Source organism: Micromonospora sp. NPDC006431, assembly GCF_042870725.1.
In the GTDB taxonomy this organism is placed as follows: domain Bacteria; phylum Actinomycetota; class Actinomycetes; order Mycobacteriales; family Micromonosporaceae; genus Micromonospora.
Genome location: NZ_JBIAHQ010000001.1, coordinates 44,211 through 99,470, shown reverse-complemented (window position 1 = coordinate 99,470; position 55,260 = coordinate 44,211). Strand labels below are relative to the sequence as shown.

Here is a 55,260-nt window from a genome sequence, read left to right as displayed (position 1 = left end):
CCGGCGTGGCGCTGCCCTCCGGCATCGCCGCGCTGCTGGTGGCCACCGTTCCGCTGCTGGTCGTGCTGCTGCGTACGCTCGGCGGCGACCGGCCCCGGCTGTGGACCTTCGCCGGGGTGGCCCTCGGCTTCGTCGGGCTCGTCCTGCTCGTTCTTCCCACCGGTGGGCCGGGCAGCGTACCGGTGGTCGGCGCGCTCACCGTGGTCGTCGGGGCCACCTGCTGGTCCGTCGGCTCCTATCTCTCCGGACGCATCCGGATGCCCGCCGACCCGTTCGTGGCCACCGTCTACGAGATGGTCGCCGGCGCGGCGGCGCTCACCGTGCTCGCCACCGTCCGGGGCGAGCTGCGCGACTTCTCCCCGGCCCAGGTGACCGGCCGCTCCTGGGCGGCGCTGTTGTACCTGATGGTGGCCGGCTCGTTGGTCGCCTTCACCGCGTACGTCTGGCTGCTGCACCACGCCCCGATCTCCCTCGTCGCCACCTACGCGTACGTGAACCCGGTGGTCGCGGTGGCGCTCGGCGCGCTGTTCGCCGCCGAACCGGTCACCACCCAGGTGCTGCTCGGCGGGGCGGTGATCGTCGCCGGGGTGGCCGTGGTGGTGACCACCGAGCGTCCCCGCCGGTCGGTCGACCGGGCAGCCCGGGAGGCCGTCCGCCGTTGAGCAGGGCCCCTCTCCCTTCAGATCAGGCGGAGCTGGCGGTCCTTGGGGCGGCGGGGCTCGGCCTCGCCGAACCGTTCGAAGAGCCCCGGGTCGATCACGTCGAGAAACGGTGACGGGCGGCACTCGCGCTCCGACCCGTGCCGGATCCGCCGGGCGGCGTGACTCACGTACAGCCGGTCCTGCGCCCGGGTGAGCCCGACGAAGAAGAGCCGGCGCTCCTCGGCGATCGCGTCGTCGCCCGGCTCCGACCCCGGCCAGCGCAGCGGCAGCAGCCCGTCCTCCGCGCCGACCAGGAAGACCACCGGAAACTCCAGGCCCTTGGCCGCGTGCAGGGTGAGCAGGGTGACCGCCTCGGCGCGCGGATCCAGGGCATCCACCTCGGCCCCGGTGTCGAGTTGGGAGAGGAAGACCCCGAGGTCGTCGCCGCAGCGCCGGGCCAGCGGGGTGAGCAGGTCCACCGCGGTGCGGACGTCCTCGGGGCGTACCGAGCCGGCGCCGTCGAGCGTCGGCACGGCGAAGCGTTCCGCCAGGATCTGCCCGGCCAGCCGGACTCGGGCGGCCAACGAGCCGTCCAGCCCGGCGTGCCGCAGCTCGCGGGCGATCGCCGTCACCCCGGGCCGGTCGCGGAGCCGGTCGTGCGAGCGCTTCTGCACCGGGATGTTGGCCCGGGCCAGGGCGTCCACGATCGGTGCGGCCTGCGAGTCGGTGCGGTAGAGCACGGCGATGTCGGAGAACGACAGCGAGGTGGACCGGCCGTCGATCCGGCCCGAGTCGAGCGAGCGGTGGGACAGGCCGCCGACCAGCTCGTCGACGGTGCGTACCACGAAATCGGCCTCGTCCGCGACGGAGGCCGCGGCGTAGCGACCGACCAGCGGGGCCTCCGGATCGAGCCGGGCCGGGTCGAGCCGGCGGCCACGGACCAGCGACGACGGCGCGATGGCCTGCACCGCGGCGGCCAGGATCGGGGCCGAGGAGCGGTAGTTGCGGTTCAGCCGGACCAGCCGGGCGTCGGTGAAGTCCTGGGAGAAGCGCAGGAAGTAGCCGACGTCCGCGCCCCGGAACGAGTAGATCGCCTGGTCGGGGTCGCCGATCGCGCAGAGGTTGCCGTCGGCGGGGCTGAGCAGCCGCAGCAGCTCGTACTGGACGGCGTCGACGTCCTGGTACTCGTCGACGAAGATCCACTTCCAGCGCTCACGGTACTCGCGGACCAGCTTCCGGTCCGCCATCAGCAGCGCCACCGGCAGGGTGAGCAGCTCGTCCAGGTCGACCAGATCCCGCTTGCGCAGCAGCGAGGTGTACCGGTCGTCGTCGTCACCGGCGTCGGTCCGGGCCGCCGCGCGGTCCGCGTCGTCGGCGATGCGGAAATCGGCCGGCAGCCCGGCGGCCGCGGCGTTCTCCCGCAGGATGGTCAGCCCCAGCGAGTGGAAGGTGCCGACCGTGATGTCCTCGGCGACCGGGCCGAGCAGCCCGTCCAGGCGGTGCCGCAGCTCCTCGGCCGCCCGGCGGGTGAAGGTGATCGCCAGGCACTGCTCCGGGAAGACGTTCAGCTCCGCGCAGAGGTACGCGATCCGATGGGTCAGCGTCCGGGTCTTGCCGGTGCCCGGACCGGCCACGATGAGCAGCGGGCCACCCGGTGCGGAGGCCGCCACCCGCTGCATCGCGTCGAGCCGGTCCAGCAGACCGGTGCCGACCTCCTCCATGCCGGCGAGCATCGGCTCGAAGGGCTCGTGCGGAGAGGGCACCGGCGCGATCGGTGGCGGCGGTGGCGGGACGGGCTTCCGCTTCGGCTCCGGCTTGGCCGTCGCCGGGCGCTTCGCCTTCGGCTTCGGCGCCGGCTCCGCGGGCTTCCGCGGCGCGGGCACGGGTACGTCGAAGAGGGTGTCCTGCGCGTTCGGCGCGGCACCGCCACCCAGCTCGGCCGGGTCGAACAAGGTGATCACCCCGTACTCGCCGTCGTAGCCCGGGACCCGGCGCACCTCGCCGCGGCGGAGCCGGCCGATGCCCTCGGCGAGCAGTTCGCCGCCGACCCGGCCGATCTCGTCCAGCGGGGTGTCGGTCAGGATCTCCAGCTCCGGGCCGAGCGCGGCGATCAGCTCGTTGAGCTTCCCCTCGACCTTCTTCGACCGGGCACCCACCTTGTTGATCTCGCCGAGGATCTCGGCCAGCGGCACCAGGTGGGTCACCTCGCGGGCGTGCGCCGGCCGGTGCCCCTCAGGCCGGTCGGCCAACTCCTCCACCCGGCTGAGTACGCCCACCGTCAGCGGCTTGCCGCACTCCGGGCACCGGCCGCCGGCCTCCCGGGTCCGCTCGGGCGCCCAGTTCACCCCGCAGAGCCGGTGACCGTCGGCGTGGTACTTGCCCTCCTCCGGGAAGAACTCGACGGTGCCGGCGAGCCCGTCCCCGGTGCGCAACGCCTCGCGGATCGCGAAGTAGTCGCGGGCCGAGCTGAAGACGGTGGCCTCGCGGGCCAGCGCGGGCGGCGAGTGCGCGTCCGAGTTGGACACGAGCTGGTAGCGGTCCAGGCTGCCGACCCGCCAGTTCATCTCCGGGTCGGAGGAGAGGCCGGTCTCCACGGCGAAGACGTGCTCGGCCAGGTCGGCGTAGCAGTCGGCGATCGCGTCGAAGCCGGACTTCGAGCCGAGCGCGGAGAACCACGGCGTCCAGATGTGCGCCGGCACCAGGTAGCCGTCCGGGCTGGCCTCCAGCGTGATCTCCAGCAGGTCCCGGGAGTCCAGGCCGAGGATCGGCCGGCCGTCCGACCCCAGGTTGCCGATCCGCCCCAGCGCGGCGTTGAACCGGGCCACCGCGTCCAGGTCCGGCAGGTAGATGAGGTGGTGCACCTTCCGGGTCCGGTCGTCCCGCTTGTAGATCGTGGAGATCTCCACGCTGAGCAGGAACCGGACCGGGTCCGCCTCCGCCGTGCTGGCCAGCCGGGGTGGCAGCCGCCGGGCGATGTCCCGCTCCGCATCCGGGCTGAGCCGGAACAGGCCGGGCTCGGCCGGGTGCAGCGTCTCGCGGAGGTGGTCGTACCAGGCGGGATGGGTGAAGTCACCGGTGCCGAGGACGCCGACGCCCTTGCGCCGGGCCCACCATCCGAGGTTCGGCAGGGTCAGGTCCCGGCTGCACGCGCGCGAGTACTTCGAGTGGATGTGCAGATCCGCGACGAACGGCGGGAGGCCACCGGGGGGTACGGCGCTGAACGGAGGCACGCCGCATCCTGCCACGAGCCGTCCCCGGCCCGCCCGCCGCCACGCGTACGCGTGACCTGAGCAATCCCGTGCTGGACCCGGCAGCCGGTTCGGGCTATTGGGTGCGGAGTTCGACGAGGGTCACCTGTGGCGGCGCGCCGACCCGCACCGGCGGGCCCCAGAAACCGGCGCCGTTGGTCACGTAGACCTTGGTCCCGTCCACTTCGCCGAGGCCGGAGACCACCGGCTGCTGAAGCCCCACCAGCAGGTTGAACGGCACCATCTGCCCGCCGTGGGTGTGCCCGGAGAGCTGCAGGTCCACGCCGTACTTCGCCGCCTCGTACGCGGCCACCGGCTGGTGGGCCAGCAGCACCACCGGTCGGCTCGGGTCCCGGTCGCCGAGGGCGGCGGCGTAGTCGGCGGGGGCGGCCAGCCCGGTGCCGGCGGCGGTGACGTCGTTCACCCCTGCCAGGTCGAGTACGCCACCTCGGGCCCGGATCTCCTGGCGCGCGTTCTGGAGGACCCGCAGGCCGAGCCGGTCCACCTCCTGGACCCATTCCTCGACGCCGGAGTAGTACTCGTGGTTGCCGGTGACAAAGAAGCTGCCGTATCGGGACCGCAGGTCGCGCAACGGTTCCGCCGCCGCGCCCAGCTCGGCGACCGAGCCGTCGACCAGGTCACCGACCACCGCCACCAGATCGGCGTCGAGCCGGTTGATCATCGCGACGATCCGCTCGGTGTGCGACCGCCCGCGCAGCGGCCCCAGGTGGATGTCGGAGACGGTGGCGATCCGCAGCCCGTCCATGCTGCGGGGGAGCTTGGCCAGCGGGATCTGCACCCGGTCCAGCTGCGGCGGTCCCATCGCCGTGCGGACGCCGTACCCGGTGAGGCTGGCGGCGGTGAGCCCGGCGAAGATCGCGGCGCCCCGGGTGAGCAGCAACCTGCGGGACGGGTCATGGTCGGGGGCCGGGGCGGGTGCCTCCGTGGTGCCGGTCGGCGGCGGGTCCGCGGGGCCGGTCGCCGGCCCGGCGGGCGGGTTGGCCGGCGGCTCGGCGAGGGCGACGGACGACGCCCGGGCGAGGCCGGCCGTAGGGCCTTCCGCCTCGGTGGTCGCGGCGTCCGACGGGCCGACGGCCGCTGTACCGGCGGGTGCTCCCGCCTCGGTGGTCGCGGCATCCGGCGGGCCGGCGGCGCCACCGGCCCCGACCGGCGCCGGCCGGCCGACCCGGGTGGCGTGTGCCCGGCGCCGCAGCGCCAGCTTCGCCACCGCCAGCGGCACTTCCAGCACCAGCAGCAGGACCAGCAGATAGAACATCAGGGCCAGCCAGAGGTAGCCCGGCCAGGCCAGCCAATGCACCCCGCCGCGGGTCGCGATCATGGTGGCCGGCACCAGCAGCGCCAGCAGCAGCAGCGCTATCCCGCCGACGCGCCGCCAGCGTCCGGGCCGAGTGGTGTCGCGGATCAGCCGCTTCCACAGGTAGAGGTGGATCAGGGCGGTGACGAGCACGGCGAAGCCAAGGAACGTTGCCATCGCCAACACGCGAGCCTCCTCAGCCGCCCGCGAACGGGGGCAGTACGTCGACCGTCGCCCCGGCCGGCAGCGGTGCCCGACGATCATGGCAGGCCAGGCCGTCGACCAGGAAGCTGGCCGCCTTCAGCACGGTGCTCAGCCCTTCGCCGTGCCGCTCGGCCAGCTCGTCCACCAGCTCGTCGAGGGACCGGCCGCCGGAGACGGTCTCCTCGGCCCGGCCGGCGGCGGCACGCGCGCCGGCGAAGTAGCGGACGGTCAGCTCCACCGGTCAGCCTCCGATCGCCGACATGGGCCGGGCGGGTTGCAGGAAGGCCGGATCGTCGATGCCGTGCCCGGCCCGCTTGCCCCACATCGCGGTCCGCCAGCGGCGGGCCAGCTCGGCGTCGTCCACCCCGGCGCGCAGCGCGCCGCGCAGGTCGGACTCCTCGGTGGCGAAGAGGCAGGCGCGGACCTGGCCGTCGGCGGTGAGCCGGGTCCGGTCGCAGTCGCCGCAGAAGGCTCGGGTCACACTGGCGATCACCCCGACCCGGGCCGGTCCGCCGTCCACCAGCCAGGTCTCGGCCGGGGATGCGCCCCGCTCGGCCGGATCGGTGCTCAGGTCGAACTCGGCGCGCAGGTCGGCCAGGATCTGGTCGGCGGTGACCATCCGGCTGCGGTCCCAGCCGTGCTGCGCGTCCAGCGGCATCTGCTCGATGAACCGCAGCTCGTAGCCGTGCGCCAGGGCGAACCGGAGCAGCGCGGGGGCCTCGTCGTCGTTGACCCCGCGCATCAGCACCGCGTTGACCTTCACCGGGGTCAGCCCGGCGGCCGCCGCGCCGGCCAGCCCGGCAAGCACGTCATCGAGCCGGTCCCGCCGGGTGAGCTCGGCGAACCGGGTCCGGTCCACCGTGTCGAGCGAGACATTCACCCGGTCGAGACCGGCGGCGCGCAGGGTGGGCGCGAGGCGGGCCAGGCCGATGCCGTTGGTGGTCAGGGAGATCCGGGGCCGGGGTCGCAGCGCGGCCACCGCCGACACGATGCCGACCAGGCCGGGCCGGATCAGCGGCTCGCCGCCGGTGAAACGCACCTCGGTGACCCCGAGCCGGTGCACCGCGACGCGGATCAGCCGGATGATCTCGTCGTCGGTGAGCAGCTGCGGCCCGGAGAGCCAGGGCAGGCCCTCGGCCGGCATGCAGTAGGTGCAGCGCAGGTTGCACTTGTCGGTCAGCGAGACCCGTAGGTCCCGGGCGACCCGACCGTACCGGTCGACGAGGACTCCGTCGGTCGTCGGGGCGGTGGTCACTTGTCGACCGTAGCGCGTCCGGCGCCCCCCAGCGCACTGTGGGCGGCGGAGACCACCGCATCCCGGTACGCCGCGCCGAACAGGGCGGCGTGCACCAGCAGCAGGTGGAGCTGGTGCAACGGCACCCGCTCCCGCCAGCCGTCGGCCAGCGGCCATGCCTCCCGGTAGGCCGCCATCATCCGGTCGAGGTGCGACGGGCCGCCGAAGAGCGCCAACTGCGCCAGGTCGGTCTCCCGGTGGCCGCCGTGCGCCGCCGGGTCGACCAGCCAGACCCGGTCGTCCGCCCCCCAGAGCAGGTTGCCCGGCCAGAGGTCGCCGTGGATCCGGGCCGGCGGTTCGTCCCCGCCGAACTCGCCGATCCGGCCGATCAGCTCCTCGACCAGGCTGGCGTCCGCGCCGCTGAGCGCGCCGTCGTCGACCGACATCTTCAGGTACGGCATCAACCGACGGCGGGCGAACCACGCCGACCAGGGGCCGGGGTCGGGGGTGTTGTCCTGCGGCAGCGCACCGATGAATCCGGGCCACTCGGCGCCGAAGGTGGGCGCTCCGGCCCGGTGCAGCCCGGCCAGCTCGCGGCCGAACCGCTCGGCCGCCTCCGGCGTCGGCTCGCCGGGCTCGACCCAGTCGAGCGCCAGCAGTTCCGGCAGCGCCACCACCACCTCCGGTACGGCCACCGTGCCCGGCTCGCGCAGCCAGCGGAGGCCGGCCGCCTCGGTGGCGAAGAAGTCCTCCGGCACCGGCCGGGCCGGCTTCTCCGGCCAGGTCTTGGCGAAGATCGAGTGCCCGTCGTCGAGGGTGAGCCGGGACGCGGCGCAGATGTCCCCGCCGGAGACCGGCGTCTCCCGGATCCGCTGGTGGGTCAGGAAGGCCGGCAGGTGCTCCGGGTGTGCCCGCAGGTACGCCAGGTCCATGAGCGCAAGGTAGCCGGTCGGGACGGTCCTCGTGGGGCGGTGAGCGGTTCGGACGCCTGCCGTTCGGCGCTCACCTGCATCGATACTCTCCGTATCTGTGGATAACCCGCGTGTCGTCCACAGGGCCTGTCGCGCCGGCATCCAACCCCCGCACGCTCCCGGCATGACTCCCACCCCGCGCCCCCGGCTCGCCGTCCGCTCGCCCGCCGACCTGATCGCCGCCGTGCCGTACCTGCTCGGCTTCCACCCGGCCGACAGCCTGGTGGTGGTGGCGCTACGCGGCCGGCGGGTGGTCTTCGCCGCCCGGGGCGACCTGCCCGAACCGGGATCCGACCCGGGTCCGGCCGCCCGCCATCTCGCGCAGGTCATCGCCCGGCAGGGCAGCGAGGCCGCCACCGTGATCGGGTACGGCCCGGCCACCCGGGTGACCGGCGCGGTCGACGCGGTGGGCGAGGCGCTGGACGACGCCGGGCTGCTCGTCCTCGACGCCCTGCGGGTGACCGACGGGCGCTGGTGGTCGTACCTCTGCACCGAGCCCGAGTGCTGCCCGCCCGACGGCACCCCGTACGACCCGGGGGCCAGCGAGGTCAGCGCGGCGGCCGTCTTCGCCGGTCAGGTGGCTCTGCCCGACCGGGCCGCGCTGACCGCACAGGTGGCCGCGCTCGACGGGCCGGTCCGGGTGGCCATGCGCCGGGCCACCGTCCGGGCGCGCCGACGCCTGGCTGAGCTGACCGAGGAGGCGGCCGAGACCGCGCTGGCCGGTGGCCGCTCCGTACGCTCCGCGGGCGTCGCGGCGGTGCGCGACGCGTTCCGCCGGCACCGGCGCGGCGAGCGGCTGGGCGACGACCAGGTGGCCTGGCTGACCGTGCTCCTCACCCAACTCCCGGTACGCGACCACGCCTGGGAACGGACCGACGGCCGGGACGCCGACATCAGCCTCTGGACCGACGTGCTGCGCCGGGCCGAGCCGGAGCTGATCGCCGCCCCCGGCAGTCTGCTCGCCTTCGCGGCCTGGCGGGCGGGGCACGGTGCCCTGGCGGCGGTGGCCCTGGAACGCGTGCTCGCCACCCGCCCCGACTACTCCCTCGCCCTGCTCCTGGACGACATGCTCCGCCGCGGGATGCCGCCGTCGGAGTTGGACGGCTGGCCGGCGGTCGGTTTCCCGGGGGTGGTCCGCCGCCGCATTCCGCGCCGGCGCATCTGACGTTGGCGCTCCGGGAGGTCGCGTCACTCACGCAGGCTCCCTGGCGTTCCCACTATTCGCTGATCCGTGCTGCGCCCGCGTAGACGTTCATCGTCCGGCCGCGTAGGAAGCCGACCACCGTCATGCCGGCCTCCTCGGCCAACTCGACGGCGAGGGTGCTGGGCGCGGAGACCGCCGCCAGCAGGGGCACTCCGGCCATCCACGCCTTCTGCGTCAGCTCGAAGCTGGCCCGGCCGGAGACCAGCAGCACGTGCCCGGCCAGCGGCAGCCGGTGTTCCCGGACCGCCCAGCCGACCACCTTGTCCACCGCGTTGTGTCGGCCGACGTCCTCGCGCAGCACCACCAGCTCGCCGGCGGCGGTGAAGAGACCGGCGGCGTGCAGCCCACCGGTCCGGTCGAAGGCGCGCTGTGCCGCGCGGAGCCGGTCCGGCAGGGCGGCCAGCAGCTCGGCGGGCACGCGGAGCGGGTCGTCCCGCACCGCGAAGAGCGAACGGGTGCGGACGGCGTCGATGCTCGCCTTGCCGCACACCCCGCACGAGCTGGTCGTGTAGAAGTTGCGGGCCGGGTCGGTGGTGGGCTCGGGCACGCCGGGCGCCAGCACCACGTCGACCACGTTGTACGTGTTCGGCGTCTCCGCCCCGGCGCAGAGCTGGGCGGTGTGCACGTCGTCGGCGGACCGGATCAGGCCCTCGGTGAGCAGAAAGCCGATCGCCAGGTCCAGGTCGTCGCCGGGGGTACGCATGGTCACCGCGAGCGGCTTCCGCCTGCCGGGGCCCGCCGGGCCGACCCGGATCTCCAGCGGCTCCTCCACCGCCAGGGTGTCCGGTCGCCGTACCCGGGCGCGCCCGTCGGCCGCCGCGTCGAGATCGATCCGGAGCACACCGCGCCGGTCAGTCGCCCGTCCCATCCCGCCATCCTGCCGCGCGCGGTCCGCCACCCGCACGGCGATGCCGCCCCCGCGCCGCGTGGGTCCTGTCGGAGGGCGGACGGAGCTCCCTGCGGTTTACCGTGGGCGGGTGACGGCGTACGCGGCGGTGGTGCTGTCGGGCGGCGCGGCCCGCCGGATGGGCGGGGTGGACAAGCCGGCGCGTCCGGTCGGCGGCCGGCCCATGCTGCACCGGGTGCTGGCCGCGGTCGCCGACGCCGCGCCGCGGATCGTGGTCGGTCCGGCCGGCCCGCTCCCCGACGACGTACGGCTGACCCGCGAGCGCCCGCCCGGCGGTGGCCCGGTGGCCGCCACGGCTGCCGGGCTGGCCCTGCTCGCCCCCGGTACGACCACGGTCGCCCTGCTCGCCGCCGACCTTCCCCTGCTCACCCCCGGGGCCGTGGCGGACCTGCGGCGCGCGCTCGACGGGTCGACCGCCGACGGGGCCTGCTACGTGGATGGCGACGGCCGCCGCCAGCAGCTCTGCGGGGTGTGGCGGGTCGCCGCGCTGCGGGCGGCGGTGGACCGGCTCGCCGCCGGGCGGGGCGGCACGGTCGACGGGGCTCCGGTACGCGGGCTGCTGGCCGGCACGACGGTCCGGGAGGTGGCCTGGTCCGGCTCCGGGCCGCCGCCCTGGTTCGACTGCGACACTGACGAGGACGTACGCCGGGCCGAGGAGTGGACGAGATGACGGTGATGGACGACTGGGTCACGGCAGCCTGCGCCGAGTTGGGGCTCGACCCGGGCGACGTGTCGGTGCCGGTCGTGCTGGACCTGGCCAAGGACGTGGCCCACCAGGTGCTGCGCCCGGGCGCGCCGGTCACCGCGTACCTGCTGGGGGTGGCCGTGGGGCGCGGCGGCGACCTGGCCGCGACGGCTGCGCGGCTCGGTGAGCTGGCCAACTCCTGGCCGCTCGACCTGGACGGCACCACGCCCGCCGAGTAGCCCCCGGCCGTGCCGACCCACGCCTCGGGCGCGGGAGAGGCGGGCCCGCGGCGGGGCGTTTTGGGGTGGCTGTCCGATCCTGGTCCGCCGTGATTCGACCCCCACCCGTCCGTGGGTAGGGTGGCCGTGACGGACGGAGGCGATCATGACGGCTGACCACCCCTCGGTGCCGACCGGTGAGCCCGCCGGCGGTGTGCCGGAGCAGTACGAGTCGATCCTGCTGGACGAGCCGACCACGGCGGACCTCCGGGCCAAGGTGACCGAGGCCTGGCGGGAGTTCGCCCGCGCGCTGGCCGACCGGCTGCGCGACCTGCCGGCCGGTACGCACCTGGAGCTGACCCTCGACCCCACCGCCTCCGGGACCGGGGACGCCGTCTACTCGATCAGCGTGGACGTCGGCGAGGAGGGCCGGCTGTCGGCGCGGGCCGTGGGCAACGCCACCCTGCCGCAGGGATACCGCCTGGACCGGGCCGCCGTGGCCGACATGATCGCGCTCGGCTGGTCCCCGCCCGGGGTGGTGGAGGGCTCCGGCGAGCAGTTCGGGCTGGACTGCGCGGTCGACGAGGCCGCCCGGCTGGCGGCCGTGCTCTCCCGCACCCTCCGCGACGTCTACGGGGCGCCGCACCCTGCCTTCCTGGTCTATCTGATGCATGACGCCGAGGGCGAGCCGCTGTCGGTGGAGCCGCTGGGCACCGCGCGGAGCGAGTTCGGCCCGGGCCGGGACGTGGAGGCGGACCTCGACGAGGCGCTGGCCGCGGCGGCGACCGCGCAGGCCGGCGGGAACGACGTGCTCGCGCTGGAGGAGCGGGTCCGGACGGTCGTCTCCACGATGCTCAAGTCGAATGCCGACCAGTTGCAGATCGACTCGGACGGCGACATCAACATCCGCGCCGGCTCGGCCATGGTCTTCGTCCGGGTACGCGACAACCCGCCCCTGGTCGACGTCTTCTCCCCGGTGCTCACCGAGGTCGAGCCGACCGAGCGCCTCTATGTGAAGCTCTCCGAGCTGACCAACCGGATGCCGATCGGCCGCCTCTACTGCGCCGACGACACGGTGTGGGCCTCGATCCCGGTCTTCGGCCGCAACTTCCAGCCCACCCACCTGATGCTCGCCGTCCAGGTGATGACCGGCCTGGCCGACGAGCTGGACGACCGGCTGCACGGCGAGTTCGGCGGCCGGCGCTTCTTCGGCGAGGCCGACAAGCCCTCCCGCGCCCAGCCCGAACACCGCACCGGCATGTACCTCTGACATTCGGGCGCCCGCGCGGAGAGCGCGGGAAGGCGTCAGAGGTCGAGGAGGGTTTTGCCGACGGTAGCGCGGGACTCGATGGCGGCGTGCGCGTCGGCGGCCCGGCCCAGCGGGAAGCGCTGCCCGATCAGCGGGCGCAGCCGCCCGGCCGCCGCCTCGGCGAGCACCTGCTCGGTGAACGCACGCAGCTCGGCCGGCGCGGCGGACGGCCGGAGCAGGGTCACTCCGCGGGCGGCCGCGAGGTCAGCGGGCAGGTCCGCCCAGGCGCCGCTGGCCAGCCCGAAACTGAGCATCCGGCCGCCCGGGCCGAGCAGGTCGAACGCCTCGCCGGCGAGCCGGCCGCCCACCCCGTCGAAGACCACGTCGATCCCGCCGGTGGCGGCGCGTACCCGGGCGGTCCAGTCCGGCTGCCGGTAGTCCACCACCGCGTCGAGGCCGCGTTCGCGGAGCAGGGCCACCTTCCGGGCACCCCCGGCGGCGGCCACGACCCGGGCTCCGGCGGCCGTGGCGAGCTGCGTCAGCAGGATGCCCACCCCGCCCGCCGCCGCCTCGACCAGCACCCGCTCGCCGCCGCGCAGCCCGGCCGCGTCCACCAGCATGGCGGCCGTACGACCGTCGGCGAGCAGCGCCACCGCCTGGTCCAGCGGCAGCCCGTCCGGCACCGCGAACGGCGCGTCGCGGTCGACCACCACGCGCTCGGCGTACCCGCCGGAGCCGCCGGTGCTGCTCACCACCCGTCGCCCCACCAGCGCCGGGTCCACGCCGGGGCCCACCTGGGTGATCACTCCGCCCACCCCGTTGCCGGGGATCAGCGGCAGCGACCCGGTGAACGGTCCGAACCCGGTCGATCGGAACATGGTCTCCACGAAGGTGAGGTTGGCGTGGGCGACCTCGATCAGCACCTGATCCGCTCCGGGTGCCGGGTCCGGCGCCGGCCCCGGCACCAGCGCCTCCGGGCCGCCGAACTCCCGTAGCCACACCGCCCGCACGCCGCCTCCTCCCGGCCGGGGACGGGTGCCCCCGGCGTTCCACCGGCGTCCAGTGGACAACCTCAAGCGGGGATGAGGTCAAGGACGGCGGGTGGGGCCGGACCGACGGTATCCGGACCCACCCGCCGGGGGAGGGAGGAGGAAGGTCGAGCGCCGGTTGGACGACGGCGCGCCGCCGCGGGTTCCCGAGTGGGCCGAGGCCGCGCTGCGGGAGACGGTGACGACCGGGGTCAGCCCGCGGACGGGCCGACCCCGGGGGACTCGACCAGCCGGGAGAGCACGATGGTGCTGCGCGACGAGGTGACGAAGGACTCGGCCCGCAGCCGTTCCAGCGCCTCCTCGAGGTGGGCGATGTCGGCGGCCCGCAGGTGCACCAGGGCGTCCGCCTCCCCGGAGACGGTGTAGGCCCCGACCACCTCGGGATGCCGCCGTGCCGCGGCACCGATCTGCGCCGGGGTGGTCCGGCCGGCGCAGAAGAGTTCCACGAACGCCTCGGTGGTCCAGCCGACGGCGGCGGGGTCGACGACGGCCGTGAAGCCGCGGATGACGCCCGCGGATCGGAGCCGGTCAACCCGACGCTTGACCGCGGGGGCGGAGAGTGACACCCGCGCGCCGATGTCCGCGTACGAGGCGCGGGCATCCGCCACGAGCAACGCAATGATTCGCTGGTCAACCGCGTCTATCTGCAACGTTCCGCCTCTGGGAAGCAATGGTTGTGGCTGTTACCAAAGTTGTACCGTACCTACTCTTGGTGACCGTGAACCAGCAGCGAGTCCCGCGAAAGCGGACATACCTCATGTGCTCGCCCGAGCACTTCGCGGTCGAGTACGCGATCAACCCGTGGATGGACGTGACCGCGCCGGTTGACGCGGAGCTGGCGGTCAAGCAGTGGGACCGCCTGCGGGAGACGCTCGTCGGCCTCGGCCACGAGGTGCACCAGCTCAGCCCCGAGCGCGGGCTGCCGGACATGGTCTTCGCGGCCAACGGTGCCTTCGTGGTGGACGGGACGGTCTACGGCGCCCAGTTCAAGCACGAGCAGCGGGCCGCCGAGGCCGCCGCGCACCGGGCGTTCTACGAGGCGAACGGCTGGCGGTTCATCGCGCCGAGCGAGACCAACGAGGGCGAGGGCGACTTCGCGTACCTGCCGGACGCGCACGGCGGGCTGATCCTCGCCGGCCACGGTTTCCGCACCGAGCTGGCGGCGCACGCCGAGGCGCAGGAGGCGCTCGGCCGACCGGTGGTCTCGCTGCGCCTGGTCGACCCGCGCTTCTACCACCTGGACGTGGCGCTCGCCTCGATCGACGACGAGAACATCGTCTACTACCCGGGCGCCTTCTCCGCGGCCAGCCAGAAGGTGCTCGCCCAGCTCTTCCCGGACGCGGTGCTCGCCGACGACTCCGACGCCCTGGCCTTCGGCCTCAACCTGGTCAGCGACGGGCTGAACGTCGTGCTGAACAGCGAGGCGACCCGGCTGGCCGGCAAGCTCAAGGCGGCCGGCTACCACCCGGTGCCGGTCGAGCTGGCCGAGCTGAAGAAGGGCGGCGGCAGCGTGAAGTGCTGCATCGCCGAGCTGCGCCACTGACGCGCACCGGACACCGAGCACGGAAACGGGCGGCCTCCCCGCGGGGAGGCCGCCCGCTCGGCGTACGAGGGGTCAGCCGAGTGTGGCCAGCTCGGTGATCACGACATTCGACAGCATCCGGCCGTCGAGCTGGACCTTCCGCAGGTACCACTTCTGCTGCGGGGTACGCGGCTGGTTGAACTGCCAGGGCCCGCGCGGGCTGTCGATCTGGCCGATCTTGCCGAGCGCCAGGTTGACCTGCTGCGGAGTCAGGTCCCCGCCGGCCAGCCGGATCGCCTTGTCCAGCACCTGCGCGGCGTCGTACGAGGCCATCGCGTAGGTGGTCGGCGAGGTGTTGTGCGCCTTCCGGTAGGCCGAGGCGAACACCCGGTTGGCGGTGTTGTTCAGATCGGCCGAGTAATTGAGCACGGTCTCGATGCCGTGCTTCACGATCAGCGCCCGCTGCTCGCCGAGTTCCCCGTCGTCCAACTGGCTGAGCACGGCGCCTTCGGTGAGGAAGCCGGGGGCGTAGATCGGCCCCCGGTAGCCCTCGGCGTAGAGCTGTTTGATGAACTGCACCGCCTGCGTACCCGCGTAGTGGCAGAGGATCGCATCGGGCCACTTGTTGTTCTTCAGCGCCTTGTGGATCGCACCGGAGAAGACCGCCTTGCCCAGCTCGGCCTTGTCCGGGGTGAGAATTTCGCCGTCGATCGGCCGGCGGCCCTCTTCGTAGTAGCCGCGCCGGAAGCCGTCGATGACGTCCTTGCTGCTCGAGTTCGACGGGGCGAAGACCGCGATCCGGCTGGACTTGTCCAGCGACTCCCGCAGGTACCGGCCGAGCGCCTCGCCCGGCTCGTCGAGCACGTACGACGTACGCCAGATGTAGACGACGCTCTGCAGGCTGGCCGGGGACGCGTTGGAGCCGACCAGCGGGACCCGGGCCTGCTCGACGGCGTCCCGGATACCGGACATGACGGCGGAGCTGACCACGCCGGTGAGCGCGATCACCCCCTCCTTGAGCAGCCGGTCGACGGCGGCCTGGCCGCTCTTGGCGTTCTCGCCCTCCTCGGCCTGCACCACCGTGACCGGGTGCCCGCCGAGCTCCTGGTCGTTGAGGCTCAGGAAGAGCTGGAAACCGTTGACGATCTCGTCACCGATGGCCTTGTTCGGGCCGCTTCCCGGCACGATGAGCCCGATCTTGATCGGGCTGCCCGGAGTGCCCGTACCTTCGGTGTCGGAGCCGCAGCCCGCCGCCAGCCCGGTGGTACCCAGCGCGGCCAGCAGTTGAAGAGCCCGCCTGCGGTTCATCTACGACACCGATTCCTTCCCGAAAGGGCTGCCAGGAAGCACGCCCCCTCGGGCGTTCTACCTGCTCGGCGACGCTGCGTCAATGGCAGGAAGATCATCGTGTAACGACCGCAACCTGTCGATTACCTGCGGCCATGCCGTCGACTCCGGGTCGATGAGCCCGAAGTGCTCGCATTCCGCCAGCTCAACCAGGGTGGCGGGGGTGTTGGCGGCTCGGGCCGCAGCAACCCAGGAGCGGCTGATCCCGACCGGGACCTGGCGGTCCAGCGTGCCGTGCATCACTACGGTCCGTGCTCGGATCGGTACCAATGCCGATGGATCCGCTGCCGCGTACCGGTCGGGCACGTCAGCCGGGCCACCGCCGAGCAGCGCGGCCACCGCCCCACCGTCCAGGTCCAGCCGGTACGCCTCGACGAGGTCCGCCACCGGGGCCAGCGCGAGCACGCCGCCGACCGTGCCCGGGGCGTGCGCGGCCACGTACAGCGCCAGGTGCCCGCCCGCCGAGTGGCCGACCAGGATCGGTGGGACGGGCGCCACCAGGCCGGGCAGCGCGGCGCCGGCCAGCCCGGGCAGCGCGGCCACCCCGGACAGCACATCGGTGAGGGTGTGCGGCCAGCCCCCGTCCGGCTGACCGGTGCGCCGGTACTCGAGCTGGGCGACCGGGTGGCCGAGCGCCGCCAGCGCGGCGGCCATCGGGCCGGTGTGGGTGCGGTCGTACTCGGCTCGCCAGAACCCGCCGTGCACCACCACGACCAGCCGCCGGGCCGGGCCGTCGCCGGCCGGCCGGCGCAGGTCGGCGAGCTGGTCCGGGTGGTCGCCATAGGCGACCGTGACGTCCGGCGGCGGGGCCGGCCGGGTCAGCACGGCGCGCGGGTCTGCGGGCATGACGGCGACCGTAGCGCGCCCCGGTCGGGTGGCTCCGGTCCGGTAGCCGATCCCGGCGCGCGCCGACGACCGCGGCTGGGTAAAGATGGGTCCCATGACCGAAGCGCGTTCCGCCGGACAGAACGACGAACAGGACAACGACGGCATCCCCGGCACCGTGGTGGTGGTCGGGCCGGACGGCCGACCGGTCGGCACGGTGCAGACCGACGAGGGGCAGGGCGAGGACCCGACCCGCCTGGTCGAGCAGCCGGCCAAGGTGATGCGGATCGGCAGCATGATCAAGCAGCTGCTGGAGGAGGTCAAGGCGGCCCCCCTCGACGACGCCAGCCGGCACCGGATGCGCGAGATCCACGAGCGGTCGATCGTCGAGCTGAAGGAGGGCCTCGCCCCCGAGCTGCGCGAGGAACTCGAGCGGATCTCGCTGCCCTTCACCGAGGACAAGGCACCCAGCGAGAGTGAGCTGCGGATCGCCCACGCCCAGCTGGTCGGCTGGCTGGAGGGGCTGTTCCACGGCATCCAGGCCGCCCTGGTCGCCCAGCAGATGGCCGCCCGGGTGCAGCTGGAGCAGATGCGCTCCGGGCGGGCCGCCCTGCCCAGCGGCCCCGGCGGGGTGGCCCCGGGGATGCCGGGCATGCCGCCGACCAACGAGGGGCATGCCCCCGGCCAGTACCTCTGACCGGCCGGGGCGCGTCCGCGCCCCCGGCCGGCGACAACCCCAGCGCGGCTGGCGGCCATAATTTCGGCCTGCGCGCCGTCAGGCGGCGCTCCGGACCGAATGAAGGCCGGGCGGCCATGTAATTCGGCCTCCGCGCCGTCAGGCGGCGCTCAGCCCACCCCGAAGACCTGCTCCAGGTACGCAGCCACGCCGTCGGCCGAGTTCGGGCCGGTCACCTCGTCGGCGATCTCCAGCACGGCGGGGTGCGCGTTGGCGACCGCCACCGCCCGGCCGGCCCAGGTCAGCATCGGTACGTCGTTCGGCATGTCCCCGAAGGCGAGCACGTCCCGCTCGTCGACGCCGAGCCGGGCGGCGTACCAGGCCAAGCCCGCCGCCTTGGTCACCCCGGCGGCGGAGATCTCCACCAAGCCGCTGTACGAGGAATGGGTCGCCTCGGCCAGCCCTTCCAGGGCCGCCGCCACCACCCGTACGAAGACGTCCGGGTCCTGCTCGCCGGCCCGGGCGAGCAGCTTCACCGCGGGAGCCGCCAGCAGTTCCTCCGGCGACTCCACCGCCCGGATCGCCTCGACGTCGGCGTCCCAGCGCAGCGGATAGTGCACCTCGTGCCGCATCTGCCGGCTGTTCACGATCTCCACCGCGAGGCTCACCTCGGGCACCGCGGCGCGCAGCCGGCGGGCCACCTCGGCGAGCAGCTCGGGCGCGAGCGGGTCGGCCCGGAGCACCTCGTCGGTGGCCGGGTCGTAGACCACCGCGCCGTTCGCGCAGATTGCCGGCAGTGGCTCGGCGAGCTGGTCGTACACGAGTTGGAGCCAGCGGATCGGGCGGCCGGTGACCAGCACGACCGGCGTGCCCGCCGCGGCGATCCGGGCCAGCACGTCGGCGGTGCGTGGGCTGAGCGTCCGGTCGTCGCGCAGCAGCGTGCCGTCGATATCGGTGGCGATCAGCCGAGGTACCTCTCCCATCACCGGGAGAGTAGTCGGTCCAGGTAGACCGCGACGCCGTCGTCGTCGTTGCGCAGGGTGATCTCGTCGGCCGCCGCGCGGACCTCCGGGTGGGCGTTGGCGACCGCCACCCGCCCCCAGCCGGCCCACGCGAACATCGGCAGGTCGTTCGGCTGGTCCCCGAAGACCAGCACCTCGGCCGGGTCGACGCCGAGCCGCTCGGCGATCACGCTCAGCCCGGTCGACTTGTCCACCCCGGGCGGGCAGATCTCGATGAAGCCGAGGCCGGCCTGGGTGAGCGTGGCCAGCCCCGGCGGGACGATCCGGCGGGCCATCGCCAGCAACTCGTCCACGTGGTGGTCGGCGGTCCGGGCGAACGCCTTGATCACGTCGCAGGAGAGGCACTCCGCACGGCTGCGCGCCTCGAACCGGTCCTGGTACGGCCAGCTTGCGTGGTAGTCGCCCCAGAGCGGCGCATCGTGCTCGTCGGAGGCCTCCACCATGACGGTCAGCGGCCCGACCGCGGCCTCCAGGTCGGCGAGGATCCGGGCGAGCACGGCACCGGAGAGCCGCTCGTCCCGCAGCACCAGCGGGCCCGTCGGGTCGCTCTGGTCGACCACGCGGCCGCCGCCGGCCATCACCAGGAAGTCGGCGGCGCGGATGTCGTTGCGGGTCAGCTCGGTCAGCCGCGGTCCGCGGCCGGTCGCGCCGACCACCGGGATCCCCGCGGCCCGCACCCGGTCGAGCACCCCGTGGGTGTACGCCGAGACGGTGTCGTCGCTTCGGACGAGCGTGCCGTCGAGGTCGGTGGCGATCAGCTTGGGCAGTCCCGGGCGGGTCATCGTTCCTCCTTCGCCCGCCGCCGTCACGCCGGCCGTCCTGGTCCTCGATGCCGCGGCCGCTGGACGGCGGGCAGCAACCGTATCTCGCGGAACGGGGCCCAACCATGGCTTTTCGGCGAATCGGGCACCAACCCACGACGGACGTCAGGTGTCCGACGTCCGGGCCCGCCGGGCGTGCCGATCCCGCCGACCCGGGCCGGCGGTTCGGGACGACCGCGCCGGTTCCGAACGGTTCAGTGCGGCAGCTCGGGGCGGGCGAACGGGCTGGTGGGCTGGACCGTCAGGTCGGCCGGCGCGGGCAGTTCATCGTCGGCCGACCGGCGCCGGCCCCGGCGGTCGCGATCCGTCGGCGGTGACCCGGCACCGGGCAGGTCCTCCCGCTCCGGCGTCGCGGCCACGGCCCGGCCGGACAGGTGCAGCGCGGCGGCGAACAGCACGGTGGCCACGAAGGCGGTGACCAGGCCGCGCCCGTAGTCGACCCGGAAGCCGTCCTCGGGCGAGTAGAAGAGGGTGCGCTGACCCGAGTCGTCCAGGGTGACGGCGGCGGCGGTCAACAGGGCGAACACGGCCGCCGCGAGGCCGAGGCCGGCCACCCGGGCGTTCTGCCGCGCCGCACCGGTGCCGCGCAGCGCGAGCGCCACCGCGCCGGCCAGACCGAGCAGCCCCACCAGGTAGCCCACCCCGAAGCCGCCCACGTCCCCCACCCCGCCCGGCACCCGGATCGTGGTGTTCCCCTCCGGGCCGCCGTTCGGGATGGTCATCACCAACCACTCACCGATCAGCGAGGCGACCGCGGCCACCGCGCCGAGCCCGGCGAGCACCGGCGGCAGGCGGTGGTCGCGAGCCAGTCCGGCCAGGGACCAGCCGACCCGGCCGGCGGGCGGCACACTCTCGTCGGCACCCCACTCCACGATGGTCGTGCCGTCGGACCGGTGGTCCTGCCTGGGGATGGGGAGATCCTGGGACATGGGCACCCTTCCGCGTGCGCGGGCCTGCGTCGAATCATGACACAGCCGATGCGCGGCGACGGGGACCGCGAGTCGGCGTCCGGCTCGTCACTGGCCGGTGCGGCGCCGTCCGGTTTCGGTTAGCGTCGGTGGCATGCCTATCCGTACCGCTTCCGCACGCTGGCAGGGCAACCTCACCGAAGGGGCCGGCACGGTCCGCACCGGCAAGGGTGGCCTGACCGGCAACTACTCCTTCAAGTCGCGTTTCGAGGAGGGCGAGGGGACCAACCCCGAGGAGCTGATCGGCGCAGCGCACGCCGGCTGCTTCTCGATGGCCCTCTCCAAGCAGCTCGCCGACGCGGGCGCGACCGACACCTCGGTGGAGACCACCGCCAAGGTGCACTTCGACAAGACCGACGCGGGGATGACCGTCACCCGGATCGACCTGGAGACCGTCGGCCAGGTCCCGGGCATGGACGAGGCCCAGTTCGGCAAGCTGGCCGAGGCGGCCAAGGAGAACTGCCCGATCTCCCGGCTGCTCTCCCCGGGCGCGCAGATCACCCTCAACGCCCGCCTGGCCTCCTGACCCACCGTCGCGCCGCCCGGAGCCGGGCGGAGACCGCGGATCTTGGGGCGTGGGTCCGGGCGGCGCGGTGGGGGAGAATGGGCGGGTGGCCGTGGAGATGAGCCGTGAGCGGTTCGAGGAGCTGGTCGGCGAAGCCCTCGACGAGGTGCCCGAGGAGCTGCTCGGGCTGATGAGCAACGTGGTCATCCTGGTTGAGGACAATCCACCACCGGGCGAGGACCTGCTCGGTCTCTACGAGGGGCACGCGCTGACCGAACGGGGCTGGGACTACTCCGGCGTCCTGCCGGACCGCATCCTCATCTACCGGAACCCGATCCTGGGCATCTGTGACACCGAGGAGGACGTGGTGGACGAGGTCGCGGTGACCGTGGTGCACGAGATCGCCCACCACTTCGGCATCGACGACGAGCGGCTGCACGCCCTCGGCTGGGCCTGACCGGACGCGCCGCCCGCTCCGCTCGGCCGATCCCCGGTGTTGCGCGGTTCCCCTAATCTGCGGGCAGGCACATCCCGATGCAGGAGGAAACCCATGCGCAGCGCGCTGTTCTCCGCGGAGAACCTTGAGAAGGAGTCCCAGCAGCCGGGCATGCGGCTGCAGAACTCCAAGATGCTGAAGATCGAGCTGAACGGCGAGGCGATGGCCCGGGTCGGGTCCATGGTCGCCTACCAGGGGCAGGTGCAGTTCCAGGCGCTCGGCTCCGGCGGCATCGGCAAGTTCATCAAGCAGCGACTCACCGGTGAGGGCGTCCCGCTGATGAAGCTCACCGGCCGGGGCGACGTCTTCCTCGCCGACCTCGCCAAGGACGTACACATCATCGACCTGGAGCCCGGCGACGCCCTGTCGATCAACGGCTCCAGCGTGCTCGCCTTCGACTCCACGCTGAGCTACGACATCAAGATGGTCAGCGGCATGGGCTTCGCCGCCTCCGGCCTGTTCAACTGCGTCTTCACCGGCCACGGCCGGATCGCCGTCACCACCGAGGGCACCCCGGTTGTGCTCAACGTGGACGCCCCGACCTACGTCGACCCGCAAGCCGCGGTCTGCTGGTCGGCCAACCTGCAGACCGGCTACCACCGGGCCGAGCAGCTCGGCCTCGGCACGCTGATCGGCCGCCGCACCGGTGAGGCGTTCACGATGAGCTTCGCCGGTCAGGGCTTCGTCGTGGTCCAGCCGTCGGAGGAGCGGCCGGTGCCGGGCAGCGGTGCCCAGCAGGAGCAGGGCGGCCTGCTCGGCGGGCTGCTGCAGTGACCGTCGGGTGCGCGGGACGCCGGTCCGGGTGTCCCGCGCACCGTCAGCTCAGCTCCCCCGCGCGCAGGCGGGACAGCCAGGCCGCCGCGTCGGCGTAGTCGGCGTCGGAGAGGCCGGCCGGGGCGGGGACCGGACGGTCGCTCACCGCCGCGGTCCAGCGGTTCCGGGGGTACGACCCGAGGAAGCGCACGCCGGCACAGACGCGGTGCAGCCCCTGCAACGCCTCGCCGAGGCGCACGTCGGCGACATGCCCGGTGCAGTCGAGGAAGAAGACGTACCGGCCGAGCGCCTCGCCGGTCGGGCGCGACTCGATCCGGGTCATGTTCACCCCGCGTACGGCCAGCTCCATGAGCACCGAGAGCAGCGCGCCGACCCGGTCATGGGCGATGTAGATCGCCAGCGACGTGACGTCGTCGCCGGTGGGCGGCGGGGGTGGGCCCGGGCGGGACACCAACGCGAATCGGGTCACCGCGTCCGGGTGGTCGGCGATCTTGTCGGCGAGCACGGCCAGCCGGTGCCGGCTCGCGCCGATCGGGGCACTGATGGCCGCGTCGTACTCGCCGGCGGCCGCGCCCGCCGCGGCGGCACCGTTGGAGAGCACGTCGATCACGGTCGCGTCGGGCAGGTGGTCGCGCAGCCAGCCCCGGCACTGGGTGGACGCCTGCGGGTGTGCCGCCACGCTGCGCACCTCAGCCAGCGACGCCCCGGGCCGGGCCGCGAGCACGAACTCCACCGGCAGGATCACCTCGCGGGTGATCACCAGCGGCTCGCCCTCGGCCAGCTCGTCAAGGGTCACCCCGACCGCGCCGCCGATCGAGTTCTCCAGCGGCACCAGCGCCGCGTCCGCCTCCCCGGCCCGTACGGCGTCCAGCGCCTCGCCGACGCTGCGGGCCGGCGTACGGCTGCCGCGCTCGGCGGCGGGCACGGTACGCAGCGCCTGCTCGGCGAAGGTGCCCTCGGGACCCAGGTAGACGAAGCGGGTCGGCGGTGTTCCCGGCATGGCGACCAGCCTACGCACCAGGGGTGCCGTCGCAGGCCAGGGTGCGGATACCGGATGGGGCGATCGTGCGCACCTCGACGCCGCAGACGTCCGTCCCCGCGGTCACCAGCTCCAGGTCGGTGGGTTTGCCCCGGGTCACCACCTGGAGTTCCTCGTGCCCGGTCACCTGCAGCACCGTGTACTGCCATTCCTCGGCGCAGAGCGGCCCGGTCCGGACCGTGACCCGGACGCCGCGGGACAGCACCCGGGCCGGACCGCGCAGCAGCGACACCACCCGGTCGCCGGAGGGGCCGGAGCGGCAGGGTGTGGCGGCCTGGTCGGTGGGGGTGGGGGCGAGGGTGGCCGGAGCGCTCGGCGTCCCGGTCGGCGGGGTCGGGGTGGGTACGCCGGTGGCGGTCGGGACGGGGGTGGTGGGGGCGGTCGACTGCCGCAGCTCCGGCGGAGTGCCGCAGGCGCCGAGCAGCAGCGCGACCAGGACGGCCGGGATCGCCGGCAGGGTGAGCCGCGCCACCGGGGCGGTCAGTGGGCGGCGGGTGGAGGGGTTGGGTGCGGTGGGGGGCACGGTCCGATCCTCGGCACGACGGACGTCATTGCGGCCGGCTGGCCGAGCCCATCGTAGGAGGATCTTCCGATCGGGTGAAGGTCACGCGTGGAACCGGTGCCCGGCCCGCTCCAACGCGCTCGTGGCCTCGGCCAGCCGCACCGCGGGCACCAGCACGTGGTCGGTGTCGTACGTGGAGAAGGCCACCACGTTGACCCGGGCCCGGGCGAGCGGGTCGACCAGCGCGGCGAGGGTGCCGGTGACCGGCGCGTCCTGCGGGCCGACCAGGCGCAGGCAGCGCCAGTCGGTCTCGACGTCCGCGTGATCGGGCACCCGGCCGGTCGGGCAGATCAGCGAGATCCCGTCGGCGGTCCAGCTCACCGTCACCACGTCGGCGGCACCCAGGTCGCTCCAGACCTGTGGCGGCAGCGTGGCGCCGGCCGGCAGGCGGCACACGGCGTACTCGCCGGGCAACAGAGCGACATCGAGCATGATGGCACCTTACGGCCTCGGTGGGGGCCGGCCCCAGCGTCGGCCGGTGCGGCGAAGGCCACATCGCCGCAGGTCAGACCGCCGAGAAGAAGGTCAACGAGCCGGCCACCTCGCCCTCGGCGAGCACCGGCGTGGAGATGGCGTCCACCGTGGTGCCGGCGTCGGCTCCGGGGCCCTGGACCCGGAGCAGGCCCCGGGCCAGCCGGCCGGAGTGCAGGGCGAGCAGCGGCGGGATCTTGTCGGTCTCCTGCTCGGTCAGCTCGCTCGGCTGGGCGCTGAAGTCGACCAGGCGCAGCCCGCCTTCCAGCAGCGGCCGTCCGATCACGTCCTCCGGCGCACCGAGACAGAGCAGGTCGCAGCCCGCCAAGGAGATCGCCACCACGGTGGTGTCGGCGTCGATCAACAGGCACGGCTCGGCGGCCCGGGAGACCGTGCCGGACCACTGGCCGAAGTTGTCGAACTCCTGCTCGGTCGGTGTCCCCGCCGCGGGCACGAGCACTTCCGAGAGCGAGAGTTCGACGTGGGCCACCGCGCCTCCTATGTACACCGACGGTCTGTCCACGCTAGCCGGTCGTCACGACGACCGCCCGACCGCGCTGGATCCTCCGGCCGCCGGTGCCGCTCGGCTGCGGCGGAGCCATGGGACAGGTGTCGGTGCGAAGAGTGCCCGGTGTCGGGCGGCCGGCGACGGCGCGGGCCGACGGAACCACCGGGGCGGGTCCGTGGGCCGCGTGGCGTCGCCGGAGACGTTACCGGCGGGCGGCCCGCTTGTCAGCGGCCGTTCGGCCCTCGTCGTACCACCGGTAGTCGGCTGCTGGACGGTACGTGCCGTTGAGCCACGTCGACGGGTGCTGGGCGACCCGGGAGAGCTTTTCGGCGGTGGCCGGGCTGATCCGGTTGCCGGCCGCCACGAGCAGCCGGTCCAGCTCCCGGTGGGTGGCCATGAGGCAGTCCTTCGGCAGGCCGTAGACGCTGATCACCCCGGAGCCGACGAAGGTCAGCACCGGGGTGACCGGGATGGGCAGGCCGACCGCCTCGGAGAGCGCCTTGCTGGCCCGCTTGGCGTCCCGCCGGGCCTCGGCCACATAGGGCGGACGCTTGCCGTTGATCTGCACCACGTCGCCGGCGACGAGCACGCGGGCCCGGCCGTGCTCGGCGATGGTGACCGCGAAGAGGCCGCTCGGCCCGATGGCGAGGAACCCGGCCCGCTCGTCCTGACCGCGATCGAGGAGCACGTCCGCGACGTCCGTCCGGGGCCACTCGATGACGTGCCAGGCCGGACCGAGGTGGTTGAGCTGGCCGAGCGCGCGGGCCCCGGCCGCCTCCAGCCGGCGGGCGCCCCGCTCGGCCCGGCGACGACGGGCCCACTCGAGTGGTGTCGGTCGGGCCGGCTCGAGCACCGGGGTGGCCTCGACCCGGGGCGGTGGCACCGCCACGGGTGGCAAGGCCCGGGTGGGTACGGCTTGACGAGCGGGAAAGACAGTCATCGCGACCTCCGGCAAAAGGTCCCTCGAAGTTACGTCTTCACTACCCTACGTTGCGGACCCCGGTGGTCGGCAAGTTGGAGCACCGGAATGAGTGCGGATGAATGCCATATTCATTCACACTTCTTTTCCGGATGGTGCGGAAGCCCTGCCCTACGCTGCGAAGGTGACCCACTACGTGGACAGCGAGGTCGCCCGGCTCGGCACCGTGCTGCTGCACCGTCCCGGGCCGGAACTCGCCCGGCTCACGCCACGCAACAACGACTCGTTGCTCTTCGACGCTATCCCATGGGTGGGCCGGGCGCAGGAGGAGCATGATGCGTTCGCGGCCGCGCTGCGCGCCCGGGGCGTGGAGGTGCTCTACCTGTCGACGCTGCTGGCCGAGACGCTCGCCCTGCCGGACGCCCGGGCGGAGCTCACCGAACTGGTGCTGCGCTCGCCCCGGCTGGGCGACACGCTGCGCCGACGGGTCGCCGACCATCTCGGATACCTCGACCCGGCCGCGCTGGCCGACGTGTTCATCGCCGGGCTCGCCCACGAGGAGCTGCGGATCGGCCGAGACCGGCCGGGCGGTCTGGTCTGGACACTGATGGACCGGCACGACTTCGTCATCGACCCGTTGCCCAACCTGCTCTTCACCCGGGACTCCTCGGTGTGGATCGGGGACCGGGTCGGGGTGACCAGTCTGGCCATGCCCGCGCGGCGGCGGGAGAGCGGGCTGACCGACGCCATCTACCGGCACCATCCGCGCTTCGCCGGTACGCAGTTCGTCTACCACGCCGAGCTGGAGCACCTGGAGGGTGGCGACGTGCTGCTGCTCGCGCCGGGCGTGCTCGCCGTGGGGGTGGGCGAGCGGACCACCCCGGCCGGGGCCGAACGCCTGGCCCGGCAGGTCTTCGCCGCCGGCCTGGCCCACACCATCCTGGTCGTCCCGGTCGCCCAGGAGCGGGCGACCATGCACCTGGACACCGTCTGCACGATGGTCGACGTGGACGCCGTGCTGATGTACCCGAACATCGCCAGCTCGCTGTCGGCGTACACGGTGATCGCCGGGGTGGACGGCGACGAGCCGCGGGTCGACGGCCCGGCGCCGTTCCTGCGCGCCGCCGCCGACGCGATGGACCTCGACCAGCTCCGGGTGATCGACACCGGCCTCGACCCGGTCACCGCCGAGCGGGAACAGTGGGACGACGGCAACAACACCCTCGCCCTCGCGCCCCGGCTCTGCGTGGGCTACGAGCGGAACGCGGAGACCAACGCCCAACTGGAACGGGCCGGCATCGAGGTGATCGCCATCGCCGGCTCCGAGCTGGGTTCCGGCCGGGGCGGGCCGCGCTGCATGTCCTGCCCGCTGGTCCGCGAGCCGCTGCGCCGCTGACGACGACGGGCCCCGGTCGACACCGGGGCCCGTCGAGCGAAGGATCGGGTCAGCGCAGGGTGAGCTGGCGGCCGAGGAGGCCCTGGCGGGCCCGGCGCCCGGCGGCGTCCAGCGGCGCCTGCTCCTCCAGCGCCTCGGCGTACCGCTTGGCGAACTCGGTCACCGGCTCCTCCCACTCGGCGGCCGGGACCTCCTCGGGCAGGTCCCAGACCGGCACCAGGCGGCCGTGCGCCCGGAACATGCCGGCGAACCGGGTGCGTTCGCCGAGGGTCAGCGTGCCGGCCACGCTCAGCCGGGACAGCGCGTCCAACGCCGTGTCCTCGTCGTCCGGCAGGACCCAGCGCACGTGCGCCTTCTCCGGCACCTGGCACCAGTACGCGGCCCGCGCCGCCGCCAGCTTCACCGTCGGGTAGACCGCCGCGTTGGCCCGCTCCAGGGACGCCTGCACGGTCGGGTCGTCGGCCGCCCCCGGGTCGAGCCAGAACTCGAACCCGTCGTGCATGGTGATCTCCAGCGGCCCGTCGACCAGGATGTCCTGGAGGCGGGGGCCCGGACCGGGCAGCGGCGGCACCGCCACCTGGCCGCCCGGTTCGGTACGCAGCGCGCAGAGCAGCGCGTCGGCCAGGTCCCGGGAGACGTCGCCGGACTGCTGGTGCCGCTGGAGCCCGATGAAGACTCGCCCGTCCGGCTTGGTCATCGCCGGGGCGGCCATCGGCAGCACGGTGGCCAGGGTGACCGGTCGGTCGCCGTACTCCTCGACCAGCTCGGGGGTCAGCCGCAGCGGCGCGGAGGCGGCCGGGACCAGCTCACGCAGGGCGATCCACTCCGGCTCGTCGGCCAGCCCCTCGAACGGTCTGGGCACGAAGACGTCGCGCACCTTCTCCCGCTTCGGGGTGGCTTCGGCGGCCCGCTGGCTCTTTCGACGCTTGCTCACGCGCCCGCCTCGCTTCGCTCTGCGGCCGCATGAGCCTCCATGGCACTGCGCCTGATGATTCGCTCGCTGCGCTCGCTCATGCAGCCGCCTCGCTTCGCTCCGCGGCCGCATGAGCCTCCACGGCACTGCGCCTGATGATTCGCTCGCTGCGCTCGCTCATGGCGACACAGCCTAGATGCCGGAGAAGACCGGTGGGCGCAGGACCCACCCCTCCTGGGGGCTCCGCTCAGCCGGCGATGGCCAGGCCCGGCTGGGCAGCGACGGCCCGGTCGAACTCGGCCCAGACGCTCTGCCCGAGGCCGTCCCGCTCGACGCCCCAGCGACTGGACAGGCCGGCGACGATGTGCAGGCCGCGCCCGTCGATCGCGTCCGGGGTGGCCGCCCGGAGCAGCGGGCCCGAGGCGGAGCCGCCGTCGGTGACCCGGAGCTGTACGCAACGGCCGTTGGCCGTCGGCCGCAGCCGCCAGGCCACCCGGACCACGCCGCCGGGCAGCGGGTCGGCGTGCCGGACGGCGTTGCCCACCAGCTCGGCGAGGACCGCGACCAGGTCGGCCAGCAGGACCGGGGGGACGACGTCGGCCAACTCGCTGGCGAGCCGGTGCCGGGCCAGGCGTGCACCGGTGGCGTGATGGGGCACCACCACGCACCACGACCGTTCGGCCGAACCCGTCGACACCGTGTTCCTTCCACCCCCCGCTGCGCCCGGGTCACCCCCGGGGCAGCCGCACCTCTGCGACCGTACCCCCACCGGCCCTCGGTCGGAGGGATACCCATCCATTCTGCTGTTCAACGATCTGGCGGACGAGATACAGCCCCAGTCCGGCCCCCGGGTAGCGCCGGCGGTCACCGGACTCCCCCTGCCAGAACCGGTCGAACGCCCGTTCCACGTGTTCCGGCCGGATGCCGATGCCCCGGTCGGCGACCCGGAAGGCGACCATCCGGCCGCTCGCCTCGGCGGACACCTCGATCGGGGTGTCCAGCAGCGAGTACTTCCCGGCGTTGGTGCTCAGCTCGGTCAGCACGGTGGCCAGGCTGTGCCGGTCACCGAGCGCCTTGGGCAGGTCGACCGGCAGGGCGAGGACGATCCGGTGCCGGACGTCCGCCGGTAGGTCCGACACCGCGGCCCGCAGCGCGTCGCCGAGGTCGAACGGCGCGGCCGGCTCCCCGCCGGGCCGGCTCTCGGTGGCGGCGGTGAGCAACCGGTCGACCAGCCGGGCCAGCTCGTTGGCCCGCTGCCCGATGATCCGGGCGGCGTGCCGCCGGTCGTCGTCGCTGAGCGACTCCCAGTGGTCGGTGAGGGTGTCCGCGTACCCCTTGATCACGGTGACCGGGGTACGCAGCTCGTGGCTGGTCACCGCGACGAAGAGGTCCCGGTCGTGGTCGCGGCGTTGCTGGTCGGTGATGTCGCGGAAGGTGGCCACCCGCAGCGTGCCCGGGCCGGGCAGTTCCCCGGAGGTGATCCGCAGCCAGCGGCCGTCCGGCATCCGGTGGTCGAGCACCTGCCCGGGCGGGGGGAGCGGGAACGGGAGCGGACGGTTCAGCGCGTCGGCGGGCGGGTGGCCCGTCACCTGGGCGGCCGCCGGGTTCCAGAGCCGTACGTGGTGTTCCCGGTCCACCACGGCCAGGCCGTCGGCGAGCGCCGCCACCACCGGGCCGTCGCCGTGCACCGGCAGGCCCGTCTGGTCGCCGTACATGTGGGCGATGCAGGCGGCGATGTAGCCGAGGACGGCGTGGTGGGAGTCGTCGAGCGCGGCGTCGGCCGGGTAGAGGGCGTGCAGTGTGCCCACGGTGTGGCCGCCGACCTCGGCCCGCGCCGCGATCATCCGGCGCAGGCCCCGCCCGGCCACCTCGTCGGCGAGCGCGCTCGGGATGCGGTCGACGCGGACCTCGCGTACCGGGGGGCCGGTGAGGAGGCAGACGGTGGCCGGGTCGGTGGCCGGCAGCGGGCGGCCGATGAGCGACTCGGCGGTGCCGGTCGCCGCGATCACCCGGCCGCCGGCGGGGGCGAACTCCACGAAGGCCAGGCTGGCCGCGCCGACGGCGGGCTGAACCACCCCGAGCAGCCGAGTGAGCACCGGCAGGCCGGACTGACCCGAGTTGATCATTTTGAGCACGCTGTCGTGGCCGGCGATGAGGGCGGCGTAGTCGGTTCGCTCCGGCATGTCCCGAGTGTGCCGCGCCGACCGGTCCGGGAACACCCCTCTGCCGGGCGGGCGGGACCGGCGGTGGGGCGGCGCGCCCCGGCTCAACGGCCCAGCCGGGCCAGCGCCCGGGCGGGCCGGTCGGTGATCACGCCGTCCACGCCGGCGGACAGCACCAGTTCCAGGTCCGCCGGCTCGTTCACCGTCCAGACGTAGACCTGATTGCCGGCGGCCCGCAGCGCGGGGACGAGCTGTGGCCGGGCCCGGACCAGGCCGATCCCCGGGCCGGCGATCCGGGTGCCGAACGGCAGCCGACCCAGCCGCAGCCAGCGCGGGAGCACCTCCAGCAGCAGCACGGTGGGCAGGCCGGGCGCGAGGTCGCGGATCCGGCGTACGGCGAGCGCCGAGAAGGACATCACGGTGACCCGGACCGGATCGTCCGGTCCCGGGTCGGCCAGGCCGTACCGGCGCAGCAGGCCGACCAGCCGGCGTTCCACGTCCCCGCCGTACCGGGAGGGGTGCTTGGTCTCGATCAGCAGCCGGACCGGCCGGCCGGCGGCCAGCACGGCGTCGAGCAGCCGTTCCAGGGTGAGCAGCCGGGTGTGCGACTCGTCGAGCGGTTCGTCCCCTTCGGCCGCCATCCCGCCGGGATGCCAGGAACCGAAGTCCAGCAGCTCCAACTCGGCGAGCGTACGTGCGCTGACCAGCCCGTGACCGTTGCTGGTCCGGTCCAGCCGGCGATCGTGTACGCAGACCAGATGGCCGTCGCGGGTCAGCCGGACGTCGCACTCCAGCCCGTCGGCGCCCTCGTCGAGCGCGCGCAGGTACGCGGCGAGGGTGTGCTCGGGCAGGTCGTACGAGGACCCGCGGTGCGCGAACACCAGGGGCGCGGCCATGCCTCCGGACTCCTCAGGCGACCCGGCCCGGCTGCCCGTCGTCGGTGACCACCGGGCGGCCCGCGGCGGCCCAGTCGCCCATCCCGCCCTCGACGTTGCGCACCTGGTCCCAGCCGTTGCGCAGGAGGTACGCGACGACCTGCGCGGACCGCCCGCCGGAGCGGCAGATCACCGCCACCTCGCGGTCGTCCGGCACCTCGGCCATCCGGCCGGGCAGCTCGGTCATCGGCAGGTGGTGGGCGGCGGGCGCGTGGCCGGCGGCCCACTCGTCGTCCTCCCGGACGTCGAGCAGGTAGGTGTCGTCGGGCACGGCCGACGCGGGCACGCTGGGAACCTGGGGTCCGAACACGGCTACCTAGCCTAGACGGCGATTTCGCTCAGAGCCGGTTGACCCAACGGGGATTCGCCCCGGCCCATTCCGGCATCCGGGTGTCCCGCACCGCGTCGAAGAGGCCGTTGCCGCCGTTGTCCAGCACCACGTACGAGACCTCGCCGATGGTCTGCGGATACGAGGGCACCTGCACGCCGTGCAGCGCGTCCGGGGGCAGCGACCGGAGCGCGAAGAGCAGGTCCTCCAGTGGTACGCCGTTCGTGTCCACGGTCAGCGCGCCGCCGACCGCCCGGATCACCCGGTCCAACTGCACCGGGTCGTTGCGCAGGTGCGTCTCGCCGGCCTTGTCGAGCACGGCGCGGAGCATCTGCTGCTGGTGCCGCTGCCGGTCGTAGTCGCCGCCGGGCAGGTCGTAGCGCTGGCGGACGTAGTCCAGGGTCCGGGCGCCGTCCATCTGCTGGCAGCCGGGGGTGAACAGGGTCTTGGTGTGGATCGAGCGGACCTCGGTGTCGACGCACATCCGGATCCCGCCGAGCAGGTCGATGACCTGCTTGAAGCCGGAGAAGTCGACCAGCGCGGCGCCGTCGAAGCGCAGGCCGGTGAGCTGGCCCAGGGTGGCGGAGAGCAGCCGGGCGCCGGCCTCACCGCCGCCGCCGTGCTCGTACGCCGCGTTGACCTTGTCCTGGCCGCCGCCGTAGCCGGGCGCCGCCGGGATGGCGACCAGCAGGTCGCGCGGGATGGAGATCAGGTACGCCTGCCGCATCCCGGCCGGGACGTGCACGATCAGGATGCTGTCCGAGCGCTGGTCCTCGGGATTGGCACCGGGCCGGTGGTCGGAGCCGATCAGCAGGTAGTTGAGCCCGCGGGACAGGTCGGTACGCGGCTGCCGGGCGGCCGGGGCGAGCAGTTGCTGCTTTTCCACCGTGTGGTCGTACCGGTTGGTGAGCCAGTGCAGCCCCGCCACGCCGAGCGCGGCGAGCAGCACCAGGGCGAGGCCGGCGCCGAGGAGGAACCGGGGCCAGCGGACGGGTCGACCCCGCCCGCGCCTGGTCCGTCCCGGCCTGAACGTGACAGCCCTCCCCCACAGCCTTGACGTGAGACCCGCTCACCTCAGGCTACGGGGCCGGAGCCCCGGCGGTGGCCGCTTTCGCCGCAGCCACCGCAGGTCAGGCTCACTTCCGGGTCGAGAGGACCTCCGGGTTCGCGGTGACGAAGTCGGCGAGCTTGTCCTCCTTGACCGCCCGGAACATCTGCCGGCTCGTTTCGTTGAGCATCTCCCGGCCGCTGGCCGCGGTGGCGAAGTTGCCGCCGTTGGTGCGCAGCGTGACCAGGTCGTTACCGCTGAGGCCCTTGAGGGTGAAGATGAAGTCTTCGACCTTCACGCCGCCGGTGTCCAGCATGAGCGACTCGCCGGCCGCCTTGATCATTTGGTTCAGCTTGATGGGGTTGGTCAGCATGCCGCTCTCGCTGGCCTTCTTCGCCATCGCCTTGATCAGCTGCTGCTGGTTCTGCTGGCGGTCGTAGTCGCCTCTCGGCAGGCCGTACCTCTGGCGGGCGAAGTCGAGGGCCTCCCAGCCCTCCATCTCCTTGCAGCCCTTCTTGTGCACCACCGGCGTCATCGGCTTGCCGAGCTTCTCGGCGTCCGAGTTCCACCTCGGCCTGCCGTCGACGTACGACATGTGGATCGACTTGACCTCGTGGCTGACGCAGATCCGGACGGTGCCGAGCGCGTCGATGACCTTCTTGAAGCCGCCGAAGTTGATGATCGCCGCGCCGTCGAAGCTGATTCCGCTCATCTGCTTGATGGTCTTGGCCATCAACTGCGCGCCGCCCTCCCAGCCGCCACCGTTCTGCGCGCCGAAGAAGAAGGCTGAGTTGATCTTGTTGGTGCCGTGGCCCGGGATCTCCGCCTCGGTGTCCCGCGGGATGGAGATCAGATACGCCTGGTCGTGGCTGGCCGGGATGTGCAGGATGATGATGCTGTCCGACCGGACGTTGGCGGCGTCCCAGCTCGCCCGGGCGTCGACGCCGAGCAGCAGCATGTCGATCGGGCCGTTCAGGTTCTTGCCGCCCTCGGCCTCGCTCTTGCCCGCGTCGCCGAGCAGGCTGCCCTGCTTGATGTTGCTGGTGGCCTGGCCGATCACCGCCTTGCTGCCGACGATCGCGACGCCGCTGGTCATCATCAGCACCGCGCCGAAGATCAGCGTGAGCCGGGCCCAGAGCGGGTCCTTGCGCTTGGTCCGCCTCTTCCGGTTACCGGGACCGCGACCGCCCGGACCGGGCTGGGTGGGGATGGTCGGCGGCACCCGCCCGGGTGCGCCGGGATCCAGTGACGGAGGGCGACGGCTGGTCTGGACCGGCATGCGTGCTCCAGCTAGATGATCGGGGGCGGGACCACTGTACGTATCAGTACCCGTTCCCGCGACCTCGTGTGCGGGCTATCCCCACCCATCCCGGCACCCGACCAGGCAGATTGCCCGAACGGCCAATTGAGATCAGCCGATCGGCGGTTGGCTCACGGTGGTGAGCCTCGGCCGCCGATCGGCGCGGTGCGCCCGAGCGGGATCAGTTGCCGGTGGTGTCGCCCGGCTGGTTGGCCTTCACCCACTCCGTCATCGTGTCCGACGCGATGGCCTGGTACATGGCCAGCGCCTTCTCCCGGTCGGAGACCACCACCGACTGGCCGTCGATGGTCTGGCCGCCGAGGTTCGGGCTGGTGATGAAGGTCAGGTTCTCGCCTCGCAGGTTCCGGAACTCCAACGCCATGTCGGTCAACGAGAAACCCTGGTCGACGGTGACTGCGGCGGTCACCGCCTTGAGGAAGTCGTTCAGCTTCTTCGGGTTGGTCAGGGTGCCGGTGCTGGCCGCCTTGTCCATCAGCGCCTTGAGGAACTCCTGCTGGTGGCGCATCCGGGCGAAGTCACCCTCGGGGAACTGCTTGCGCTGCCGCACCCAGTCGAGGGCCTCGACGCCGTTCATGTGGTTCACGCCCTTGGTGAACTTCCGGTACGGCTTGTGGATCGAGGTGATCGTCCGCTCCACCTTCAGGTCGACCCCGCCGAGCGCATCGGTGACCTCCTTGAACCCGGCGAAGTCGATCGCCATGACGTGGTCGATCCGCACGTCGGTGAAGCACTCCACGGTCTTCACCGCGAGCGGCAGGCCGCCGAACGCGAAGGCAGCGTTCACCTTGTTGCGCTGGCCGGAGTCGCAGGACGCGCCCGCGTTCTGCGGGATCGGCACGTACAGGTCGCGGGGGATGGAGACCAGGTAGGCCGTCTTGTGGTCGGCCGGGATGTGCATGAGGATCATGGTGTCCGCGCGCCACTCGCCGGCCTTGTCCATCGGCGCGTCCGGGTCCCGGGAGTCGGTGCCGGCCATCAGGATGTTGAGCGCCCCGTCGACCTTCTTGGCGGGCCGTCCGCCGGTGATCGCCGAGAAGGGGTCGGTCCGGGCCAGATCGTTGTCGAGGTTGCGCGCGTAGAGCCAGGCACCCGCGCCGCCGAGCAGCGCCAGCACCAGCACCGCGACGCCCGCCACCAGGCCGATGCGCCCCCAGCGCGGGCGCGGGCCGGGCCGGCGCGGAGCGCCGGGACCGCCCGGGCCGCCCGGCCCGGCGGGTCCACCGGGGCTGCCGGGTCCGCCGGAGCGAGGCTGCTCCTCGTCGTACGACGGGTACCGGCTGGCGTCGGTCGGGCGGGCGCGCCCGGTGGTGCTCCGACCGGGGCCGGGCACCTGGGCGCGCCCCGCGCTCCGACTGACGTACGGGAACGGATCGTCGGCAGACGTGGTCGCTGACATGTACCGAGGGTAGGTCGGTGGCGCCAGTGCCGCCGTCAATGGCAACCGGGGTGTCAGCGTCCTTCCAGCCGGGGTCAGTACCCTAGCCGGCCGCGAAAGTAGTCGATGGTGCGCCGGAGGCCGTCTTCGGGCGCCACGGTCGGTTCGTATCCCAACAGCTCACGGGCGAGGGTGAGATCCGGGCGGCGCATCTCCGGGTCGTCGGCGGCGCGAGTGATGTAGCTCACTTCGGAGCTGCTTCCGGTCAGCGATGCGATCGTCTCCGCCAGCTGCCGCATCGACATCTCGTGTTCGGTGCCGCAGTTGATCGGGCCGGTCTCGGTCGAGTCGAGCAGCAGCAGGATGCCCCGCACGAGATCGTCCACGTAGCAGATCGACCGGGTCTGGTTGCCGGTGCCGTGGACGGTGATCGGCTCGCCGCGCAGCGCCTGGGAGATGAAGGTCGGGATGGCCCGGCCGTCGTCGGGCCGCATCCGCGGGCCGTACGTGTTGAAGATCCGGACGATCGCGGTGTCGGTGCCCCGGCTGCGGTGGTAGGCCATGGTGGCCGCCTCCGAGAAGCGCTTCGCCTCGTCGTAGACGCTCCGGATGCCGATCGGGTTGACGTTGCCCCAGTAGGTCTCGCGCTGCGGGTGCTCCTTCGGGTCCCCGTACGCCTCGGACGTGGAGGCCATCAGGAACCGGGCACCGTCGGCGGTGGCCCGCTCCAGCAGCGCCAGGGTGGCGACCGAGCCGACCCGCAGAATCTCCACCGGCAGCTTCTCGAAGTCGGTGGGGCTGGCCGGGGAGGCCATGTGCAGGATCGCGTCGAACCGTTCGGCCATGGCCGGGTGGTGGGTCGGCAGCCCCTCGGAGACGTCCGCCTCGATCAGTGTGAAGGTCGGCTTCTCCAGCAGGTGGGAGATGTTGTCCTTGGACCCGGTGACGAAGTTGTCCAGCACCACGACCGTGCAGCCGCGCTCGATGAGCCGATCGACCAGGTGCGACGGCACGAAGCCGGCGCCGCCGGTGACGAGGATGCGGTGACCGGGGCCGAAACGGGGAGCAACCTTCATGCCGGCCAGCCTACTCAAGCGAATGGGCCGGAGCCGACGGCGGCTCCGGCCCATCCGCGGTTGTGTCGTCAGTGCGCGCCCGCTCCGGTGAGGGAACGAACCTCCAGTTCCGCGTACTTCTCCTCGTCGTGCTCCTTCGACAGCAGGGTGCCGATCCAGCCGCAGAGGAACCCGAACGGGATCGAGATGATGCCCGGGTTGGACAGCGGGAACCAGTGCCAGTCGTGGTCCGGGAACATGGCCGTCGGCGCCCCGGAGACCACCGGGGAGAAGAAGACCAGTACCACGGCGGCGAGCAGGCCGCCGTAGATCGCCCAGACCGCGCCGGAGGTGTTGAACCGCTTCCAGAACAGGCTGTAGAGGATCGCCGGCAGGTTGCCCGAGGCGGCCACCGCGAAGGCCAGCGCCACCAGAAAGGCCACGTTCAGGCTCTGCGCGAAGATCGACAGGACGATCGAGATCGCGCCGATCACCAGGGCGGAGATCCGGGCGACGTTCACCTCCTGCCGCTCGGACGCCTGGCCGTCCTTGACCACGTTGGCGTAGAAGTCGTGCGCCAGGCTGGACGACGAGGCCAGGGTGAGCCCGGCGACCACGGCCAGGATGGTGGCGAACGCGACCGCCGCGATGATCGCCAGCAGGGTCGCGCCGCCCAGGTCGCCGCCGAGGAACTTGATGCCCAGCGCCTCGGCGAGCTGTGGCGCCGCGGTGTTGCCGGCCTTGTCCTGCGCGGTGATCGCCTGGCCGCCCACCATCGCCGCCGCCCCGAAGCCCAGGGCCAGGGTGAGCAGGTAGAAGGTGCCGATGATGCCGATCGCCCAGAGCACGCTCTTGCGAGCCGTCTTCGCCGTCGGCACCGTGTAGAAGCGGATCAGGATGTGCGGCAGGCCGGCCGTGCCGAGCACCAGCGCGATGCCGAGCGACAGCAGGTCCATCTTGTTGTAGAAGGTCTGCGTCGCGTCGCCGGCCTTCTCGACGCCGTACCGCAGGCCCGGTTCGAGGAAGGCGTCACCCTTGCCGGAGGAGGCGGCGGCGTCGCCCAGCAGCGACGACAGGTTGAACTTGTAGTGCGCCAGCACCAGCAGGGTCATCACGATGGCGCCGCTCATGAGCAGGAACGCCTTGACGATCTGCACGTACGTGGTGCCCTTCATGCCGCCCACGGTGACGTAGATGATCATCAGGGCGCCGACCAGGATGATGGTGGCGACCTTCGCGGTGTCGGCGTCCATGCCGAGGAAGGTGGTGCCCGGCTTGATGCCGAGCAGCAGCGCGACCAGCGCGCCCGCGCCGACCATCTGGGCCAGCAGATAGAAGATCGAGACGGTGATCGTGGAGACCGCCGCCGCCGTCCGCACCGGGCGCTGGCGCATCCGGAACGCCAACACGTCGGCCATGGTGTAGCGGCCCGAGTTGCGCAGCAGTTCGGCGACGAGCAGCAGCGCCACCAGCCAGGCGACCAGGAAGCCGATCGAGTAGAGGAAGCCGTCGTAGCCGTACAGGGCGATGATGCCGGCGATGCCGAGGAACGACGCCGCCGACATGTAGTCGCCACCGATCGCCATGCCGTTCTGGAAGCCGGAGAAGGACCGGCCGCCGGCGTAGAAGTCGGTGGCGGTCTTCGTCTGCCGGCTGGCCCAGACGGTGATCGCCAGCGTGATCGCCACGAAGATCAGGAAGAGCGTGATGGTGAGGTTACGGGCGGTGGTGCTGCCCGCCTCAGCCGCGAGGAGCGTCGTCATGGGTCACCTCCCCGATCTCGGCGCGGATCCGATCGGCGACCGGGTCGATCCGCCGGTCGGCGAACCGGGCGTAGAGCCACGCGATGACGAACGTCGAGACGAACTGGAGCAGGCCGAAGACCAGGGCGACGTTGACGTTCCCGAAGAGCTTCGTACCCATGAAGCCCCGCGCGTACGCGGAGAGGATGACGTAGAGCGCGTACCACAGGAAGAACGCGACGGTCATCGGGAAGACGAAGCCGCGCAGCGCGCGCCGCAACCCGGCGAACTCGTCCGACCGCTGTACGGCGAGATACCGCTCCGCCGGGGACTCGGCCGGTGCGGACGCGGGTGTGTCCGTGGACATCTGTGGATCACCACCTTCGCAGGCGTGGGGGAGTTTCGCGCACGGTAGAGAGCACGCTCCCAACCGGGGAAGGCGCAGACCGACCCCGGTCACCCGCTGCGCCGAACGGTCGCCCCCCTGCGCCGAGTGACTCAGGTCACTCCGGTCACCGGCTGTCGCCCGATCTCCGACCCGGGCGCCTTGATCGACTCCAGGTCCGCAGGCCGCTTGATCGACTCCGGGTCGCCGATTCGGCGGCATCCCGGGCGCCCGGACACCGCCATGTCGGCGAGCTGGCGCGCCCGGCGGCCGGAGTTCGTCAGGTCGGCGATCTGGCGGCGTCGCGGGTGCCTGGACACCGCCATGTCGGCGAGCTGGCGCGCCCGGCGGCCGGAGATCGTCAGGTCGGCGATCTGGCGGCGTCGCGGGCGGGCGGACACCGCCATGTCGGCGAGCTGGCGGGTCCCGGTCAGCCCAGCTCGTGGTAGCGGCCCCGGTAATGAAGCAAGGGGGTCGTCTCCTCGGCCAGCTCGACCGTCTCGATGGTGGCCTCGACCAGCAGCCCCCAGCCGTACTCCCGGGCGCTGTCGAGCTGGCAGCCGGCCCACGCGCCCGTGTCGGCCGGGACCGGTCCGTACGGGGTGTCGATCCAGGAGCCGATGGCGAAGAGGCCGCCAGGGGACGGGAAGAGGCCGGCGAAGCGGTCGGCGAGCTGCCGGTGCGGCGGACCCAGCGGCGCGACCGCGAACCGCCCCGCCGTCTCCGCGGCCGCCCAGAGGTCGGACTCCGGGTCGATCAGCCCGAGCAGCCGGTCCGGCTCCCCCTCGGCGACCAGGGTGGACGAGACCGTCAGTCCCGCCGGCCCGGGTGCCGTCCAGAGCGTGACCGAGGCGGCGAGCCGACCCCGCAACCGGCGGGCCGGGGAACGCTGCCCGGCCGGCACGGCGAACGGGTCGGTGTGGTGGATCTCGGCACCCGGCTCAGGATTCACGTGAAACATTGTGCCGCCCCGGGCCCGCGCCCAACCGAGGAAGCGCTCGTGTAGGTCGCCGGGGTGGTCGTGACCGTTCAGCCGGGCGAGCTGCTCGCCGGCCTCGGCCATCAGCCCACCCAGATACACCAGCAACGCCGTCCGGTCGTGCCGGTACTCGACCAGCAGGGCGAGCCGGGCCGGCTGGCACGGCCAGTGCGCGCCACACGCCCGACACCGCCACAGCGGCCGCATCGGCAGATGCCCCGGCCTCACCGCCACTCACCTTCCCGCTCGCGGCGATCCTCCCGCCGTCCACCCATTGGGGCTCCGGCAGATCTTGGACGAAACCGGCCCGTCCAGGGGCCGTTCCCTACCAAGATCTGCTTGTTGATCACCAGCGGCCGCCGTTCGCCCGCCACGTCTGCGCCGGGGTGAGCCAGCCGGCCCGGCCCGGTCGCGGGAAGGCCACCGTCGGCTGGGACGCCCAGGCCGGTGCGGCGTTCGGCCGGGCCAAGGCCGCCGCCGGGGGTGGTGAGACTGCCGGGTACGGCCGGGTGGCGGCCGGGGGTGGCGGCAGGACTTTCCGGTACGCGTGCGCCGCGGCGTTCCGGCAGCGGCGGAACAGGGCGAACATCGGGTGCCTCCTCTGGTCGGACGAGGTCGCCCCGGCCAGGGGAATGGCCGGGGCGACCGGCGCAGGACCGGCCGCCGGGTCGTCGCCTCCACCAGCCGGGCCGCGTGTCTCCACCCTGGACTCGACGGCGTCGGCAGGGGAGGATGCCAGGGCTTACTACGCAGCGCGGTCACGTACTTACCGGAGAGGTAAGGATGAACATCGAGATGTGGATCCGGGCGCTCAAGGCCGCCCGGGCCGGTGCGGACGTCTCCCAGGAAGGGCTGGCCGCCCTGATCAAGTGGAGTCCGTCCACGGTCGCCGCGATCGAGACCGGCCGTCGACGGCCGACCATGGAGTTCGCTGTCGCCGCCGACCAAGCCCTCGGCACCGGCGGCCTCCTCGCCGAACTGCTCAAAGCCGCCGACCAGGAGCGTGGGCCGTCGTGGTTTGTGCCCTGGCGGGGTTACGAGCAGCAGGCGACGCGGCTGCGGGCCTTCGAGGCGTGCTTGGTGCCCGGTCTGCTCCAGACCGAGGATTACGCGAGGGCTGTCATCTCCACCGGTGGCCTCCATCCACCGGCCATGGTGGACGAACTGGTGGCTGTCCGGATGGAGCGTCAACAGTTGCTGCACCGTGACCAGCCGCCGCATTTCGTCTCCCTGCTGGACGAGACCGCCGTGCGGCGGCCGGTGGGCGGACCGCCGGTGCTCGACGCTCAACTGGGGCGGCTACTGGAGGTGGCCGAGCTTCCGTCTGTGCGCCTGCACGTCATTCCGTTGGCCGTGGGCGAGCACGCGGGGCTCGGTGGCGGCTTCGTGCTGGCCGAGTTGCCGGACGCTGACCAGGTGCTCTACCTGGAGAATGCTGCCCGGGGCCACGTCGTCGACGACCCCGAGACGATCGGCTTGATCGAGCGGAAGTGGGATAGCCTCCTCGGCGAAGCGCTGTCCACGGGAGCCTCGCTGGATCTGATCCGGAAGTTGAAGGTGACGCCATGACCATCGCCGACCCCTGCTGGCGCAAGTCGTCCCGTTCGACCGACTCCGGCGGAAACTGTGTCGAGGTGGCGGACAATCTGCCAGGGGTGGTGCTGGTCCGGGACAGCAAGGACCCGTCTGGCCCCACGCTTTCCTTCACCCCCGAGGCCTGGCGCTCCCTGATCGCGGGCCTCCGGACCGGGCTGTCAAGGCCACGCTCGATCCAGGAAGTAGTGGCCTCGATCGGTGAGCGAGACCACCACTTCCTGGATCGAGCGCGATCTTGGGGCGGAAGGGCTCGTCGAGCAACGCTCTGATGATGCGAACGGCCCCCAGCGCGGCGCTGCGGGACGTTCGCGTGCGACGAACTACCGGTTATCGACGGTAAGGCGGGTCAACTGCCGATGGCTTTCTGACCATCAAGGACTGACCCATCAACAACCGGTTGATGAGACGTAGGAGGCCGTTCTCCAGGCACCACTGAGATAGACGTAGTAGGCGCCACCGGTGCGCCGGAATGTTGCGGACCCGCGAGCGACATCGTAATTAACGAAATCGCTGCTACCCGCGACGAGGTACCTGTCGGCATACCCCATGGTCAGTGGGCCCGCGATACCGTCCGCCGTGAGCCCGTATCGACTCTGATACGCCGCGGTGGCCGACTTTGTGGCGGGGCCGAAGGCACAGTCGATGGCCCCCGTGTAGAGCCCTTCCGCCTTGAGAACTCCCTGCCACAATGCAACGGCCCGGCTGAACGGGTACGAATTGGTGCTCAGCGGCCCCTCGTCGCCCCAGTCGTCGGTGAGCGTGTCGACGCCAGAAATGTAGCCCGCGGAGGTCGATGCGCTCGCTGCCGGCGTGGCGACCAGCATGCCACCGAGCAGTGCCGTAGTCATCGTCATGGCGGTCGCGAAGGATCTCAGCTTCATGTGGGTCGCTCTCCCCGTGGTTGTCGGCGTCCCTTGGACACCTGCGATGGCATCGATGATCGCAGATATAGCGCGGAAAGTCGACAGCGCTAACAGTCAGCGACGGGGCGTGACCGCCGCCAGCAGTTCCGGCAGGCGGCGGTCCAGCACGTCCCCGGCCAGGTAGGAGCCGAGCAGCGCGGCCCCCAGCCCGTACGCCAGGCCGATCGGCAGGGCCAGCCAGAGCCAGAGGTCACCGAGCAGTGCCGCCACCACCATCGGCACCGCCGCGGCGGTCGAGGCGATCATGGACAGCAGGGTGAGGAAGCTCTTCGCCACCCCGGCGCCGGTGTTCATGGCGAACGGGTTGCTCGTCTCCGGCAGCGCGTACGCGCCGAGCACCGAGACGAACGCGTTGATCGCGAGCCCGCTGCCGTACGCGGCGAACAGCGCGCCGGCCATCACGCCCAGCCAACCCGGGTGTCGCAGCAGCGCGGCGAGGATGACCGCGACCGCCACGAGCAGCGGCACCACGTAGATCGCGAACGCGGTCATCCGGGCGCGCAGTTCCAGCCGTCCCGGCACGCCGGCCACCACGTTGGCCGCGTACGCGCTGCCGTCGAAGCCGAACTGGTTGGCCACGGTAAGGGACGCGACAACCCCGACGAAGACCAGCGAGAGGCTGACCAGCACCGGCGACGAGTTCGCGGTCACCTCGCCGAACGCCTGCGTGCCCTCCACGGCCAACTGGGCGCCGCCCACGTTGACCATCACCGGCACGAAGATGCCGACCACCGCGATGGTGATCAGATTGGCCCGCCGCCGGGCGTCCCGCCACCAGTACCGGGCCTCCCGGGCGACCAGCGCGCCGAACCGGTCCCGCCGGGCCCAGCCGGCCGCCCGCGGGAAGAGTTGGGCGACCGCGCCGCCGACCGTGCCGCGCCGGTCCCGGGACGGCCCGGCGCTGACCGCGCCGACCATCGCCGACTCCAGCGAGCGCGACCACCAGAGCAGCAGCGCGCCGATGGCCAGCGCGGTGATCAGCAGCTTCAGCCCGGCGGCCCAGGCCCGGCCCTCGGCCACGTCGATCCCGGCGGTCCACGGCGCCCCGAACGGGGTCCAACCGACGATCCGGGCCGTGCCGGTCAACTGGTCCCAGTCGGCTTGGCGGACGGCGGCGAGCACCGCGATCTGCAACGGCCCGAGCAGGGCGGCCAGCACCGCGAGCAGCACGGCGGCCAGGTCGCGTATCCGGCGGGAGCGCAGCATGGTGGCGAAAGCGCTGGTCACCGCGCGGGCGGCGGCCACACAGAGCAGCAGGCCGACGATCACCCCGACCAGTTCCACCAGGGCGGCGGGCCAGCCGCCCAGCGCGCCGGCGGTGATCACCAGCCCGGTGACCGCGATCAGCGTCGCCAGCACCGGGACGCTGACCAGGGCGGCCGCGAACAGGCCGGTGACCAGGGCACGGCGGGACAGCGGGAGCAGCGCGAACCGGGCCGGGTCCAGGGTCTCGTCCACGCCGAAGAAGGCCAGCGGCAGCAGCAGCCAGCCGAGCACCAGCAGCCCGCCGCCGAAGGCGGCGATCATGAGCGCGTACCGGGACTCGCCGGCCAGGCCGGGCGCGGCCAGGAGGAAGAAGCCGCCGACGGCGAACCAGAGCCCGATCACGACGCCCACCACGAAGAGGGCGATCCGCCAGCCCTGGCCGCGGAAGTTGTTGGCCAGCACGCGCAGCTTGAGCCGGACGAAGTGCCGGGCGGAGACCTGCCGGACCGGCTCGGCGGGCGGGGTCACCGGGACAGCCACGACAGCTCCTCGCCGGTCGCGGTCCGCCCGCCGACCACCTCCACGAAGACCTCCTCCAGGGGCCGCTCGCCGCGCACCTGGTCGAGCGTGCCGACCCGCTTGATCCGCCCCTCGGCGAGGATCGCCACGTGCGAGCAGAGCCGCTCGACGACCTCCATGACGTGGCTGGAGAAGACCACCGTGCCGCCGCCGGTCACGTAGCGGTGCAGGATGTCCCGGATCAGCGCCGCGGAGACCGGGTCGACCGCCTCGAACGGCTCGTCCAGCACCAGCAGCCGGGGGCCGTGCAGCAGCGCGCAGGCCAGGCCGATCTTCTTCTTCATGCCCGCCGAGTAGTCGACCACCAGGGTGCGGCCGGCGTCGTTGAGCGCCAGCACGTCCAGCAGCTCCGCCGCCCGCTGGTCGACCACCGCGGGATCCATGCCGCGCAGCAGACCGTGGTACGCCAGCAGTTCGGCGCCGCTGAGCCGGTCGAAGAGACGTACCCCGTCGGGCATCACGCCGAGCAGGCCCTTGGCGCGGACCGGGTCGGCCCAGACGTCGTACCCGAGCACCCGGGCCTGGCCGGCGTCGGGCCGCAGCAGGCCGACGGCCATGGACAGGGTGGTCGTCTTGCCGGCCCCGTTCGGGCCGAGCAGCCCGTAGAACGAGCCGGCCGGCACGTCCAGGTCGACCCCGGCGACCGCGACCTTGGTGTCGAACCGCTTGGCCAGGCCACGAAGGGACAACGCGGGGTGCTGATCGCTCATGAACCAGACCGTATCCGGCCCGGACCAGGCGCCGCTCCGGCCGGAGGATGATCCCGCGTCATCCCCCAGCCGTACCTGGCGCCCTCAGGTCGCCGTCCGGACCGGGCACGGGCCGGCGCCGGCCGCGGTGCGGCAGGTGATCGGCGCCGACACGCTCGACCAGCAGAGGTGCTCCCCGTCGATCTTGTTCATCGGCTGAAAGTAGGCGCTGTACGTGGTCACCTGGTGGTTAATGGGCGACAGCCGGGCCACGCCGCCCCGCCGGGTCACGCTCGCCCGGCCGTCGGCGTCGGTGGTGGCGTAGAACATTGCCTCGCTGTGTGCGTTGTTCGGGCCCACCACCATCACCGCCAGATTCACGGTGACCCCGGCGACCGGTCTGCCGTCCCGGGTCAGCCGTGCGCTCACCGTGAGCGGGGCGGACAGGTCGTCGACTTCGACCGGCGACACCTGGAGTTGGGTGTCGGCGCAGCCTTCAAAACAGCCACTGAGCGGACCGACGAGGCCGCCGGCGAGCACCAGGGCCAGCAGCCCGGTGACTCGCCGACGGCTCGCGGTCGGCATGCCGGTCAGCACGCCCCGCCGTCGCCGGTGTTCTCCTGCTTGGCCGCGTGCTCGCCGTCGAACGGCCAGGCGGCGTACGCGAGCAGGTCGAAGATGTAGTCGTCCACGTCGTCTCCCGGGTCGAGCATGGTCACCACGCTCGGCCGGCCGCCGGGCACAGTCACCCCATTACGGGACTTTTCCGCCAGGCCGGGCCAGATCGCCAGGACGATCTCGGCGAGCGGGATGCCCCAGGTGCTGACCTCGACCGTTACCTTGCTGGGCTGCTGCAGATCGTAGCGATGGTAGTCGACGCTGTCGTACAACCCGACCAGCTTGAGGTCCTGCTTGAAGAAGTCCGGCCCGATGATCTTGTCGATGCGGAGCAGCAGGTCGATGTCCATATCCAGGTGGACGCCGGCCATCGTCATGGTCGCCTGACCGAACGCTCCGTCGAAGGCCAGGAACAGGTAGCCCAACGCCTTTGGCAGCCCGAACGGCAGGTCGGTGCGGACGTTGCCGGGTCGCAGCGCCGCCGCCTGGATGTCGGTGAGGTTGAAGGTGATGTCGCTGATCCAGCTCTCCCGCACCTCGGCGTGTCCGGTGAACAACCCGCGGACCAGGCCGAAGCAGTTGAAGAACTCCAGGTCCATCTCCTTCCTCGGCACCGAGAGGTGCAGATTGCCGACCATCTGCAGTTCGTCGGTCTTCGGTACGGAGGTGATGGTGACGATCTGGGTGTCCGGCGCGAGTTGCACGGTGGTCCGGTGGCCGAGGTTGGTGATGTGCAGTTCGAGATCGTCAGGCCCGGCCTCGAAGTCGTCGGTCTTCTTCACCAGATTCGCCTCGACCTCGACGTCGATGTCGAGGGTGTCCCGCCCGTCGTTCGCCGTGTAGTCCACCGTGGGCAGGTTGTCACCCTCGGCGTTGCCGAACCCGCGGGCGCTGAATGTCATGTCGGTGGGCACGTCGCGCAGCTGCACCTGGCCCGTGGCCGGTTCGTTGCGGAAGGTGCCCGTCGCCTTGATCGACAGCTCGTCGATGACCGTCGAGTTCTTGACCCGCACCGAGGTGGGCGAGCCGACCTTGCCGCTCACCTCCAGGCCACCGGGGATCGGGTCCAGGTGGGCCAGCGCCCGGGTCGACTCGAACTTCGGCACCTGGTCGGCCTGGGCGTGCACGTCCAGGATGCCGGCCGAGGCCACGTCCGAGTCGTACTTGATGCTGAGCGTGTCGGTGAGGGCGATCGGGCCGAGGGTGAAGTTGATCCCGGACGGCAGGTCGGTCAGGGTCGCCTCGGCCCTGATCCGGTCCGGCGGCGACGGTACGAAGACCGAGTCGTCGACGTACAGGGTCAACTTGTTCGACCGGGGCTGGTAGCCGGCGAACGAGTAGCTCCGGGTGGTCGGGTCGACGGTCACCCGGCTGGGCAGCCCCGAGACGTTGATGATCCCGGTCAACCCGAAGCACTTCCCGTCCACGCAGAACGGGCCCTGATTGGCGCAGCCCGGCCCAACGGTGCAGCCCCGGTCCACCACCGAGGCGCCGTTGGCGTAGCGCGGTGCCCCCAGCCCGTCCAGCGCGGCCACCTTGCCCAGCCAGAACTGCGTCTCCACGTCCAGCGTCGCGTCGGCGGCGTAGTTGATCACACCGCCGTTCGAGCTGAAGGTGATGGTGCCCGGAATCGGTCCGAGCCGGCCCAGTGCCCCCAGCCGGACGTCCTGTGCACCGCCCGCGGCCAGCCGTACGTCGCCGTCGAGCGCGATGGTCTGCCGTTGTGCGTGGTAGCTGGCCGTGACCGACGAACCGGAATGACCGAACTCGGCGTCCTGCAGTCCGGTGATCGACGCGCTGCCGTCGATGTTGCCGTTGGCCTCGTCGTAGTGGGTGGCCAGGTGTGACCCGGCCGGTGCCAGGGCGGCCGCGTGGTTGGTCACCGCGAACGCCGCGCTGCCCAGCGAGCTGCCCTCGGCGGCCCGGAACGCGTACGTGCCGTTGCCCCAGTCCGCGTCGAACCGGGCCGGCACGCCGCGGACGTCCGCGAACGCCGACCAGGTCCGGCCCCCGTATGGCACGTGGGCCAGGAACGAGATCGCCGAGATCGGCGCCGACATGGTGGTCTCGGCGTGCCGGGCCGGCAGGTCGACCAGCGCGTCCACGGTGGCCGGCACGCCGGTCACCGACGCGGTCAGGTAACCCGTGCTGGCGTTGGTCACGGTGAGCCCGACCGAGTCCACCGCGGCCGAGTTGCGGACCGCCACCGTGGTCCGGTCACCGATCGTGCCGTTGACGTGCATCGTGGCCGGCAGCCGGCCGATCGTGGCCCGGCCGCGGACCACCGGGAAGGTCTGGTCGGTGGTGGTCGCGTCGGCGTCGAAGCGCAGGCTGCCCAGCGGTGCCGAAGCGGTGTACCGGAAGTCGATCGAGCCGCCGGCGACCTCGACCGGGCCGACCGTCATGTCCAGCTCGGCCGGCAACCCGGAGAGGCTGGCCAGGGCCCGCACATCCGGCAGGCTGTCGACCAGCCCGGCCAGGCGCAGGTACGCCTGCAACGGCGCGGCCGGCGGCCGGTAGCCGGTGAACACCACCGTCCGCGCCCGGGTGTCCACGGCCAGGTTGCTCGGCAGTCCGGGCAGCCGGACCGTGCCGACCAGCCCGAGGCAGCGGGCGAACACCGCGCAGAAGACGCTCTCGTCCTTGGCGCAGCCGTTGCCGGTGTCGCAGCCGTTGCCGACCAGGGCCACCCCGTTGGCGAACAGCGGTGCGCCCAGCCCCGCCAGCGCACCCACCTTGCCCACCCGTACCCCGATGGTCAGCCCGAGGTGGCCGGTCGCGGTGTAGCTGAGCCGGCCGTCGGCGAAGGTGGACCGGATGGTGTTCGGCAGGCCGTCCACCCGGGCCACCGTGGAGAGTTGGGTGTCGTCCACGCCGTTTGCGGCGAGCAGCACGTCCGCGTCCACGAACACCGGGTCGCCGCCGGTGTCGGTGTCCAGCCGGAAGGTCTGCCCGCCGCCGTCGCGCGCGTACTCCACCCAGGACAGGTTGCGCACCGACACGCTGCCGTCCAGGTCGCCGGTGACCTGCCGGTAGTGCACGCCCAGGTGCAGCCCGGTCGGGGCGACCTGGCCGGCGTGGTTGGTGACCGCGAGCCGGGCCCCGCCGAGCGGCCCGGACAGGCCCCGGAACCGGTAGGTGCCCTCGGCGAAGTCGGCGTCGAACCGGGCCGGCACGCCGGTCAGGTCGGCCATCGCGGTCCAGTCCCGGCCACCGGACGGCAACCGGACCACCGCCGCCAGGCTGGTCAGCGGATCGGACTGGATGCCGTCGAGGTGCCGGGCCGGCAGGTCCAGCAGGAAGTCCATGGTGGTGGCCAACCCGGCCGCGGCGGCCGACAGGTAGTGGTCCTGCTGCGGGCGCAACGTCTCCACGTGCGCCGGGCTGGCGAACACCTCCACCTTCTGCACCCGGCTGGTCGCCTCGTACCGCAGCCGAGGCCGGTCACCCAGGTCGTAGGAGAGGTTGATCTGCTCGGGCAGCTCGGTGACGGTGGCGAACAGGGTCGGCCCGGCGGCCGTGTTGGTGTACGCGGCGAACACCCGGTGGATCACCGAGCTGGTCTGGTACGCGACCGTACGCGCCGCCGTGTCCACGTCCAGCGACGCGGTGGCCGGCAGGTTGGAGAGCTCCAGCCGGGCCTTGTGCAGCCCGTCCAGGTCACCGGCGGCGACGAAGGGTTGGCCGCCCGGATCGAACGTGGTGGTCAGCCGGGGATGCCCGTCGTAGTAGGCGTCGACCTGCCGCATTCCGGTGACCCGGGCGGAGACGCCCAGCGCGGTGCCGGCGGTGACCAGCGTCGCGTGGTCGCTGTCGTACGGCGCGAACGCGCCGAGGTTGCGCGAGATGGCCACGGTGCCGGAGCCGAGCGGCTGAGCGCCGTTGAACGTCACGTGGCTGGCGCCGGTGTCGGCGGTGAGGGTCACCTCGGTGGGCAGCTTGCGCAGCGAGCCCCGGCCGACCAGGCCGCCGGCCTTGTCATACACGGCGACGTCCAGCGCGGCGAGCTGGCTGCTCGCGGTGTAGTCGAGATCGACCCCGGTGTCGGTGTTCGCCAACGCCGCGTCGAACGAAATGGGAATCGCCTCGGCGCTCGCCTGGACCGCGTTGACCAGGCCCGCCGGCTGATAGCCGAAGTCGGCGAAGAGCACCCGGTCGATGCCGGTGGACGCCCGGTAGGCGAGGGTGGCCTTCCCGCCCGGTGGCCGGGTCAGCTCGACGGACACGCTGGTGGGCAGCTCGTCGACGACGAGCTGGGTGAACTCGTCGGCGCCGTCACGGTTGCTGAGCACCTGGACGTCCAGCTGGGTGGCCTTGTCGCTGGTCGAGTCCACCAGCACGTGCTGGTCGGTGGTGTCGCTGCCCGGATCGATCCGGGCCCGCGCCGAGAAGATCGACGGTACGGGGGAGAAGCGGGCACTCGCCACCGTCGGCTGGTACGGGTCACCCGCGCTGTCGTCGGTCACCGAGGCCAGCCCGGCGGTCACCGCGAGCGCGTCGCCGGCACCGCCCTGGAGCAGCCGGGCCTGGATGTCGTACACGCCCCGCAGCAGGGTCACCGGGTTGAAGGTGAACAGCCCCAGGGTGCCGGTCGGCAGGGTGGTGCCGCGCCGCAGCCCGTCGAAGCCGACCGAGATCCGCTGGTGGCCGGGGATGTCGTAGACGGCCCAGACGTGTGCCGGCAGCGGCTGGCCGGCCAGTTCGCTGGTGGGCAGGCGGAGCGCCAGCAGGGCGACGCCGACGTTGATCAGGTCGAGCAGGGCCTCCAGCTTGTCCGCCAGCTGCGCCTGGAGATCCGCGATCAGGTCCTGCAACCGCAGCCGTTCGAGCAGCAGTTCGGGATGGAGGATGACCTGGAGCGGGTCCTTGAGCAGCTCCAGGACGACGGCGAGGCGGTCCTGGGCCGCCTTGAGGGCGGACTGCACCTCGAGGAGCTGGCGCACCGCGGCGACCACGTCGCCGGGCAGCGCCACCGGCAGCAGGTCGGCCAGTACGTCCGGGGTGCCGTCACCGGTCACGTCCACGATCGCGGGCACGGCCAGCGGCAGGGTGAGCGAGCAGGACACCGCCTTGGTGGCTGACTCCGAGCAGATCCGGTAGGTGATGCGCGGAATGCCGTCGGGCAACTGCTCGAGCAGCGCCAGCGGGTCGACCGGCAGGGGCGGCGGGATGTTTCCGCTGGCGAGGGCCGTGATCAGCGCTTCCAGCGTGACCGGCTGCGCCGGATCGACGAACTGGGCCGAGGAGACCTGGGGCTGGAGCTTGCGGGCGTCCAGGTCCGGGGTGCGGTCCGGGTGGAGCCGGCCGGCCCGGTCGAGCGTGGTGATGGCATCCGCGGCGGTGGCGTCGACCAGTTCCTGGCCCGGATGCAGCGGCAGGGTGAGCGGCGCGGGCCGGACCGGTGGGTCCGGCACGACCGCGGCCCGGTCGATGGCGACCGTCCCGGCGGCCGGATCGACCGCGGGTAGCGGGGCGATCGGCGTCAGCGCGGCGGACGGCCCCCGGTCGACCCGCACCGAGCCGGGCGCCGGGTTGACGGGCGGCACCTGGTCGAGCTGCGGCATGATCGCCGTACGCGACGGCTGCGCGTTCGGCGCCGTGCCGTCCGGTGTGGTCGGATCGGTTTTCGCGGTTGCCGTGCCGGGATCCGGTGCCGCCGGAGTGGGTGCGGCCCGGACCGGATCTGGTACGGCGAGTTGGCCGGCCAACAAGGCCAAGGTAGCGGCGGTGGTCAGGAACGTACGGCCGAACCGTGCGCGGCTGCGCATGAGGACGCCTCCCCCGGGTGGCGATAAATGCGACAAGCCTGTCTTGTGACATCGAAATATGTCCACTGATTAATCAGGTTTCGGACATCTCCGCCACTTGACGGCAGAAGGCCCCTGCTTCCGTGCCGTTCGCGCAGCGCGTCGTCACGATGTTCCACCCGCTCAGGCCCTGGACGCGCTCAGAGGCGCAGCGCCTCCGGGGCGTGCAGGCGGAGCATGGTGGTGCCGACGTCGGTCGGGAGCCGCCGCCGGGTGGCGATCGAGACCGCCACCATCACCGTGAACGCCAGCGGCACGGTCCACGCGGCCGGCTGGGTGGTCAACGTGGCCGGCCAACCGGTCAGCGGCGGACCCAGCACGGTGAGCAGCACGGCGGCCATCGCGGCGCCGCCGCCGACCAGCACCCCGGCGGCGGCGCCCAGGTCGGTCAGCCCGCGCCACCAGATGCCCAGCACCAGCAGCGGACAGAAGCTCGACGCGGCCACCGCGAAGGCCAGCCCGACGACCTGGGAGACGTCCAGCCCGGAGAGGTTGAGCGCGAGCACCGCCGGCACCCCACCGGCGATCACCGTGGCCAGCCGGAAGCCGCGTACCGAGCCGCGGCCGAGGACGTCGGTGGAGATCACCCCGGCCACGCTGGTGAGCAGCCCGGACGAGGTGGAGAGGAACGCGGCGAACGCCCCGGCGGCGACCAGCGCGGCGAGCAGCCGGCCGACCTGCCCGTCGCCGAGCACCGCCCCGGGCAGCAGCACCACCACCGCGTCGGTCTGGCCGGTGACCAGCAGTTGCGGGGTGTAGATCCGGCCCAGCACGCCGTAGATGGTGGGCAGCAGGTAGAAGACGCCCACCAGGGCGAGCACCACCAGGGTGGTCCGGCGGGCGGCTGCGCCGTCCGGGTTGGTGTAGAAGCGCACCAGCACGTGCGGCAGCCCCATGGTGCCGAGGAAGGTGGCCAGGATCAGCGAGTACGTCGCGAACAGCCCCCGGTCGTCGTCCCCGGCGGTGTCCGGCAGCAGCCAGTCCGCCGCGTCGGTGGCCGTACCCGTGACCTCCGGCACCGGGTCGCCGGCGGCGAAGTCGAGGCGGTCGCCGGGGCGTACCTCCCGGACGTCGCCGTCGGGGAAGGTGAGGGTCGCGCGGTGCTCGACCACGACGGTGGTCGCGGTCCGGAACGCCGGCCCGTCGGGCGGGGTCACCGCCGGGCGGGCGTCGGCCTGCCACTGCAACGCCAGGAAGATCGCGGGTACGGCCAGCGCGGTCAGCTTCAACCAGTACTGGAAGGCCTGGACGAAGGTGATCGCCCGCATCCCGCCCAGCGCCACGTTCGCGGTCACCACCACGGCGACCAGCAGCGCACCCACCGGGTACGGCGAGCCGGCGACCGTGGCCAGGGTCAGCCCCGCGCCCTGGAGCTGGGGCACCAGGTAGAGCCAGCCGATGAAGATCACGAAGACGGTGGCCAGCTTGCGCAACCGCCGCGAGCCGAGCCGCACCTCGCAGAAGTCAGGCAGGGTGAACGCCCCCGAGCGGCGCAGCGGGGCGGCCACGAAGAGCAGCAGCGCCAAATAGCCGGCGGCGAAGCCGACCGGGTACCAGAGCACGTCCACGCCGTACTTGAGGATCAGGCCGGCCACGCCCAGGAAGCTCGCCGCCGACAGGTACTCGCCGCCGATCGCGGCGGCGTTCCAGGTCGGGCTGATCGCCCGGGAGGCGACCAGGAAGTCGGAGGTGGTCCGGGCCAGCCGCAGCCCGTAGAAGCCGATCCCGACCGTGACCAGAGTGACCGCCACGATGGCCGGGACGACGTACCCGTTGCCCATCTCAGCGCTCCGGCCGCTGGACGAGGTCGGTGAAGTCCTGCTCGTTCCGTTCGGCCAGCCGCACGTACGCCCAGCCGACCGCGATCAGGAACGGGAACGCGGCCACCCCGAGCAGCAGCCACGGCAGGTTGATCCCGAGCACGGTGACCCGACCGACCGAGGGTGCGATGGCGAACAGCCAGGGCAGGCCGCCCAGCCCGATCAGCACCAGCAGGCTGAGCCGCAGGGCCAGCGCGAGCTGGGCCCGGACCAGCCCCCGGACCAGCGCCTCGCCGACCCGGGTCTGCTGGGTCAGCTCGGAGCGGGTGCGGTCCGCCCGGCTGCCCGAGCGGGACACCTCGGCCAGCACGATCCGGGTACGCCGGGGCGGCTCGGCCGCGCGCGGGGCCGGCACCGGAGCGGCAGCCGGCCGCCCCGGAACGCCCCGATCGTCCGCTCCGGTCATCTCCGGCAGTCTCGCCTGATCACTGCGAATGTCAAGGTTCCGCGACGGCGTCCGTCGCACCGGCCTGTGGACAACCTGTGGAGAACGCGTCACTCCTGTGGACAACCCGGTGGATGGCGGTGGGTTCGTTGTGGACGACGGGGCGGGATGTCAGGGTGTTCGGGTAGGGAGGAGGTGTGACGGTGACCAGCCCGGCTCGGCCCGGCCAAGGTGATGCCTGGACGGTGGACGACCTCCAGGACCTCCCCGAGGACGGCCAGGACTACGAGATCTTCGACGGGAGCCTGCTCGTGTCCCCCCACGCGGACGTCTTCCACGGGGCGGTCGCCAACCGCCTCCGGCGACTCCTCGACCGGCAGGCGCCGGCCGGCCTGCTCGTCGGGCAGGACATCGGAGTCAGCGCGAAACGCTCGTCATACTTCGTACCGGATCTCTTCGTGGCCCGCGAGGACGCCCTCGACCGGGGCGGTGCCGCGCTCGACCCGGCTGATGTGCTCCTCGTGGTCGAGGTGATCTCGCCGAACAACGCCGGCCGGGACCTGGTGCTCAAGCGCCACGAATACGCCGCAGCCGGCATCCCCCGCTACTGGCTGGTCGAGCCGTGGAAGCAGACCCTGACCGTGCTGGCGCACGTCGGCGGCGGCTACCGCGAGGGGGCCGTCCTCGGCGCGGCGGAAGTCCTCCGAACGGATCAGCCGTTCCCGCTCGTCCTCCCGGTCGCTGACATCTTCTGAGCGCGTCCCGGAACCTTCGTCCCCGCCCGCGAGTGGGAGAGGTGGAGAGGGGAGGTGACGGTGTCCGACGGTGAATTGATCTCCGAGCTCTACGCTGGCTGCTTCCGCCGGCTGGTGGTCCAGATCTACGCGGTGACCGGGGATCTGAGTGAGGCACAGGAGGCGGTCCAGGAGGCGTTCACCCGGGCTCTGACGGCGCCCGGACGGTTCGCCCGGCTTGACAACCCGGAGGCGTGGCTGCGGCGGGTTGCGGTGAACGTGGCTCGCAGCCGGCACCGGCGGCGACGCGTGCTGGACCGGTTGCTGCTCCGGATCGGTCCGCCACCCGCCGTCGCCGATCGCTCGCCAGAGCACCTGGCCCTGCTGGCGGCGTTGCGGGACCTGCCCGAGGGGCAGCGACACGCACTGGCCCTGCACTACCTGGTCGACCTGCCGGTCGACGAGGTCGCGGCGACCCTCGGCGTCTCCGCCGGCACGGTGAAGTCCCGCCTCTCCCGTGGGCGGCAGGCTCTGGCAGCGCTGCTCAGCGACTCCGACGTCACTGGCAGCACGAGCACCGGGAGGACCGATGTCCGATCGTGAGTTCTCCGGCTTCGACATCGACACCATGGCAGACGCCGTTCGGCAGCCGCCCCTCGATGAGTTGCGTGCTGTGGCCCGCTCCCGCCGGCACCGGTCGGTCGCGCTAGCGGCGACGGCCCTGGCCGCGCTGGCCGCGATGGCGGTCGTACCGCTGGTGTCCCCGCCAGAGCAGCATGAGCCGGCGGTGCCGGACAGGCCATCGCCCGGTCCCGCCCTGTTTGGCAACCCCGGCGACTTCACGCTTACCGGTCCCGCCTCGGGGGTGGACGTGCGCATCGACGGCTGTGTACTCCGCTTCGCGCGCACCGACGACGGGGGCCGGACCTGGTCCGACTGGGACGCGGCCCGGTACCAGGCCACCAGATGCAAGCGCGGCTCCGCCGAGACGGCGGAGAAACTGGAGTACTCCGTGCTCGGTGACCGGTCGTATCTGGTCGACGACGGTGGGCTGCTCCGTCTCTCTACGGACTACGGCCGTACGTGGCATGACGCGGACCGGGCGATCGCGGGGGTGCGCGCGTTTCCGGCGGTAGCCCGGCCGGTCTTCTGCCAGTTCGGCTGCGGGGCGATGAATGAGCCGCTGGCGGTGGACCCGTCGACCGGCAAGGTCTACCGGCTCACCGGCGAGCCGCCGTCGCCGCTCCAGCTGTTCAGCCTCTACCCGGCTCCGGATGGCACCATCTGGGCGACGTACCGGGCAAGTGGTGCGGCGACCACCGGGGCCCGCAGCGCCGACCGGGGCGCGACCTGGAAGACCTGGCAGCCACCGGACAGTACGAGCCTCCTGGCGCTGGTGGGGGTCGACGACCGGGAGGGGTACCAGCTGATGTCGTCCCCGGCCGGCTCGACCACGCTGGCGCGGACCACGGACGGCGGGGCGAGCTGGACCGCCACCGGCGCCGACCTGCCGGAGGGACCGCACTGGGACCTGACGGTGGGGACGGACGGGTCCCTGCTGGCGATCACGCAGACCGGCCCGGAGGACAGCCACTCGGCCGAAGTGTTGGTCAGCCGGGACGACGGACGGAGTTTCACGGTGGCGCGGGGGAAGGGCTGGCCCGTCGGTTCGGTCAGTGTCGCCCCCGGCTATGCCTGGCTCTTCGGCCGGTACGACGGGTCGAACGGCGAGCCGGACCATTTCGTCCTCACCCGCGACGGGCGTACCTGGACCCAGTTCGACCTCGCCCTCTGATTGGCGCGGCGGGGGGGGGCGCCCGCCCCCCCCCCCCCGCCCCCCCCCCCCCCCCCCCCGCCCCGGGGGGGGGGGGCGGGGGCCCGGCC

General features: G+C 72.7%; 53 protein-coding genes and 2 pseudogenes (1 of these 55 cut by a window edge). 16 read left to right on the top strand and 39 right to left on the bottom strand.

The window, feature by feature from the left end:
- A protein-coding gene (locus ACFYM6_RS00500; RefSeq protein ID WP_387270885.1) for an EamA family transporter crosses the window boundary here: on the top strand, positions 1 to 662 show its 3' portion. The gene continues 334 nt to the left of window position 1, outside the view; 662 of the gene's 996 nt are visible here — the last part of the coding sequence; its start codon lies beyond the left edge, outside the window; it ends in the stop codon at positions 660 to 662.
- 17 nt (positions 663 to 679) lie between these two features.
- On the opposite strand, the gene ACFYM6_RS00495 is transcribed toward ACFYM6_RS00500, so the two are convergent.
- From ACFYM6_RS00495 to ACFYM6_RS00475, 5 genes and pseudogenes are all read right to left on the bottom strand, one after another.
- The gene (locus tag ACFYM6_RS00495) at positions 680 to 3,871 is read right to left on the bottom strand and encodes a UvrD-helicase domain-containing protein (RefSeq protein WP_387270883.1); all 3,192 of its coding nucleotides are present in this window, start codon (positions 3,869 to 3,871) and stop codon (positions 680 to 682) included.
- Between the two features lie 94 nt (positions 3,872 to 3,965).
- A pseudogene (locus ACFYM6_RS00490) lies at positions 3,966 to 5,312 on the bottom strand (metallophosphoesterase); the annotation flags it as partial.
- A gap of 88 nt (positions 5,313 to 5,400) precedes the next feature.
- On the bottom strand, positions 5,401 to 5,646 hold the full coding sequence (locus tag ACFYM6_RS00485; RefSeq protein WP_387270881.1) for a MoaD/ThiS family protein: 246 nt from the start codon (positions 5,644 to 5,646) through the stop codon (positions 5,401 to 5,403).
- A gap of 3 nt (positions 5,647 to 5,649) precedes the next feature.
- Positions 5,650 to 6,663, bottom strand: a complete 1,014-nt coding sequence (gene moaA, locus ACFYM6_RS00480) for a GTP 3',8-cyclase MoaA (RefSeq protein ID WP_387270880.1) — start codon at positions 6,661 to 6,663, stop codon at positions 5,650 to 5,652.
- Positions 6,660 to 7,574: a fructosamine kinase family protein gene (locus tag ACFYM6_RS00475; protein ID WP_387270878.1), complete on the bottom strand. Its 915-nt coding sequence runs from the start codon at positions 7,572 to 7,574 to the stop codon at positions 6,660 to 6,662. The genes moaA and ACFYM6_RS00475 overlap by 4 nt, the downstream gene beginning before the upstream one ends.
- 163 nt (positions 7,575 to 7,737) lie before the next feature.
- On the opposite strand from ACFYM6_RS00475, the gene ACFYM6_RS00470 reads away from it, so the two are divergent.
- Complete coding sequence (locus tag ACFYM6_RS00470) at positions 7,738 to 8,778, top strand: DUF4192 domain-containing protein (RefSeq protein WP_387270876.1); 1,041 nt, start codon at positions 7,738 to 7,740, stop codon at positions 8,776 to 8,778.
- Between the two features lie 52 nt (positions 8,779 to 8,830).
- Here the strand turns inward: ACFYM6_RS00470 and fdhD are convergent, their stop codons facing one another.
- Positions 8,831 to 9,685: a formate dehydrogenase accessory sulfurtransferase FdhD gene (fdhD, locus tag ACFYM6_RS00465; RefSeq protein ID WP_387270874.1), complete on the bottom strand. Its 855-nt coding sequence runs from the start codon at positions 9,683 to 9,685 to the stop codon at positions 8,831 to 8,833.
- Positions 9,686 to 9,794: 109 nt separating this feature from the next.
- On the opposite strand from fdhD, the gene ACFYM6_RS00460 reads away from it, so the two are divergent.
- From ACFYM6_RS00460 to ACFYM6_RS00450, 3 genes are all read left to right on the top strand, one after another.
- On the top strand, positions 9,795 to 10,394 hold the full coding sequence (locus tag ACFYM6_RS00460) for a molybdenum cofactor guanylyltransferase (protein WP_387270872.1): 600 nt from the start codon (positions 9,795 to 9,797) through the stop codon (positions 10,392 to 10,394).
- Positions 10,391 to 10,648: a DUF6457 domain-containing protein gene (locus ACFYM6_RS00455; protein ID WP_357434377.1), complete on the top strand. Its 258-nt coding sequence runs from the start codon at positions 10,391 to 10,393 to the stop codon at positions 10,646 to 10,648. The genes ACFYM6_RS00460 and ACFYM6_RS00455 overlap by 4 nt, the downstream gene beginning before the upstream one ends.
- 145 nt (positions 10,649 to 10,793) lie before the next feature.
- On the top strand, positions 10,794 to 11,897 hold the full coding sequence (locus ACFYM6_RS00450; protein ID WP_387270870.1) for a hypothetical protein: 1,104 nt from the start codon (positions 10,794 to 10,796) through the stop codon (positions 11,895 to 11,897).
- 35 nt (positions 11,898 to 11,932) lie between these two features.
- Here ACFYM6_RS00450 and ACFYM6_RS00445 read toward each other — a convergent pair whose 3' ends face one another.
- Together ACFYM6_RS00445 and ACFYM6_RS00440 are read right to left on the bottom strand one after the other, a co-directional pair.
- Entirely contained in the window at positions 11,933 to 12,886 is a 954-nt protein-coding gene (locus ACFYM6_RS00445) for a zinc-binding dehydrogenase (RefSeq protein ID WP_387270868.1), read from the bottom strand.
- Between the two features lie 230 nt (positions 12,887 to 13,116).
- Complete coding sequence (locus ACFYM6_RS00440) at positions 13,117 to 13,575, bottom strand: Lrp/AsnC family transcriptional regulator (RefSeq protein WP_073837015.1); 459 nt, start codon at positions 13,573 to 13,575, stop codon at positions 13,117 to 13,119.
- A 59-nt stretch (positions 13,576 to 13,634) separates the two neighbouring features.
- Between ACFYM6_RS00440 and ddaH the strand changes: the two genes are divergently transcribed.
- A complete protein-coding gene (ddaH, locus tag ACFYM6_RS00435; RefSeq protein ID WP_198940428.1) occupies positions 13,635 to 14,468 on the top strand; it encodes a dimethylargininase in 834 nt (277 codons plus the stop codon).
- Between the two features lie 72 nt (positions 14,469 to 14,540).
- Here ddaH and ACFYM6_RS00430 read toward each other — a convergent pair whose 3' ends face one another.
- Both ACFYM6_RS00430 and ACFYM6_RS00425 read right to left on the bottom strand, forming a co-directional pair.
- Entirely contained in the window at positions 14,541 to 15,755 is a 1,215-nt protein-coding gene (locus tag ACFYM6_RS00430) for an ABC transporter substrate-binding protein (RefSeq protein ID WP_387270866.1), read from the bottom strand.
- 57 nt (positions 15,756 to 15,812) lie between these two features.
- Positions 15,813 to 16,640 carry an alpha/beta hydrolase family protein gene (locus tag ACFYM6_RS00425; protein ID WP_387270864.1) on the bottom strand — a complete coding sequence of 276 codons (828 nt, stop codon included), beginning with the start codon at positions 16,638 to 16,640 and terminating at the stop codon, positions 15,813 to 15,815.
- Positions 16,641 to 16,725: 85 nt separating this feature from the next.
- Between ACFYM6_RS00425 and ACFYM6_RS00420 the strand changes: the two genes are divergently transcribed.
- Entirely contained in the window at positions 16,726 to 17,316 is a 591-nt protein-coding gene (locus ACFYM6_RS00420; RefSeq protein ID WP_357434371.1) for a bacterial proteasome activator family protein, read from the top strand.
- 149 nt (positions 17,317 to 17,465) lie between these two features.
- Here ACFYM6_RS00420 and ACFYM6_RS00415 read toward each other — a convergent pair whose 3' ends face one another.
- The 3 genes from ACFYM6_RS00415 to ACFYM6_RS00405 all read right to left on the bottom strand — a co-directional run bounded on the left by ACFYM6_RS00415 (position 17,466) and on the right by ACFYM6_RS00405 (position 20,067).
- A complete protein-coding gene (locus ACFYM6_RS00415; RefSeq protein WP_387270862.1) occupies positions 17,466 to 18,278 on the bottom strand; it encodes an HAD family hydrolase in 813 nt (270 codons plus the stop codon).
- Positions 18,278 to 19,099 (bottom strand): HAD family hydrolase, encoded by an 822-nt coding sequence (locus ACFYM6_RS00410; RefSeq protein WP_387270860.1) that lies wholly within the window; start codon positions 19,097 to 19,099, stop codon positions 18,278 to 18,280. Before ACFYM6_RS00410 ends, ACFYM6_RS00415 begins: the two co-directional genes overlap by 1 nt.
- Before the next feature lie 233 nt (positions 19,100 to 19,332).
- Positions 19,333 to 20,067 (bottom strand): hypothetical protein, encoded by a 735-nt coding sequence (locus ACFYM6_RS00405; protein WP_387270858.1) that lies wholly within the window; start codon positions 20,065 to 20,067, stop codon positions 19,333 to 19,335.
- A 133-nt stretch (positions 20,068 to 20,200) separates the two neighbouring features.
- On the opposite strand from ACFYM6_RS00405, the gene ACFYM6_RS00400 reads away from it, so the two are divergent.
- From ACFYM6_RS00400 to ACFYM6_RS00390, 3 genes are all read left to right on the top strand, one after another.
- Positions 20,201 to 20,632, top strand: coding sequence for an OsmC family protein (locus ACFYM6_RS00400; protein ID WP_350932250.1), 432 nt, complete (start codon positions 20,201 to 20,203; stop codon positions 20,630 to 20,632).
- Positions 20,633 to 20,723: 91 nt separating this feature from the next.
- Positions 20,724 to 21,068, top strand: coding sequence for a metallopeptidase family protein (locus tag ACFYM6_RS00395; protein WP_198940440.1), 345 nt, complete (start codon positions 20,724 to 20,726; stop codon positions 21,066 to 21,068).
- Positions 21,069 to 21,161: 93 nt separating this feature from the next.
- Positions 21,162 to 21,881, top strand: coding sequence for an AIM24 family protein (locus tag ACFYM6_RS00390; RefSeq protein WP_357434367.1), 720 nt, complete (start codon positions 21,162 to 21,164; stop codon positions 21,879 to 21,881).
- A 43-nt stretch (positions 21,882 to 21,924) separates the two neighbouring features.
- On the opposite strand, the gene pheA is transcribed toward ACFYM6_RS00390, so the two are convergent.
- The 5 genes from pheA to ACFYM6_RS00365 form a co-directional block, all read right to left on the bottom strand.
- Positions 21,925 to 22,881: a prephenate dehydratase gene (gene pheA / locus ACFYM6_RS00385; protein WP_387270855.1), complete on the bottom strand. Its 957-nt coding sequence runs from the start codon at positions 22,879 to 22,881 to the stop codon at positions 21,925 to 21,927.
- A gap of 10 nt (positions 22,882 to 22,891) precedes the next feature.
- Positions 22,892 to 23,443, bottom strand: a complete 552-nt coding sequence (locus tag ACFYM6_RS00380; RefSeq protein WP_387270853.1) for a hypothetical protein — start codon at positions 23,441 to 23,443, stop codon at positions 22,892 to 22,894.
- 81 nt (positions 23,444 to 23,524) lie between these two features.
- Positions 23,525 to 23,914, bottom strand: a complete 390-nt coding sequence (locus ACFYM6_RS00375) for an ACT domain-containing protein (protein ID WP_387270851.1) — start codon at positions 23,912 to 23,914, stop codon at positions 23,525 to 23,527.
- A 73-nt stretch (positions 23,915 to 23,987) separates the two neighbouring features.
- Positions 23,988 to 24,443 carry a hypothetical protein gene (locus tag ACFYM6_RS00370; RefSeq protein WP_073837027.1) on the bottom strand — a complete coding sequence of 152 codons (456 nt, stop codon included), beginning with the start codon at positions 24,441 to 24,443 and terminating at the stop codon, positions 23,988 to 23,990.
- Positions 24,444 to 24,663: 220 nt separating this feature from the next.
- Positions 24,664 to 25,401, bottom strand: a complete 738-nt coding sequence (locus tag ACFYM6_RS00365; RefSeq protein ID WP_387270849.1) for a hypothetical protein — start codon at positions 25,399 to 25,401, stop codon at positions 24,664 to 24,666.
- Between the two features lie 163 nt (positions 25,402 to 25,564).
- Between ACFYM6_RS00365 and ACFYM6_RS00360 the strand changes: the two genes are divergently transcribed.
- On the top strand, positions 25,565 to 26,776 hold the full coding sequence (locus ACFYM6_RS00360) for an arginine deiminase (protein ID WP_387270848.1): 1,212 nt from the start codon (positions 25,565 to 25,567) through the stop codon (positions 26,774 to 26,776).
- 49 nt (positions 26,777 to 26,825) lie between these two features.
- Here ACFYM6_RS00360 and ACFYM6_RS00355 read toward each other — a convergent pair whose 3' ends face one another.
- The 14 genes from ACFYM6_RS00355 to ACFYM6_RS00290 all read right to left on the bottom strand — a co-directional run bounded on the left by ACFYM6_RS00355 (position 26,826) and on the right by ACFYM6_RS00290 (position 39,608).
- Complete coding sequence (locus ACFYM6_RS00355) at positions 26,826 to 27,710, bottom strand: DUF5926 family protein (protein ID WP_387270846.1); 885 nt, start codon at positions 27,708 to 27,710, stop codon at positions 26,826 to 26,828.
- Positions 27,711 to 27,936: 226 nt separating this feature from the next.
- Positions 27,937 to 28,386, bottom strand: a complete 450-nt coding sequence (locus tag ACFYM6_RS00350) for an ATP-binding protein (RefSeq protein ID WP_387270844.1) — start codon at positions 28,384 to 28,386, stop codon at positions 27,937 to 27,939.
- 31 nt (positions 28,387 to 28,417) lie between these two features.
- Positions 28,418 to 29,872, bottom strand: coding sequence for an ATP-binding protein (locus tag ACFYM6_RS00345; protein WP_387270842.1), 1,455 nt, complete (start codon positions 29,870 to 29,872; stop codon positions 28,418 to 28,420).
- Between the two features lie 83 nt (positions 29,873 to 29,955).
- On the bottom strand, positions 29,956 to 30,747 hold the full coding sequence (locus tag ACFYM6_RS00340; protein WP_387270840.1) for a glycerophosphodiester phosphodiesterase: 792 nt from the start codon (positions 30,745 to 30,747) through the stop codon (positions 29,956 to 29,958).
- Between the two features lie 13 nt (positions 30,748 to 30,760).
- Complete coding sequence (locus ACFYM6_RS00335) at positions 30,761 to 31,096, bottom strand: rhodanese-like domain-containing protein (protein WP_387270838.1); 336 nt, start codon at positions 31,094 to 31,096, stop codon at positions 30,761 to 30,763.
- A 28-nt stretch (positions 31,097 to 31,124) separates the two neighbouring features.
- A complete protein-coding gene (locus ACFYM6_RS00330; RefSeq protein WP_387270836.1) occupies positions 31,125 to 32,063 on the bottom strand; it encodes an LCP family protein in 939 nt (312 codons plus the stop codon).
- 187 nt (positions 32,064 to 32,250) lie between these two features.
- Positions 32,251 to 33,441: an LCP family protein gene (locus tag ACFYM6_RS00325; protein WP_387270834.1), complete on the bottom strand. Its 1,191-nt coding sequence runs from the start codon at positions 33,439 to 33,441 to the stop codon at positions 32,251 to 32,253.
- 202 nt (positions 33,442 to 33,643) lie between these two features.
- Complete coding sequence (locus ACFYM6_RS00320) at positions 33,644 to 34,879, bottom strand: LCP family protein (protein WP_387270833.1); 1,236 nt, start codon at positions 34,877 to 34,879, stop codon at positions 33,644 to 33,646.
- Positions 34,880 to 34,953: 74 nt separating this feature from the next.
- Positions 34,954 to 35,934 carry a UDP-glucuronic acid decarboxylase family protein gene (locus ACFYM6_RS00315; protein WP_387270831.1) on the bottom strand — a complete coding sequence of 327 codons (981 nt, stop codon included), beginning with the start codon at positions 35,932 to 35,934 and terminating at the stop codon, positions 34,954 to 34,956.
- A 68-nt stretch (positions 35,935 to 36,002) separates the two neighbouring features.
- Entirely contained in the window at positions 36,003 to 37,676 is a 1,674-nt protein-coding gene (locus ACFYM6_RS00310; protein ID WP_387270829.1) for a cation acetate symporter, read from the bottom strand.
- Positions 37,654 to 38,022: a DUF485 domain-containing protein gene (locus ACFYM6_RS00305; RefSeq protein WP_387270828.1), complete on the bottom strand. Its 369-nt coding sequence runs from the start codon at positions 38,020 to 38,022 to the stop codon at positions 37,654 to 37,656. Before ACFYM6_RS00305 ends, ACFYM6_RS00310 begins: the two co-directional genes overlap by 23 nt.
- Before the next feature lie 131 nt (positions 38,023 to 38,153).
- Entirely contained in the window at positions 38,154 to 38,447 is a 294-nt protein-coding gene (locus ACFYM6_RS00300) for a hypothetical protein (protein ID WP_387270826.1), read from the bottom strand.
- 23 nt (positions 38,448 to 38,470) lie between these two features.
- The gene (locus ACFYM6_RS00295) at positions 38,471 to 39,226 is read right to left on the bottom strand and encodes a flavin reductase family protein (protein ID WP_387271817.1); all 756 of its coding nucleotides are present in this window, start codon (positions 39,224 to 39,226) and stop codon (positions 38,471 to 38,473) included.
- 139 nt (positions 39,227 to 39,365) lie between these two features.
- Positions 39,366 to 39,608: a hypothetical protein gene (locus ACFYM6_RS00290; RefSeq protein ID WP_387270825.1), complete on the bottom strand. Its 243-nt coding sequence runs from the start codon at positions 39,606 to 39,608 to the stop codon at positions 39,366 to 39,368.
- A gap of 194 nt (positions 39,609 to 39,802) precedes the next feature.
- Here ACFYM6_RS00290 and ACFYM6_RS00285 point away from each other — a divergent pair, with 194 nt between their 5' ends.
- Both ACFYM6_RS00285 and ACFYM6_RS00280 read left to right on the top strand, forming a co-directional pair.
- Complete coding sequence (locus tag ACFYM6_RS00285; RefSeq protein ID WP_387270823.1) at positions 39,803 to 40,588, top strand: Scr1 family TA system antitoxin-like transcriptional regulator; 786 nt, start codon at positions 39,803 to 39,805, stop codon at positions 40,586 to 40,588.
- Positions 40,585 to 40,764: pseudogene (locus ACFYM6_RS00280) on the top strand (DUF397 domain-containing protein); the annotation flags it as partial. The gene ACFYM6_RS00285 and the pseudogene ACFYM6_RS00280, both read left to right, overlap by 4 nt.
- 237 nt (positions 40,765 to 41,001) lie before the next feature.
- Here ACFYM6_RS00280 and ACFYM6_RS00275 read toward each other — a convergent pair.
- The 7 genes from ACFYM6_RS00275 to ACFYM6_RS00245 all read right to left on the bottom strand — a co-directional run bounded on the left by ACFYM6_RS00275 (position 41,002) and on the right by ACFYM6_RS00245 (position 52,663).
- A complete protein-coding gene (locus tag ACFYM6_RS00275) occupies positions 41,002 to 41,496 on the bottom strand; it encodes a peptidoglycan-binding protein (protein WP_387270821.1) in 495 nt (164 codons plus the stop codon).
- A gap of 96 nt (positions 41,497 to 41,592) precedes the next feature.
- On the bottom strand, positions 41,593 to 43,284 hold the full coding sequence (locus ACFYM6_RS00270) for an ABC transporter permease (protein ID WP_387270820.1): 1,692 nt from the start codon (positions 43,282 to 43,284) through the stop codon (positions 41,593 to 41,595).
- Positions 43,269 to 44,033, bottom strand: a complete 765-nt coding sequence (locus ACFYM6_RS00265; RefSeq protein WP_387270818.1) for an ABC transporter ATP-binding protein — start codon at positions 44,031 to 44,033, stop codon at positions 43,269 to 43,271. The genes ACFYM6_RS00270 and ACFYM6_RS00265 overlap by 16 nt, the downstream gene beginning before the upstream one ends.
- Positions 44,034 to 44,117: 84 nt before the next feature.
- Positions 44,118 to 44,597 carry a hypothetical protein gene (locus ACFYM6_RS00260; protein ID WP_387270816.1) on the bottom strand — a complete coding sequence of 160 codons (480 nt, stop codon included), beginning with the start codon at positions 44,595 to 44,597 and terminating at the stop codon, positions 44,118 to 44,120.
- A 5-nt stretch (positions 44,598 to 44,602) separates the two neighbouring features.
- The gene (locus tag ACFYM6_RS00255; protein ID WP_387270814.1) at positions 44,603 to 50,398 is read right to left on the bottom strand and encodes a hypothetical protein; all 5,796 of its coding nucleotides are present in this window, start codon (positions 50,396 to 50,398) and stop codon (positions 44,603 to 44,605) included.
- Between the two features lie 179 nt (positions 50,399 to 50,577).
- Positions 50,578 to 52,218 (bottom strand): cation acetate symporter, encoded by a 1,641-nt coding sequence (locus ACFYM6_RS00250; protein WP_387270812.1) that lies wholly within the window; start codon positions 52,216 to 52,218, stop codon positions 50,578 to 50,580.
- A 1-nt stretch (position 52,219) separates the two neighbouring features.
- Positions 52,220 to 52,663 (bottom strand): hypothetical protein, encoded by a 444-nt coding sequence (locus tag ACFYM6_RS00245; RefSeq protein ID WP_387270810.1) that lies wholly within the window; start codon positions 52,661 to 52,663, stop codon positions 52,220 to 52,222.
- Between the two features lie 182 nt (positions 52,664 to 52,845).
- Between ACFYM6_RS00245 and ACFYM6_RS00240 the strand changes: the two genes are divergently transcribed.
- The 3 genes from ACFYM6_RS00240 to ACFYM6_RS00230 are packed head-to-tail and all read left to right on the top strand — an operon-like array spanning position 52,846 to position 55,171.
- Complete coding sequence (locus ACFYM6_RS00240; protein WP_387270808.1) at positions 52,846 to 53,397, top strand: Uma2 family endonuclease; 552 nt, start codon at positions 52,846 to 52,848, stop codon at positions 53,395 to 53,397.
- Between the two features lie 60 nt (positions 53,398 to 53,457).
- Complete coding sequence (locus ACFYM6_RS00235; protein ID WP_387270806.1) at positions 53,458 to 53,979, top strand: RNA polymerase sigma factor; 522 nt, start codon at positions 53,458 to 53,460, stop codon at positions 53,977 to 53,979.
- On the top strand, positions 53,966 to 55,171 hold the full coding sequence (locus ACFYM6_RS00230; RefSeq protein WP_387270805.1) for a WD40/YVTN/BNR-like repeat-containing protein: 1,206 nt from the start codon (positions 53,966 to 53,968) through the stop codon (positions 55,169 to 55,171). The genes ACFYM6_RS00235 and ACFYM6_RS00230 overlap by 14 nt, the downstream gene beginning before the upstream one ends.
- Positions 55,172 to 55,260: the final 89 nt, after the last annotated feature.

Bases quoted from the DNA above. Each gene is read 5' to 3' on its own strand.
- ACFYM6_RS00410 (WP_387270860.1), bottom strand. From the start codon at position 19,099: ATGACCCGCCCGGGACTGCCCAAGCTGATCGCCACCGACCTCGACGGC.
- ACFYM6_RS00420 (WP_357434371.1), top strand. From the start codon at position 16,726: ATGGGTCCCATGACCGAAGCGCGTTCCGCCGGACAGAACGACGAACAG.
- ACFYM6_RS00425 (WP_387270864.1), bottom strand. From the start codon at position 16,640: ATGCCCGCAGACCCGCGCGCCGTGCTGACCCGGCCGGCCCCGCCGCCG.
- ACFYM6_RS00260 (WP_387270816.1), bottom strand. From the start codon at position 44,597: ATGCCGACCGCGAGCCGTCGGCGAGTCACCGGGCTGCTGGCCCTGGTG.
- ACFYM6_RS00310 (WP_387270829.1), bottom strand. From the start codon at position 37,676: ATGACGACGCTCCTCGCGGCTGAGGCGGGCAGCACCACCGCCCGTAAC.
- ACFYM6_RS00320 (WP_387270833.1), bottom strand. From the start codon at position 34,879: ATGTCAGCGACCACGTCTGCCGACGATCCGTTCCCGTACGTCAGTCGG.
- ACFYM6_RS00400 (WP_350932250.1), top strand. From the start codon at position 20,201: ATGCCTATCCGTACCGCTTCCGCACGCTGGCAGGGCAACCTCACCGAA.
- ACFYM6_RS00275 (WP_387270821.1), bottom strand. From the start codon at position 41,496: ATGAAGCTGAGATCCTTCGCGACCGCCATGACGATGACTACGGCACTG.
- ACFYM6_RS00315 (WP_387270831.1), bottom strand. From the start codon at position 35,934: ATGAAGGTTGCTCCCCGTTTCGGCCCCGGTCACCGCATCCTCGTCACC.
- ACFYM6_RS00365 (WP_387270849.1), bottom strand. From the start codon at position 25,401: ATGACTGTCTTTCCCGCTCGTCAAGCCGTACCCACCCGGGCCTTGCCA.
- ACFYM6_RS00230 (WP_387270805.1), top strand. From the start codon at position 53,966: ATGTCCGATCGTGAGTTCTCCGGCTTCGACATCGACACCATGGCAGAC.
- ACFYM6_RS00285 (WP_387270823.1), top strand. From the start codon at position 39,803: ATGAACATCGAGATGTGGATCCGGGCGCTCAAGGCCGCCCGGGCCGGT.
- pheA (WP_387270855.1), bottom strand. From the start codon at position 22,881: ATGCCGGGAACACCGCCGACCCGCTTCGTCTACCTGGGTCCCGAGGGC.
- ACFYM6_RS00305 (WP_387270828.1), bottom strand. From the start codon at position 38,022: ATGTCCACGGACACACCCGCGTCCGCACCGGCCGAGTCCCCGGCGGAG.
- ACFYM6_RS00340 (WP_387270840.1), bottom strand. From the start codon at position 30,747: ATGGCCGCGCCCCTGGTGTTCGCGCACCGCGGGTCCTCGTACGACCTG.
- ACFYM6_RS00455 (WP_357434377.1), top strand. From the start codon at position 10,391: ATGACGGTGATGGACGACTGGGTCACGGCAGCCTGCGCCGAGTTGGGG.
- ACFYM6_RS00390 (WP_357434367.1), top strand. From the start codon at position 21,162: ATGCGCAGCGCGCTGTTCTCCGCGGAGAACCTTGAGAAGGAGTCCCAG.
- ACFYM6_RS00250 (WP_387270812.1), bottom strand. From the start codon at position 52,218: ATGGGCAACGGGTACGTCGTCCCGGCCATCGTGGCGGTCACTCTGGTC.
- ACFYM6_RS00290 (WP_387270825.1), bottom strand. From the start codon at position 39,608: ATGTTCGCCCTGTTCCGCCGCTGCCGGAACGCCGCGGCGCACGCGTAC.
- ACFYM6_RS00265 (WP_387270818.1), bottom strand. From the start codon at position 44,033: ATGAGCGATCAGCACCCCGCGTTGTCCCTTCGTGGCCTGGCCAAGCGG.
- ACFYM6_RS00345 (WP_387270842.1), bottom strand. From the start codon at position 29,872: ATGCCGGAGCGAACCGACTACGCCGCCCTCATCGCCGGCCACGACAGC.
- ACFYM6_RS00375 (WP_387270851.1), bottom strand. From the start codon at position 23,914: ATGCTCGATGTCGCTCTGTTGCCCGGCGAGTACGCCGTGTGCCGCCTG.
- ACFYM6_RS00325 (WP_387270834.1), bottom strand. From the start codon at position 33,441: ATGCCGGTCCAGACCAGCCGTCGCCCTCCGTCACTGGATCCCGGCGCA.
- ACFYM6_RS00245 (WP_387270810.1), bottom strand. From the start codon at position 52,663: ATGACCGGAGCGGACGATCGGGGCGTTCCGGGGCGGCCGGCTGCCGCT.
- ACFYM6_RS00255 (WP_387270814.1), bottom strand. From the start codon at position 50,398: ATGCGCAGCCGCGCACGGTTCGGCCGTACGTTCCTGACCACCGCCGCT.
- ACFYM6_RS00300 (WP_387270826.1), bottom strand. From the start codon at position 38,447: ATGGCGGTGTCCGCCCGCCCGCGACGCCGCCAGATCGCCGACCTGACG.
- ACFYM6_RS00405 (WP_387270858.1), bottom strand. From the start codon at position 20,067: ATGTCCCAGGATCTCCCCATCCCCAGGCAGGACCACCGGTCCGACGGC.
- ACFYM6_RS00475 (WP_387270878.1), bottom strand. From the start codon at position 7,574: ATGGACCTGGCGTACCTGCGGGCACACCCGGAGCACCTGCCGGCCTTC.
- ACFYM6_RS00470 (WP_387270876.1), top strand. From the start codon at position 7,738: ATGACTCCCACCCCGCGCCCCCGGCTCGCCGTCCGCTCGCCCGCCGAC.
- ACFYM6_RS00430 (WP_387270866.1), bottom strand. From the start codon at position 15,755: ATGAACCGCAGGCGGGCTCTTCAACTGCTGGCCGCGCTGGGTACCACC.
- ACFYM6_RS00295 (WP_387271817.1), bottom strand. From the start codon at position 39,226: ATGCGGCCGCTGTGGCGGTGTCGGGCGTGTGGCGCGCACTGGCCGTGC.
- fdhD (WP_387270874.1), bottom strand. From the start codon at position 9,685: ATGGGACGGGCGACTGACCGGCGCGGTGTGCTCCGGATCGATCTCGAC.
- ACFYM6_RS00415 (WP_387270862.1), bottom strand. From the start codon at position 18,278: ATGGGAGAGGTACCTCGGCTGATCGCCACCGATATCGACGGCACGCTG.
- ACFYM6_RS00450 (WP_387270870.1), top strand. From the start codon at position 10,794: ATGACGGCTGACCACCCCTCGGTGCCGACCGGTGAGCCCGCCGGCGGT.